The organism is Phocaeicola sp. HCN-6420 (assembly GCF_037890145.1).
GTDB lineage: Bacteria > Bacteroidota > Bacteroidia > Bacteroidales > Bacteroidaceae > Phocaeicola.
In genome coordinates, this window is record NZ_JBBKBJ010000026.1 from 1 (window position 1) to 48875 (window position 48875).

Here is a 48875-nt window from a genome sequence, read left to right on the forward strand (position 1 = left end):
TATATTCAATGAAAAAGAAAAATTATCTGTCATTAATTATATCATTAATGATACAATTAAAGAAGAGTATGTACTTATCGCAATTCACAGGATAAAAGATAATATGGCTGATGTAACAGTTTCTTCTCCATTAGACAGTACATTTACCGATATTAGAGGTTGGATAGAAACTCAATATTTAGGAATACATGTATCCTGTTACGATTCTGATATAGTTCAAGTACTAAAAACTCCAAATCCCGATTCAGATGTTTCATTTGTCATACATAGACCTCAATGGAGAGATTTTTATATCGTATACAATGCTTATCAGAATTGGCTTTTCATACAAAATATAAATAATAAACATGAATATGGGTGGCTTTCTCCAAAATACCAATGTGATAACCCCTATACCTCTTGTAATTAGAAACTGTGAATGAATTAGAACTTTAATGTAATCCTGCCAATATGCTACTTATCAAGTATAATGGCAGGATTCTTTAGTATATCCGGACAAGAACATAAGTTCTCCTATTACGACAGTTTCCAATCCATTGAAAAATGTTACTTACAATGATTTTATTTCGAAGTAAATAACGTTTTATATTAGATGAAAAATCAGATGATAAAAGCATTATACTCTTCACTGAACGAATGCGAGCCGTTTTCGTGTGTGAAATCGGTTCCGAGAAAATGATCGGATAACGTACAGAGAGCGTGTTTGCAGTCACTCTGCCGGATGGCTATCGATACGCAATGATTGTCATTCCCGTACGAAATCATCAGGATAGGTATGTCGTGCAGCAATTCGATGATACGGCTGCTTGCATCCGAATCTCCCCAATTCAGTTTTCCGAGTATGCTGATAGTGGCAATATTGTTTTCCGTGATTAATTCGGCAAATCCTGACAGCTCACGGCGGAGCAGGCTCAGGGTTTCGGTATCTGTTTCTATCGCCATCGAAATGTTGGTGCTGGATGATGTCATCAGATAAATGGATACCTTGTACTTCGCAAAGACAGAAAGTGTTTTCTCCAGAAAGCGGAAGGAAGAAACACTTCCCGATGAGTGCAGTCGGATGTAGGTGATGTGCTTTCGGGCTGTGATAGCTTTTACGGTATGCGTTTCTTCTTGTATCTCGCTGATGAGGCGAATGATGCGGCCTTGTCCGTTTATCAGACGGATGTTAATCTGATATTGATGGGCAAGCGAGAGGCTGCGGGGCGATACCAGACGAACGCCGGCATTGATGAGGCTTTCGGCTTCTTCGAAGGAGAACATGGAGCCGTTGTTTTCTTCCGGCTTTTTGTTGTCGTACGGGATGTATATTTCTTTTGCCTGTGTTCGTTGTATGAGTTCTTGAGCACGGAAAGCGATAGCCAGATATACGGCATAAGCGCAACTGTCGCCTTTGGCGATATATTCTACTTCACCGTAAGCATTCTGGCATACAAGCGACTGGGTGACATAGACTGCGGCTTGTGCTGTTTGCGAGAAAGCTTGTGCCTGCTGGCAGATTGTTTCTAAATCAGGTTTTCCGTCAGCATCCAGGTGCATCAGTATGGCAGCATCTGCTACAGTGGCATCGATGTGTCGGCTTTTTAAATAGGCGGCTATCAGTGCGGAAGAAATGTATTCTCCCGAAATGAGTAATCTGCGTTCGTCGGACTGGCTGAACGTATTGTTTGCCAGTTGCCGGATATATTGGAAGTTGGATGTGATCTGTGTTTGGGCAAACTCAAAGGCAGGACCATGATCGGGCAGGAATCCGGAAACAGTTTCCATGCAGCGTTTTTCCAGATGCAGGATGGCTTGTGAAGCCTTTTCCTCTTCGGCACGGAACAGATGGATGGAAATATCTTGCAGGCTGCGTTTAATCCAGTCGAAAGCAGGAACGATAACGAGGAGAGGAGCTTCCTTGCAGATGACATCGGCGAGTTGCAGGATGTCTTCGGGAGCTGTTACTGTTTCTAAATTGCAGACTTTCATTTCTTTTCTTTTACGTTAAGTGTTTGGTAATCTATGCCTTTTGTTTACCTTTTCTGTCTTTGTTTGTACAGTCGTTTTGTAACGAGGCGTAAAGATACATATTTTTATGAAATCATATTCCTTTCCTAAACTTTTGTGTGAAGGAGAATTAAAATAAAGGAAAACGGTTTGAAGAAGGCTTAAAAATGCCTTGCCGTAATGAGTTTATCCGATTTTTTAAGTCGTCTTTCGGTTTTTTCTCTATATTTGCAACCGTCTGAATGAAACTATATGCACGAAAACACATTACATAGCCAGAGAAAATCGATCCGTTTCCGCCGCTGGAGCCGGAAAAATTATGCTGCGTTCGGGAGTCTGCACCGGCATGTGACGATTGGAAGGGTGTGTAAGGGAATTGCTGATTCATCGTTGGATAAGGCAAGACATATTGTGCCAGTAGCCGGTAACGGGCAGCGTGTATATGCCATGGACGGCATCAGGGAGCAGGATGCTTCGCAGCAGGATATAGGGATTCCTTTGGGATGTGTCATGCTGCTTCTGATGGGACAACCTGTGGTTGTTGAACCGACGGGTAGTGAGGTCGCTTGTATTAAAAAGATTCAGAATAATTGTCATTTATCGAAACGGAATGGCGAAAGGATTCGTGTGCTATCTTGGTTATAGATGCACTCGGGTACTTTCGCCATTCCGCTTTTTTATGTATACAAAAAATAGATTATGATTGAAAAATTAGAAAAGAAAGTTGACGATGGTCTTGCACTGACGCAGGAAGAGGCGCTTTGGCTGGCGGAGAAAGCTCCTTTGGATGAATTGTGTGAAGCGGCTCATCGGATTACGATGAAATATGCTTCGCATAAGTTTGATATGTGTTCCATCATCAATGCCAAGTCGGGACGCTGTTCCGAGGACTGCAAGTGGTGTGCCCAGTCGGCACATTATGCAACGGGTGTTGAGGTGTACGGACTGGTTTCGCAGGAGGAATGTCTGCGTCATGCAAAGGCGAACGAAGAACAGGGAGTTTCTCGCTTCTCGCTGGTGACGAGTGGACGGAAACCTTCCAATAAGGAGATAGAGGCTTTGTGCCAGCATTTTGCATACTTGAAAGAGCACTCGGACATACATCTTTGCGCTTCGCTGGGGCTGGCTACTGAGGAACAGCTCGCATTGCTTCATGAAGCAGGGGTAGTCCGCTATCATTGTAATCTGGAAACAGCTCCTTCTCATTTCGCCAATCTCTGTTCTACTCATACACAGGAAGAGAAGTTGGCTACCATACAGGCTGCCCGTCGTACGGGAATGGATGTGTGTTGCGGTGGAATTATCGGAATGGGGGAAACCATGCAGCAGCGTGTGGAGTTTGCCTTTACCCTGAAATCGCTGGATATTCAGTCTATCCCGCTCAACTTGTTGCAGCCGATAAAAGGTACTCCGCTGGAAACGGAGCCTGCGCTCTCGGAAGAAGAGGTCTTGCGTACGGTAGCCATGTTCCGTTTTGTCAATCCTTCGGCTTATCTTCGCTTTGCGGGAGGACGTTCACAACTGAGTGACGAGGCGGTACGTAAGGCGATGTATATCGGAGTAAACTCGGCTATTGTGGGAGATTTGCTGACAACGCTGGGCTCGAAAGTAGCAGAAGATAAAAAACGAATAAAGGAGGTGGGCTATGAATTATGAACAATGTGTTGATAACTTCGACAGGGAGCATTTGTGGCATCCCTATACGTCGACCATTAACCCGTTGCCTACGTATAAGGTAAAACGGGCAAAAGGGTGTATCATTACGCTGGAAGACGGTACGGAGCTGGTAGACGGTATGTCGTCGTGGTGGTGTGCCGTACATGGATATAATCATCCGGTATTGAATCGGGCGATTGAAGAGCAGTTGAAAAACATGTCGCATGTGATGTTTGGAGGACTGACGCACGAGCCTGCCATCGCATTGGGAAAGTTGCTTCTGAAGATTGTTCCACCTTCCATGCAGAAGATTTTTTATGCCGACAGTGGTTCGGTGGCTGTGGAGGTCGCACTGAAGATGGCGGTGCAGTATCAGTTTGCTGCGGGAAAGCCTGAAAAGAACAATTTTGTGACGATCCGTTCCGGTTATCATGGAGATACGTGGAATGCGATGTCGGTGTGCGATCCGGTGACGGGCATGCATAGTTTGTTCGGTTCGGCACTTCCGGTACGTTATTTTGTGCCTGCGCCTCAGTGCCGTTTCGGTGCCGAATGGGATGAGAAGGATATTCTTCCACTGAAGGAAACAATCGAAAAGCATCATCAGACGCTTGCCGGACTGATACTTGAACCGATTGTTCAGGGAGCTGGTGGTATGCGTTTTTATCATCCGCAGTATCTGCGTGAGGCGGCTAAGTTGTGCCGCGAATATGGTTTGCTGCTTATCTTCGACGAGATTGCTACGGGTTTCGGACGTACCGGAAAACTGTTTGCCTGGGAACATGCTGGAGTAGAACCTGATATCATGTGTATCGGTAAGGCGCTGACCGGAGGGTATATGACTTTCTCGGCCGTGCTGACTTCCGATAAGGTGGCGGACTGTATTTCTTCGCACGAGCCGCATGCTTTTATGCACGGACCTACTTTTATGGGAAATCCGCTTGCCTGTGCGGTGGCTTGCGCTTCTGTCAATCTGCTCTTGTCCAGTGGATGGGAAGAGAAGGTGAAACGCATTGAGTCGCAACTGCGGGAGGAACTGCTTCCGGCTGCCGGACTGCCTCAGGTGGCAGACGTGCGTGTGCTGGGAGCTATCGGAGTCATCGAGATGAAGAATCCGGTGGATATGGCATGGATGCAGCGCCGGTTTGTGGAAGAAGGTATCTGGGTGCGTCCGTTCGGACGGCTGGTATATATCATGCCTCCGTTTATTATCAGCAAGGAGGAACTGACGAAGCTGACTTCCGGCTTGCTGAAGATTGTAAGAGAAATAACCTGTTAAATAAAAAAAGGAAAGGAATGGAAACGATGGTTTCATCGGATAATTTATATAGCCGGACGCTCGATGCGCTGGAGGAAGCGGGCAATCTGCGGACGCTGTCGCAGGCAGAACATCAAGGAAAATGGATCTGGAAGGAAGGCAAGCGCATGCTGAATCTTTCTTCGAATGACTATCTGGGACTGGCTGCCGACACTGCGCTGCGTGATGAGTTTATGCGGACGCTTTCGGAACGTGATTTTCTGTTCTCGTCGTCGTCGTCGCGCCTGCTGACCGGTAACTTTACCGTATACGATGAGTTGGAACAGATGCTTGCCGAGATGTTCGGAGCAAGTGGTGCGCTGGTTTTTTCGAGTGGTTATCACATGAATACGGGAATACTTCCCGCCGTGGCTGATGCGCATACACTGATTCTGGCAGACAAGCTGGTACATGCCAGTCTGATTGACGGAATCCGGCTGTCGGCTGCACGGTGCATCCGTTATCGTCATCAGGATTACGGGCAACTGGAGGCTTTGCTTGCCAAGAGTTATAAAGACTACGAACGGATTATTATCGTAACGGAGAGTGTCTTCAGTATGGATGGAGATGTGGCTCCTCTCGACCGACTGGTGGACTTGAAAAAGCGTTATCCCGGTGTGATGCTGTATGTGGATGAGGCTCACGGTATCGGTGTACGTGGCAAAAACGGACTGGGTGTGGCCGAGGAACAGGGATGTCTGAAGGATATCGACTTCCTGTGTGGTACGTTTGGCAAGGCGTTGGCTTCGGTCGGAGCATATGTAGTGTGCAGTGAGGTGATGCGCTCGTTTCTGGTTAACCGGATGCGGACATTTATCTTTACGACAGCACTTCCTCCGCTGAATGTGGCATGGACAAAGTTTATCCTGTCGCGCTTGGAAGGCTGGAATGACCGTCGGGAACGGCTGGCAAAGGCGGCTCTTCGGGTGCAGGCGGCTGTCCGGGCTTCAGGGCATGAGTGTCCTTCCTCAAGTCATATTGTTCCCTTTATTGTGGGAGAGAGCAGCAAGACTATCCTGAAAGCAGAAGACATGCAGCGGAAAGGATTTTATGTGTTGCCGGTTCGTCCGCCTACGGTTCCCGAAGGAACTTCCCGCTTGCGTATTTCGCTGACGGCAGCTATTACGGAAGAGGAAGTGGACAGCTTATGCCGTGAATTGTAAAGATTATGAACGTTTAAAAAACATCGGCGCAAATGTATGGAAACGTCGGCACGTTTTACTGAAAACGTCGGCGTGTTTTTCTAAAATGTCAGCACGTTTTAATACATGTGTGTCGAATGACTGAATATGAAGCAAGTATTTATAAAAAAAGAGGGTAATCCGCGCTTGCTGCTCTTCTTTGCAGGGTGGGGAAGTGACGAGAATTTATTTCACCGTCCGGTAGCAGAAGGGTACGACTATCTGCTTTGTTTTGATTACCGTACGCTGGACTTCGATTATTCTTTGTTGGATGGCTATCGTGAAATCAGGCTGCTTGCCTGGTCGATGGGGGTATGGGTAGCCGGGCAGATTCTTTCGGGACGTACCTGTCCTTGGAAGATGAAACTGGCTGTCAACGGTACATCTTTCCCGATAGATGACCAGCGGGGGATTGCGGAAGCGGTTTTTCACGGTACTCTGGAGAATTTTTCGGATGCTACGCTGGCACGTTTCCGCCGGAGGATATGTGGCGGTGCGGGACAGGTGAAGGAGTTTCTTTCGCATCAGCCGTACCGTACGACGGAGGAACTAAGAGCGGAACTGGCAGCTTTGGAGCATGAGGTCGGAAAGGCTCAGCCTGTGACTTTTGTATGGGACAAGGCTATCATCGGCTTGTGCGACAAGATTTTTATTCCAGCGAATCAGCGTGCCGCTTGGACAGGTACGGAAGTGATGGAGGTGGAAGCGGAACATTATGACACGGTGCTGTTCGACCGTCTGCTGGAAGGAAAGGGGGACGAATGGACAAGACATTGATTCGCCGCCGTTTTGCCAAGGCTGTGAGCAGCTATTCCATACGGGCGGATGTACAGCGGCAGATTGCTTACCACATGGTTGATGCGATAGGCAAGTATATCCCTTCGGGGGGACGGCGTAATGTGCTGGAGATTGGCTGCGGAACGGGTATGTTTACTCGTGCTTTTCTGCATCGTGCTACTCCCGAACATTTGTTGTTGAACGATTTGTGTCCAGAGGTGGAACCGTATCTCACCGACTTACTTGCTAATAAGAGAATCCGCTTTGCTGCATCCGATGCGGAGGCGTTGAATTTCCCGTCGGGGCAGAATCTGATTGTGTCGTGCTCTGCCATTCAGTGGTTCGATCAGCCGGAAAAGTTTCTGGCTGGCTGTCGCAGGCTTCTGACGGCTGATGGCTATCTGGCTTTCAGTACGTTTGGCCCTCAGAATGTAAAGGAGGTAGTATCGCTTACTTCGGATACACTTCCTTATCGTTCGCTGGCGGAACTGACAAAGGTTTTGTCGACTGAATACCAGATTGTGTATAGTCGGGAGGAAAAGCTGAAATTGTCGTTTGCTTCGCCGCTGGATGTACTGAAGCATCTGAAGGAAACGGGGGTGACGGGCATACGTCAGCAAAGTTGGACGAGGGGAGAACTAAACGATTTCTGCCGCCGTTATAAAGAGCTGTATACGGCTTCCGATGGAACTGTTCCGTTGACTTATCATCCTATTTATATGATTTGTAAAAAGTAAAATGTAATAATATGAAAGACAATGTTTTTTTTGTGAGCGGCATTGATACCAATGTCGGAAAGAGTTATGCTACTGGTTATCTGGCTAAGACATGGAACGAACAAGGCGTGCGTACGATTACGCAGAAATTTATTCAGACAGGAAATGTCGGTATGTCGGAGGATATTGAACTGCACCGCAAGATTATGGGAACTGGTTTGCTGCCAGAAGATGAGAGTGGACTGACTATGCCCGAAATATTTACTTATCCCTGCTCGCCTCATCTGGCAGCCGAAATAGATCATCGTCCGATTGATTTCGACAAGATAGAAAAGGCTACCCGCCAGTTGAGTGAAACCTATGATGCGGTCTTGCTGGAAGGAGCAGGCGGACTGATGGTTCCGCTTACTCGCGACTTGCTGACAATCGATTATGTGGCGCAGAAAAACTATCCGTTGATTTTTGTGACTTCGGGGAAACTGGGAAGCATCAACCATACTTTGCTGAGTCTGGAGGCTGTTACCCGTCGGGGTATTCGTCTGCACACCGTGGCTTATAATCTTTTTCCGGAAGAAGATGATGATATTATCCGTCGGGATACAGAAGCCTATATCCGTGACTTGCTGGCAAAGGAATATCCGGAAACTCATTTCGTGGTTATCCCGAAATTATAACTATAGGCACAAATACTTTAAATGGAGAAATCTCCTGCCTTGGTTCATGCTAATTACATGACTGAGGCAGGAGATTTTTATTTAGTAACTTACAGATACAAATAAGGCTGTTTCATCTTTTATATTGAAACAGCCCCTTTCATCTTTTTCCTGGGTGGACCTGGAGGGGATCGAACCCTCGTCCAAACAAGGAAGCCATATGCTTTCTACATGCTTATCTCTGCCTTCGGTTTTCGTGCATAAGCAAGACCAGAGCCACCCACTTATACCTTAGTCCCTAAAATTTCATTTCAACCTCGGAACCCGATTGAAACTATTCCCGAATTTGCTGTGCCGCTTGACCAAACGCTTCGGAACAAGAGCTTTTGAGCGACATCTCGTTTCCATCACTGTGACGGAAATAAAGCTAATCTACTATTCTTCGATTAAGCAGCGAGAGCATAATTTTCGTTGCCAGATAATTGTTCAGTAACTGAGATTATAGTGCAAATCACTGACGCACTGCATGCTTACATACCACATCTCTCGCTGTCAAATCCAGTCAAGCCCAAGCATGTGATAATTATTGTGCACAAAGATAGGAAATATTTGTGAATTCGCCAAAATATAATGGATTTTAGCTATTTTTGGTGACTTTAATGAATTAATTAAACGATAAAGAATATGAAATTAGTAGGTGTATGTATGGCTGCTATGATTTTGGCGGGAAGCAGTTGCACGGGAAATGCCAACCGTACGAAAACTGTAACCGGGAATACGGATTCGTTATATTTGCTGGTAGGTAGTTATGCTCGGGCTCAGGAGGAGGGCATTCGTGTATATGTATTTAACCAGGAAACAGGAAAAGGGACGTTCCGGAGTGGCTTGTCCGGCATTTCGAACCCTTCTTTTCTTACTCCGTCGGCCGACGGTAGCCGGGTATATGCGGTAGGAGAGGATGAAGGGGTTTCTTCTACTGCCAATGCGTTGTCGTTTGATCGGGCGAAAGGAACGCTTTCACTGATCAACTCTCAACCGACTAATGGAGGTGCACCTTGTAATATTACGCTGAGTCCAAAGGAAGATTATGTATTGACAGCCAATTATATGGGTGGTAGTATAACGGTATTTCCTTTAGGTAATCGTGGGGAACTGCTGGCGGGTGATACCTTGACTTTTACGGGTAGTGGACCGGATAAGGAGCGACAGGCTCAGCCCCATCTCCATAGTGTGCTTTTTACACCGGACAATCGTTTGTTGCTGGCGAATGATTTGGGAACCGACTGTATTCATGTATTTCCCGTAAATAATAAGAAGAATGGGAACTTGTTGAATCGTACAGAATTTTATGACGTGCGATTGGTTCCAGGAGCCGGACCACGACATACGTGCTTTGCACCGGACGGAAAGCATGCTTACCTCATTACGGAACTTTCGGGTGATGTTATCGTGCTCTCGTACGATGAAATGAAGCTGGATACTATTCAGACTATCAAAGCTGATACACTTGCAGCCCGTGGTAGTGCGGATATTCATATTTCACCAGACGGTGACTTTGTCTATGCTTCTAATCGTTTGAAAGGAGATGGTATTGCCATTTTCTCAGTCAGTTCGGAAGATGGTACGCTGGAAAAGGTAGGTTATCAGCCTACAGGAGTTCATCCACGTAACTTTGTCATTACGCCAAATGGTAAATATTTACTCGTCGCTTGTCGAGATACGAATGAAATTCAGGTATTTGCACGTGATGCGGAAACTGGATTGCTGAAAGATACTGGTGAGAAAATTGAAATGTCGAAGCCGGTTTGTCTGAAGTTTGTTCCGATGGAGTGATAGTAATCCTCATCCGAAATTTGTTTTTACGGCATAAAAGAGGCTTGTCGTTCCTCCGAAACGGAGTTTGACAAGCCTCTTTTTATCATATCAGATCTTACATCCCGTTACTTATTTACTTTTTGTCTGTCATCTGGTAAACCAGTGTACCACCTTTCATAATATCGGCATGTGAAATGAAGTTCTTGGTATACGGCTCACCGTTCAACGTAATACTCTTTACATACTTGTTGGCTTCAGAAAGTCCTTCTGCCTTGATGGTAAAGGTCTTTCCGTCTGTCAGGTGAAGTACGAATTCTGGCATCTGAGGAGCTCCGAACACATATTCACCGCTTACGGGATTGACCGGGTAGAATCCCATGGCAGAGAACATATACCATGCTGACATTTGTCCGCAGTCATCGTTACCACATAATCCGTTCGGTTTGGGGGAATATTGTGTGTCGAAGATTTCGCGAATCAGTTCTTGGGTACGTTCAGGGCGTCCGGCAAGGGCATACAGATAAGTTACATGATGGCTGGGTTCATTACCATGTGCATATTGTCCGATCAGTCCGGTCACATCGGCCTGAGTTGTTTCCAACTTCAATGTAAATACGGAATCCAACTTGTTGAGGAATGCTTCTTCTCCACCAAACAAAGCTATTAATCCCGGTACATCATGTTGTACATGCCAGGTATATTGCCATGCATTTCCTTCGGTATAGTCACCGCCTACGCTTTCAGAATGTCCTATCTGACTGGGGTTGAACGGAGTTTTCCAGGTTCCGTCTGATTTCTTGGGGCGCATGAACTTCGTACTTGGGTCGAACAGGTTTTTGTAGAAATCTGCCCGACGTGAGAAATATGCAGCATCTTCTGATTTTCCCATACGTTTGGCCATGTCGGCTGCTGCATAGTCGTCGTATACGCTTTCCAAAGTAGATGAAACAGATTCAGCCTCGGTCAGGTCGGTCGGGAAATACCCGTATTTCATATAGTTTTCCCAGTTTGATTTTAACGGATGCGATACGGTTTGAGTACGTTTAATTGCATTGAATGCACGTTCTGCATCAAATCCTCGGAATCCTTTGGCATAAGCTTCAGCAACGACAGAAACTCCATGGTTGGCTACCATGCAGAAGTTTTCCTTGCCCCACAGTCCCCAGATCGGGAGATATCCTTGTACTTCGGCCTGATCTACCAGCGAGTTGATGAATCCGTCTACACGTTCAGGAACCATCAGCGTATAAAACGGGTGAGCAGCACGATAAGTGTCCCATAAAGAGAAGGTAGAATAGAATTTACCCCCTGTAGCTTTTACTACAGAATCGGCTGCATTGCGATAACGTCCGTCAACGTCTGATATTTCGTTCGGCTGAATCAGCGCATGATAGAAGCTGGTGTAGAAGTTTGTTTTTTCTTCGTCTGTACCTTCCACTTCAATGCGACTCAGGTAACTGTTCCAGTCGGCTTTAGCCGCTGTTCGTACCCCTTCGAAATCCCATCCGGGAACTTCAGCAGCCATATTGGCCTTGGCTCCTTCTACTCCGGTGGTGGAGAGCGCTACTTTCATCAGCACTTCTTCTCCCGGCTGGAGATTGAAGCTTGCAACGATTCGTTTGCCTTTTTCGACTTCTGCCATAGGAAGCTCAAAATGATCGATGACCGGACGGCTGAACTGCATGACAAAATAGTAATCCTGATCAACCCATACTTTGTTGTTTACATGACCGGTAAGTGTGCTGTCATTTTCCCAAGTAACTTCACAACTGTTAACTTGAGTATGGTATTGTTTTTCGTTCCATACCGGTCCATGCTGTAAATCGATTAATATGGAAGCAGAATCTGCTTTCTCATACGTATACCGATGCAGGGCTGTATGTGTTGTGGCAGTCAGTTCTGCCTTTACGTTTGCTTGATCGAGTGTAACGGTATAATAACCGGGAGTAGCGCTTTCAGTATTTTTTTGAAAACTGCTTCGGTAAGCATCCCAGGCCCGGTGACGCTGCCCCGTAAAAGGCATCACCAAAATATCACCTAGGTCCATACATCCGGTTCCGTTCAGGTGAGTCTGAGTGAATCCCCAAATGATAGAGTCGGCGTACATGTATTCGGAGCAATATCTCCATCCTACAGCGCCTGTTACAGGACTGGTTTGTATCATTCCAAAAGGACGGCAGGCCCCCGGAAACGTATGTCCGTTGTCAGCAGCTCCAATGAAAGGATCAACATATTGTGTATAATCGGTTTGTAATGTTTCTTGCTTGGCTGTACTGCAACTGTAAAATGCGCTTCCCAGTGCCAGGGTATATAAGAATACAGAAAGTTTTTTCATGAATCAGGTTAATAAAAGAGTGTGGAAAACAGGTATATTACCATAGAGAATATACCAGAAGAATTAGTCTTCTGTAACCTCTATGGTAATATAGGGAATACTAATTATCGTTTGGAATAACGATATCTATTTTATACATAAGTTTCGAGGAACTTAACATGACCATTTGGAACTACTTCCAGTGTCTTGGTTGTAGCGGGGAACAAGACTGATTCTCCTGCCTGCATGTTGATGGTATTTCCTTCATTGTCGGTTACAGTGCAAGCACCTTCCATGCAGATATAAATAACGAATGAATCCAGTTCTGTATAATCCATGCTCATCTGTTCTGTCAAATCGTATACAGAAGTAGTAAAGTAAGGACAGGTTACCAGTTCTACCGGTTCATTCTGTTTAGGAGTATAATGAGTACGATAGTCTTCCGATACAGTATAGTCGATTGCATCTTTTGACAACTCAGTATGCAATTCACGAGTATTTCCGTTTTTATCTTTGCGGTTGAAGTCGTAGATGCGGTATGTAATGTTTGAAGTCTGCTGGATTTCTGCGATGAAACAGCCTGCTCCGATACTGTGAATACGTCCTGCCGGCAAGAAGAAAACATCACCCGGTTGTACTGCATAGTCGGAAAGTGCATCGCAGATTGTATTGTCGGCGATCATTGCAGCATACTGGTCGGGAGTGATTTGTTTGCTCAAACCAGAACGTAAGTGTGCTTTTCCTCCATCATTGCCTATTACATACCACATTTCAGTTTTTCCCATCGAATTGTGACGTTTCATAGCCAATTCATCATTCGGGTGAACCTGAATAGACAAGTCCTGCTGTGCATCAATAAATTTTATCAGCAAAGGGAATTTACCGTTGAAGCGTTTGTAGTTGGTTTCACCTACCAGAGCACCTTTGTATTCGCTTACCATTTGTGTAAGGTTCTTGCCTGCATCAACTCCGTCGGCAACTATTGATTCATCACCCGGAACATCTGATATTTCCCAGCTTTCACCAACTTGTGCTTGCTGGCAATTTAAATGTTTGAACGGAATAATTTTTTCTCCTCCCCAAATAGTGGATTTTAAGATTGGTTTAAATTTTAAAGGGTACATAAGTGTTATAATTAGGTTTACAATTGTAGGCAAATGTAACAAAAACTCGTGATAGTTCAATGAATATTTTGCTTATTCTGGAGAAGCTCTTATGAGGCGCTTGGAGTTTTATATTTTTCTATGGTACTTTTGCAGTTGATTGGTTATGCAAGGATAAACTATCTTGAGAGAACTTTCGTATATTTCTTTTACATCTGTTCTGTCCAATTGCTTCAGGGACCTCGTTTGGTCATTGTAATAAAAAAGGCTGTTCCAATATTGAAACAGCCTTTTTATTGCTATATGTTTAACAGAAAATTAAATTTTGTTGCCAAAAGTAATATTGAATCCTAAGCTGACATTGGTATTCAGTTTTCCTACCGGAACGTATTGTGGAGTTACTTTTGTCATCAGGTGATCCATTCCAATAAAGAAGTTGAAACCACATGGGTGGAAGTTCAATATCCATCCAAAGGATGAACCAAATGATGATATGCCATAGTTGACACCAGCATCAAACCATTTGACGGGAGTTACATTTGCTGATATACGTCCTTCGCTCCAGCTATATTTACCATTAATACGTGTTGAAGACAAGAACCCGAAATGTAATTTATCGTACAAGGGGAATGTATAATCTGCTCCTATATTCAATGTAGCTCCTAATGCTTTTGTTGAACTGCTTCCTGTTTCTGAACGGTGGAAACTTGCATAATTTTCAACGTCTTTTCCTAAATCTTCCAACTGATCTTCAAGTGGCTTGTCACCGTCTGCATCGTCTGATCCCATTGCTATATTTTTGAAACCATCGAATTCCCAAGGCTTATTGCTTGTTGCAGCTTTAATGGTATTGTTCCATGAAATGAATCCCAAATCGAGAATGGCAGCCGACAGAGTCAGGTCTTCACGAAGTTTATAAGTGGCACCTAAGTCTACAGCCATACCGAATCCTGTAAGTCCTGGATTATCCAAGTCTATATTTTCCCAATCTATCAAATCTTTTTCAGATGGACTGTTTACTTCTTTTCCACTTTCTCCTTTGGTGGGCATAGTTAATCCTTTTACAGAAGCATTCATCTCTCCATTTGCTTGAACCATCCATTTGTCTTCTGCCATCTGGACTTTCATATCGTTCATTTTGACATCAACGTTGCCCAATCCTAACAAGAACTTCAGTTTACCACCGACATTCAATTTGTCATTGATCTGACGAGAATGTCCTAAGGCTATTTCTGCATAGTTGTTCGATGAGATGCCTAAATCATCCATTTCGTATACGGAGTTGCTACTGTTCATGCCTAATTTCATGAATTCGAATAAACCACGAGGCAAATTCAGGCTGGTAGTTGAACGCATATTGATGTCGATTGTATTAAATCCTCCCCAAGCACGGAATCCTGCAGAAAGTAATGTCATATTCAGGTCGACGTTGATGCGGTTGTTGTCTTTCAGTTTACCGAGGAACTCGCTGCTACTAATATTGCCATTCATGAAGGTTGTTAGTTTATCGTTTCCATACGGGTAAAGGAAAGTATTTACTCCGACGTTAGATTGTGCTCCAACATTGATGTTTCCTAAGCCAGGGATGGCAACGTAATTTCTTTCAGGTGCAAAGGCCGGGTTCATCAAATGGCGATATGTGTATCCTTCAAGAAAGTAACCAGAGTGCAAGGATTGTGCAGAAGCGGCTGTACCCAAGCATATAAAAATTATAGCTGTAAAAAGGTGAAATATGCTATTCTTTTTCATATAATTCAATAATTATTATTTTATAGGTTTAATTAATTCATGTCAACGGTAACGCCGCCTTTTACTTTTATAACCATCTTGTCCAAGCGGAGATATTGATTCTTATTCAGAATTTTTCCACTTGTTTCAGCAGATGAGGTTGCTGCAACTTCATAGCTGAGTCCATCCAGTTGCTTGAATACATTGGTATCTGTTGCTTTCAATGTAATTTCAAGTGGGGTTACTACTCCCTCGTCGGTACCTGCTGCTATTTTACTTGAAACTGTTGTAGAGATTTCATCCAATACCTTTCCGTCCTTGTCTATTGCATTTACAGTCATATCCATTGTCAGAGGGATGGTATTGGTTGCTTCCATCGAAACGACCAGTTCCTTTACAGAAAGGTCTTTGATATCTTTATTCCAATCGTTTAGAATGTCACTGTAGACAATGTTTGTGCCTTCATTGAATTGCAAAGGAGCATTTATCTCATAGTTGGTCTTTACATTGTATGTACTTCCTAAGACGAAAGAGCAACTTTTATCGGCAGCTTTTGCCTCGATGTTGTCCATACGGATTTCATCAGGAATAGTTGCTATTAAGTCATTCAGGTTTTCAACTGTTACGCAGGCGTCAGCGCCTTCTACATCCTCGTTCAGTCTGTGCAGACAGATAATGTAATCGTTGGGCTGATCACCTGGTATGGTAATCAGATTGGGTGCCTGACCTACGGGAACAGATGCAATCAGTTGACCATTTTTGTACGATTTCAAGACACCATTGACATTAATTTCGACAGGTGAGGTATTACTAACCGTCAGATATATCTTAGGATCAGTCATATTGATTTTGACTTGTTCATCTTTCAAGAAGTCTGGCAAATTGTTTATAGTGATAGGATTGATTGATACATTAATCTCAGGATCGACTTTTGCTGTAATCTGAGTCAGCTGGATTTCATCGATCTTGAATTCGGTATTCATTATCATTTGGATTGCACTACCTCCTGCAATCGTACTCGTTCCGTTTATTTTTATATCATCAGCAATAACTAAATGTCCCGGAGCTACAAGACCTTTTCCTGCTCCCATTGCTTTGAAATCGATATGTGTGATATTAATAGGAATATTGAGCGATGATGTACTTGAAACATTAATGTCTTGTTTAAATGTCAATATACTTCCTTCTATATTAACTCGCTGGTCTGTTGTAGTGATAGTCATGTATTCAGGAAACTCAATTTTGAATTCTTTTTTGAGTGTCAGTGAATTATTCCCTTCTATGCTCATGTGCAATGAAGCAGGCATAATAACATCTGAACTATATAACTCGGTTACGTCAGTCGTTATGTTTCTTTTGTCAATATTGAAAGATGTGTTATCGTTTACGGTAGCTTCTAATATACCACTTGGCGATACCATATAGTTTAATTCTGTTCTTGCAGACTGAAGTGCAATTTCACTCGATTTAATAGTGATTTCTTCAATAGAAACACGAGTATCAGAACCTTTGCCTGCTTGAGAAAGGGCATAGTTGCCGTCGGCGTCTGCCTTTACAGTACTTCCTTCGTCCAAATCAAAAATCTTTTCCAGTGTGATGTCTTTGGTATTGCTTGCTGGAATAGTTAGATTTTCGCCGCCAACAGTGACTGTCATGTCGAGATCCTTACTTAGATCATAGTCATTGTCTACACACGCTGTCATACAAGCAGATAGTAATATGAATGCGCAAGATAATGTTTGGGTTGTTAATTGTTTTTTCATGAAATATATTATAAAAGTGAATAAATAAGCATTGCTGTCTGATAGAACACTCTTTTTATAAAAAATGTTTTTTATTTGAAATAAAAAAACGATTTCTTATTTGCTTAAACCGATATAAGTATCCGTATAAGATATTTATAGGGTCGTAATTAGTTCTATCGGGCAGCAATGATAAAATAAAAGCCTATGTTTTAATTGCTAATTTTATAGAGGTGCAACTTCTGTAAGCATCTGATAAACCGAACTGCATACTCCTAACAGAATAACTCCCATCAGGCAGATGAAGAGACAGGCACGGGTCATCGTGCTGCTCTTGAATGTAGCAAGTGGTGTATCGTTTGGTGTAATGTACATGGCTTTGACAATCAACAAGTAGTAATACAATGAGATGATTGTATTGACCAAGGCCAAAAATACTACCAGCCAATGTCCTGCATGGAATGCAGCAGCAAATACAAAGAACTTAGAGAAGAATCCTGCAAAGGGAGGAATACCTGCCAGTGAGAACAAGGCAATAGTCATAACAAAACTCAGTTTCGGATTTGTTTTGTAGAAACCATTATAAGCATCACGGTCTACAGCACCTCCATTATGTTGCTCTACGGTATTGATAACACCGAATACTGCCAAGTTAGCAACAATGTAAACTACTACGTAATACACCAGTGAAGCCATTCCTTGAGCTGAAGCTCCCAGTACGGCAAGCATAATATATCCAGCTTGTGAGATACTACTATATGCCATGAAGCGTTTCAAGTCTTTTTGCAGGATAGCAAATATGTTGGCTATGGTGATGGTCAATACGATTACAACAGAAAGCAACAAACTCCAGTCGGCAACCATCGGAGTAAATACTTTCAGCAGGATGCTCATCAAGGCAAAGGCAGCAGCTCCTTTCGAAATGACAGAAAGGTAGGCACTGACGGTTGTTGGAGCTCCCTGATAAGTATCAGGTGTCCACATGTGGAAGGGAACAAGACTCAGTTTGAATCCTAATCCGGCGAAGAACAGTACCATTGCCAGTATCTGAAGCGGACTTCCTACCAGTTGTGTACTCAGGTCATTGAAATACATCGTTCCACAAGTACCATATACTAATGATAAGCCATAAAGCATTAATCCTGATGAGAACATGGCATTTAAAATGAACTTAGCTCCGGCTTCAGCACTATGGTGGCGATATTTATCGAATGCAACAAGACAAGCCATTGGGATGCTGGCAAGCTCCAGTCCGACATAGAACAGCAGGAAGCTGCCTGCACTGACCATATAGTACATACCCAGTAGGGTAGAAAGTGTCAGTAAATAAAATTCACCTGCCTTATGGCGAGTGTCTTCACGGTTCAGCCAAGTGTCTGCTTGCATAAATACCAACAAGGTTCCCAATGTAAGAATAATTTTTACGACAGAGGTCATCGGAGTATTTTGAAACATGCCTCCAAATGCCTCTCCACTGGCGGTAGAACCGAATATATTATTAAGTAGCAGGATAACGAGCAATGCGCAGGAAAGTCTTTGCATGTTTTTCGGAGACGGTGTCTTCTGAAATAAATCGGCAAGTAGCACGATTATCAGAATGATTGCCAAACCGATTTCTGCCTGCATAGTATGTATAGTTGTTATGATATCCATAATGCATTATAATTGACAAAGTTGTGAAATAATAGGTTCTACACTGCCGCTGATTACATGACTTACCCAGTAAGGAGCCAGACCTAATCCAGCTACAGCTACGATAAGACAGATGACAGCAAAACGTTCATCCCATGTTGCATCAGTCAGTTTCAGATGTTCCGGGTTGGTGCAAGTGCCATACAGTATCTTTCCGACTACACGCAGGATGTAGACTGCTGTAATGACAATACTCATTGTAGCAATAATGGTACATACACGGTGGAAAGCATCTGCATGTTGGAAAGAACCAACAAATACTGTCATTTCTGCAATAAAACCACTTAAACCCGGAAGACCGAGGTTAGCAAGTCCGGCAATAACGTATCCTACAGAAAGGAAAGGCATAATTTTCATCAGGCCACTTAACTGGCGGATATCACGCGTATGTGTACGGCCGTAAATCATACCGATTAATGCGAAGAACAAGGCTGTCATTAATCCGTGGCTCAACATCTGGAGAATAGCACCTGTTGCACTTACCTTTGTCATCATCAGCAGAGCAAAAAGCACCAGTCCGCAGTGGCTTACTGAAGAGTAGGCATTGATGTATTTCAAATCGGTTTGTACTACCGCACTAAAAGCACCGTATACCACTGAAATGGTCGTCAGTACCAAGAAGAAGTCTCCCCAAATAGCAGCACCGGTAGGCATCAGGAACATGGCGATACGGAAGCATCCGTAGCCTCCCAGTTTCATCAATACACCGGCATGCAACATAGAAACGGCAGTCGGTGCTGAAGCATGACCATCGGGGCTCCATGTATGGAAAGGGAATAAAGCACCCAGTACACCAAATCCGAGGAATACCATCGGGAAGAAAATACGCTGCATTTCGGTTGGTATCTGTAACTTGACAATCTCAAGGATGTTCATGGTTTCACCTCCGGCACCGTAGAAGATACCCAGAATACCAATCAGCAAGAAGGCGGAACCTCCCATCAACATCAGTGTCAGTTTCATTGCTGCATATTCTTTTTTACCACTACCCCATACACCGATAAGCAGGTACATTGGAATCAAGGCAACTTCGTAGAACATGAACATGGTGAAAAGGTCAGTAGAAATAAAGAAACCGAATACTCCTGTGCTCAATAAGGTAAACCAGAGGAAATATTCTTTAGTCAATGGTTTCAGTTTCCATGATGCAAAGGTTCCTGTAAAGACGATGATGGAACTCAGTAATAGCATTACTACAGAAATACCATCTACACCAACCGAATAAGCAATATGCAATGGAGCATACCAGGTAATGCTGTCTGTAAATAACATTTCATCTGTAGCTCCGCCGTTTCGTAGTCCTATATAAGAAACTGTCAGGTAGGCAGCAAGAATCAACAGAAGTGTTGAGCCGGCCACCATTACTCCTCTTACCTGGTTCACGTTGCGCGCGATCCATAGTCCGAGCAACATGAGCAGAGGAATTAAAACAAAAAGACTTAATATATTCATAATACTAATAACATGACGGTTAATACTATAACTCCGCCCAGGAACCACATGGTGTAGCTCTGAACTTTACCATTTTGTAAAGGTTGTACACTTTCGCCGGCTGCATTGGTACTCCAGGCCATGAAGTTCATGAACTGATCAATAACATGACGGTCGAACCATGCAAGTGGAGTAGATATGCAACGGAAAATAATTTTCTTGGTAACGAACAACCATATTTCATCCATATAGAAACGTCTGTATGCTGCACGATGCAAGGTACTGAAACGTTTTGCCAGCATGTCTGCAACGGGCTGTTTATCGCGTGCATACATCCATGTAGCAAGTACAATAGCTATGACAGCTACGATGACACTGGTTATAGCTACTTGTGCGTTGAGGTGAATATCGTATGCTTCGCCGTTAGCCGAAACAAAGTGTCCGAAAGGAAGAATCCATCCGCAGACGATGGTTACGGCAGCAAGGAACATCAGCGGGAAGGTCATAGTCAGAGGACTTTCGTGAGGAACGTGCTCTGCATGAAGTTCTTTATTTTCTGTACCCCAGAAGATTCCGTAGTATAAGCGGAACATATAGAAAGCTGTCATACCTGCAATGATTGTCATGATCCATCCCATTACCGGGCTGAACTGGAAGCAGGCAGTCAGAATCTCATCCTTCGAGAAGAAACCAGAGAACGGAGGAATACCGGCAATAGCCAGACAGGCAATCAGGAATGTGATGTGAGTGATAGGCATATATTTGCGAAGTCCTCCCATGGTAGACATTTCGTTGCTATGTACTGCGTGGATAATACATCCGGCTCCTAAGAACAGTAAGGCTTTGAACATGGCATGAGTGAACAGGTGGAACATTCCTGCCATATAACCTAAACCACCTTCGTGCGGGCTGTTGGAAGTACATACACCAAGTGCAACCATCATAAAACCAATTTGTGAGATTGTTGAGAAGGCGAGTACACGTTTGATATCGCTTTGTGCACAGGCTACAGATGCTGCATAGAAAGCGGTAAATGCTCCTACGTAAGCAACCCAGTGCAGGGTGTGGGGAGCGAATCCGATAAATAGCGGGAACATGCGGGCTACCAGATAGACACCTGCTACAACCATTGTTGCTGCATGGATCAGGGCGCTGACTGGAGTCGGACCTTCCATGGCATCAGGCAACCAGATATGCAGCGGGAACATGGCACTTTTTCCGGCACCACCCACGAACATCAGTCCCAGTGCCCAAGGAAGTACCATTCCGGCTTTCATCAGTTGTTCTTCACCCGGAGTGAAGGTAAAGGTATGCATGTAGTAGCCGTAAATCAGAATACCGATCAGGAATCCAAGGTCGGCAAATCGAGTCACGATAAATGCTTTCTTGCTGGCCGCAATAGCTTCCGGTTTAGTATAGTAGAAACCGATGAGCAAGTAAGAAGAAACACCTACCAGCTCCCAGAACACATACATCTGGAAAATATTCGTAGCGAGGACAAGTCCCAGCATTGAAAATGTAAAGAGCGACAGGAATGCGTAATAACGCTGGAATCCTTTTTCTCCTTTCATGTAGCCGAATGAGTAGATGTGTACCATCAGGCTGACTGTAGAAATGACTACCAGCATCATGACCGAAATAGGATCGAGCAGGATTCCCATGTCAATATGAAGGGAGTCGGTGAAAGGTAGCCACTGGATGTTCCACGGAGTCAGTGTCGGGAATACTCCTTCGGCAGTACGTGGCGCTGTAAAGTAATTGATAGCGGTGAGGTAACTCAATACGGTAACTATAGCCAGTGAGAGAGTTCCGATCAGCCCCGCTATACGATGCTTCATGAACATGCCTGTCAGTCCCAGGATCAGGAAGCTTAGCACAGGCAGTGCGAGTATCAGAATTGTATATTCCATAATCAAAATACTGTTTTAGTTATCCTTTCAGATCGGTAATATCGTCGGTCAAGATTTGTTTGATATTGCGGTACACATTAATAATAATGGCAATGGCAACAGCGGTTTCTGCGGCTGCGATAGCGATACCAAACAGACTGAAGAAATGACCTTCCAGATGATCCGGAAAAAGGTAACGATTGAATACTGCAAAGTTGATGTTTGTTGCGTTCAGCATAAGCTCTACCGAGATGAGCAGGGCAAGCAGGTTTTTACGGGTAAAGAATCCATAAATTCCGCAGAACATCATAATGGTACTGATGACCAGATAATGTATTACGTGTATTTCTATTTCCATAATCGTAATTTTTTATTTTTCCTTTCTTGCTATCAGAATACCACCGATCATACATGCCAGCAACAGGACGCTGACTACTTCGAACGGTAGAACGAACTGGTATTTTCCGGTACCGATTAGTGCGAGACCGATTTCACGAGCAGGCAATTCTACGCCTTGTGGAATCATGTTGAGTGCAAATCCGTTGGTGAAAACCAAGAATAATACCAGCGCTGCTCCAATAACAGTGGTAAGTAGTACACTAATTAGTTTAGCCCGATTCATCCGGTATTTCATGTCCTTATCCGACTGAGTCAGCAGGATGGAGAATACATATAATACAACAATACCTCCGGCGTATACCATTAACTGTACAGCTCCCAGGAAGGTGTATCCCAATACGCCATAGATAGCTCCGGTGCCGAACAGCACGAAAAGCAGATAAGTGGCGGCACGTAAGATTTTTCCAGTCGTTACAGCCAGTACGGAAAATACTGCAATAGCTGCTGCAACAACATAGAATACGATTTCTTGAAGTGTTAATTCCATATTCTCTCCTTTTTATTTAGCAAGTGTTGAACCTTCGTGGTTTAGTGTCAGCAGGAGCTTATCTTTTTCGAAGACTGCATTTTCAAAATCATTGCTGAACTTGATGGCTCCATGAGGACATGCGTTGACGCATAATTCACAGAACATGCATGAGCCCAGATTGTATTGGTATTTCACTAAAACCTTTTTCTTTTTACCATCTTCATCTTCGCGCATTTCAGAAATAACCTTGATGGTGCCGTTTGGGCAGGACATCTGGCACAAGCCGCAGGCTATGCAGTGATGATGGTTCTCACTGTCGTGTATCATAACAAGCTTTGCGCGGTGACGTTCGGGAATATGCAATGTAGTATGACGGTTCTCCGGATACTGTTCGGTTACTTTAGGCTGCCAGAACACTTTCATGGATGTACGCATACCGATCAGCAGGCTTTTTACTCCTGAAGCAAATCCTTTTATATATTCACTAAAACTTTCCATAATGTTTTGTTGATAGCAATTCCTATCTTATCGGTTGATTAAAATGTTAATCCAAAAACTTTGCATAAAGCCATAACCAGCAGTACGACTAATGAGAGCGGCATCAGGTATTTCCATTCCAGTGTAAGTACCTGGTCGATACGCAGACGAGGGAATGTCCAGCGAATCCACATTAGCAGGAATACAATGAAGAAGGTCTTCCCTACAAACCAGATTACACCCGGAATATAATCCATGACCGCGTTGAACCCATCCAGTCCGGCGATATGTAATGGCATCCAGCCTCCTAAGAAGAGGGTAGTAGCGATACCGGCAGTAATGAATAGGTTCAAGTACTCTGCCAGATAGAAGAATCCGAAGTGCATACCAGAATATTCGGTGTGATAACCTGCGGTAAGTTCTTGTTCTGCTTCAGCAAGGTCGAACGGGCCACGGTTTGCTTCTGCATTACCGGCAATCAGGTAAATGATGAATGCTGCGATAGCTGGAATATGTCCCTTGAAGATATTCCATCCGTCAGCTTGTCCGCTTACGATTTGCTGGATATCCATGGTACCGCTCAGCATGACCATTGTCAGTACTGTCAGGCCGATAGAAAGTTCATAACTAATAATCATGGCACCGCTTCGTACGGCTCCGATGATGGTATATTTGCTGTTACTACTCCATCCGGCGAGCAGGATACCCAAAACGCCGATAGATGAGGCAGCAAGTACAAAGAAGATACCGATGTTCATGTGAAGAATTTCTCCTCCCTTATTCCATGGCAGGCATGAAAAGGTAAGAATGGAAGCCAGTATAACCAAGAAGGGAGCAAGGTTATAAAGAAAGTGATCGGAGTTCTTCAGTTCGATGATTTCCTTTGTCAGGATTTTGATAACGTCGGCTGGTACCTGTAGCAAGCCTCCTTTACCTCCTACGCGGTTCGGGCCGATACGGCACTGGAAAGCTGCGCAGACTTTACGCTCCATATAGATTAATATGATGGCAAGTACGGCATACAGTACCAAGATTACGACGCCTACTACCAGTCCTTCCAGAAAGATGGCCAGCCCTTCTGGCATCACGCTGCATAATGCGGAGTGGATTGCCAGAAAAAGTGGTTCAAGATTATAATAATCTAAAAACATATACTTTTTAAATTAGAAATGATAAATTAAGAAAGAGATTATCTGTCTATATCCGGAATTACATAATCCAGTGTTCCTCCGATAGCAATCAAGTCGGCAATCTTATTGCCTTTACAAATTGTATCGAGGGCATGCACCAGTGGAAGTCCGGTAGAACGGTAATGCAAACGGTAAGGCGTCTTGTCACCATGGCTTTCCAGCATTACACCGAATTCTCCACGGCTGGTTTCTACAGCTGCTGAGTAATTACCTTCCGGTAACTTGATGATTGGCTTGGTCTTTACACGATATTCTCCTTCCGGAATGTTGTCTATCAACTGTTCGATGATATGGCATGATTCCATAATCTCATCCATACGTACCATGTAACGTGCAAATGAGTCACCTTCCGTATAAGTGATTTCCTTGAAATCTACTTTATCGTACATGGCATAAGGATGATGTTTGCGGACATCATTTGCCCAGCCAGAAGCACGTCCGGAACCTCCTGTTACTCCCAGTGAAATGGCGTCTTCACGACTCAGCACACCGATTCCTTTCAGACGGGTAGTGGCAATCACGTTTCCTGTAAAGATATCGTGATAGTCTTTGATGACACTGCGCAAGTGCTTGATGAATTCTTTTACTTTGCGCTGGAAGTCAGGATGCAGATCAGCTTGTACACCACCAATCATATTATAGTTCTGTATCAATCGTCCGCCGGTTGTCTCTTCAAAGATATCGAGAATCATTTCACGTTCACGGAAACCATAGAAGAATGGAGTAAGTCCTCCCATATCCATTACCAGACAAGAATAGAACAGCAAGTGAGAGTCGATACGCTGAAGTTCATCCATGATGGTACGGATGTACTGCGCACGTTCTGAAATTTCGATGCCTGCTGCCTTTTCAATACACATGCACAATGCATGGCGGTTTTGATGTGCACTCAGATAATCCAGACGGTCGGTCAGCGCAAGTGTCTGCGGATAAGTCAAACTTTCGTTCATTTTTTCTATTCCACGATGGATATATCCACAGATTGGGTCTACTTTGCTGATGGTTTCACCTTCGAGTGAGGTACGCAAGCGAAGAACACCGTGAGTTGACGGGTGCTGTGGCCCGATATTGACCACAAAATCTTGTTGTCCGAAAACGATATTTTTCTTATCGGCAATGGTTCCGTCCGGATTGAGGTAATATTCATCAGTAATATCGGCATTTTCTTCGTTCTCCATATTCAGTGGATTAGAATTCATGTCGTAATCTTTACGCAACGGATAGCCTTTCCAGTCCTCGCGCAAGAACAGGCGTCGCATATCCGGGTTATTCAGGAAACGAATACCGAAGAAATCGAATACCTCGCGTTCCTTGATTTCCGCTGTTTTCCACAAGTCGCAAACCGACGGTAGATAAGGGTGTTCGCGGTCGGTTGTTGATGTCTTGAGTACGATGCGGTTGTAAGTCTTGCTTGATTCCAGATAATAAAGTGCTCCCAGACCGCTTTCCTGCCAGTCCATTCCTACAATATCTCGCAGGAAGTCCATCGGTTCGTCCTTGTCATTTCTCAAGGCTTCGGCTATTTGATGGAACGATTCTGCCGGAATGGTTATCACTTGGTCACCTTGCTCGACAATAGTGATATCGGGCACTAATCGGGAAATTTTTTCTGTTATATTCATAAATCGCTATTTTCCTATCGTTTACTATTTTTCACTCTCCTTTTGTGATTCGGGATTCTTTTCCTGACGGTTTACGCCTCCAAGGAATTTCTCTACTTTTATTTTACGCTGGAGTTGCATCATACCGTAGTAAAAAGCTTCCGGACGTGGAGGACATCCCGGAATATATACGTCGACCGGAATGATTTTATCGATACCATTAACTACGTGGTAGGACTTGATAAATGGCCCTCCTGAAATAGTACATCCACCTACGGCAATAACATATTTCGGTTCTGCCATCTGGTCGTACAGACGTTTTAGTACCGGAGCCATTTTATAAGTGATTGTTCCCAGTACCATAATCATGTCAGCCTGTCGAGGAGAGTTACGGGTTACTTCGAATCCGAAACGTGCCATATCGTAACGTGCTGCTCCCAATGCCATGAATTCGATGGCGCAGCAGCTGGTACCGAAGGTAAGCGACCAGAGTGAATTACTTCTTCCCCATTCGATAAGTTCATCGATTGTTCCGATGATGACTCCTGCACCGTCGCGGTTCAGTTCGTCTACCATGCGTTGCAAGTAGTCGTTGTTCTTGAACTCATCGTATTTCATTGAGCGGATTTGAGGTTTCTTTATTTCCATTCCAGCGCTCCTTTCCGCCAAGCATATGCCAGGCCCAATATTAATACTAATAAGAAAAATGCCACACACACCAGTGCATAGGTTCCGACTTCGTTGACTACTACTGCCCACGGAAACAAGAATACTGTTTCAATATCGAACATCAAGAACAGGATGGCAAACAGGTAATATCCTACCTTAAATTGTACCCATGACTGTCCTCGGGTCGGTATACCACATTCGTAAGGTTCTCCTTTCTGTGGATTGAACGACCGCGGTGCAATAAGCTTTGCGATTGTCATAGCGGCTACCACCAGAGCTATGGCCGTCAGAATGACGACAATTAAAAATGTGAAAAACATAAATAAAACTTTATATTGATAAATCGAACATATAACTTTTATATGGTAAAACGCTCTTTACCATATAAAGAGGAAAATGAATATTGAGTATCTCTATCGTTATAGAGAAACTAAATCAATATTTTTTCCAGTGTATAGATATAATAGGAGATTCTTTTGTTTAAAGGAGGGTGATTGAAGCATGCGAAACGTACTTGTCTGCTCACACCATATTCTATTTGGCAGAGAGGATTGGTCGCATTTCGTAATGCAGACTTAAAGTCATAAGTATTGACCTTATGAGCAATTATGGTTCTGTTTGGTATATCTGTATTGTTTTGTGTTGACAAATACTGAAGCGTTCTTTCGGATGGTTGCTGAGGTTCCTGAAGTTCGCTGTAGGTAGAATCAAATTGAAAAGAGAATTTTTTATTGTCTGTTAATGAGGGTGCATAAACAAGATTCCCTATAATCGTTATTATAAGGAAAGAAAAGAGAATTGCAATTATCCTTATTTGTTTACCCATCATTAATACCCATCTGAAAACGGCTGCAAAGATACACATTTATTTTTAGTCTTTTTAGGAGGATTGTATAAAAAAACAAAATCTCTGTTGCTTGATGTGAGGAAAATTAGGTCATTTTATAAGGACTGAAAGTTGCTGGGCCAAGTAAGAAAATATGAAGTTATTGTTGATATTTTTGTTCTATTTTTATTTTGTGCTGATAGCGAACTGTCGTACCGTAGGGTTTCCTTTGGTTGGATCTGATAAGAGTTTACTAAAAAGTCTGTTTTGACAGCGTTGGAAATGTGAGTTGTGTGTATATTTTAGGGAAATTCTTTTATAGATTCTTTCAGGCATATACAAATAAACAAGAACTATATTCCAATTCAGTATTAAAATCGGAATATAGTTCTTGTTTTGTCAGTTAAAGAATTTCTCCAGTTTCTTTATCATCATACCCAGGCAGAATACTACAACATGGTCGTTTTCCATGATCGTTGTATTACCTGTAACCAGGATACCTTCTCCGTTTCTGATAAGTCCTCCGATTGTTGCTCCTTTGGGAAGGCCTACGTCTTTCACCTGAGAACGTGTAATACGTGAACCGGCTTTAACTGTAAATTCGGCAACATCGGCATTGGCGAAGGTCAAACACTTTACATTCGAAACGTCGGCATCCAGCATCATCTGGTATATGTGACTAGCTGCGATAAATTTCTTATTGATTACCGTACCGATATCCAGACTTTCTGCCATACTGATATAGTCAATATTTTCTACTTCGGCTACTGTCTTGGTTATCCCCAAACGTTTGGCAGCCAGACAGGCAAGGATATTGGTTTCTGAGTTTCCCGTCAGTGCTACAAAGGCTTCCGTATTTTTGATGCCTTCTTCCAGAAGAAGCTCCATATCTCTTCCGTCACCATTAATAATCATAACTTTGTCATCCACTAATTCCGTCAATCGGTTACAGCGGTTGAAGTCACTTTCGATGATTTTGGTACGCATATATTCCGGCATGTATTGTACGGTTCGTACGGCAATCCGGCTACCTCCCATAATCATGACATTACGAATATCAGCTTCATTTTCTTTACCGGCTATCTTCCGGATGTAAGGAATATATTTCTTTGTAGTGGTGAAATACACGATATCGTTCAGCAGGATGGCATCATCACCTCGTGGAATAATGGTTTCGCTTCCTCGTTTGATAGCTACGATGTGAAAAGGAATATTTCTTCCTCCCAGCTCGTGAAGGGGGACATTCAGTATTTCTGCTGTTTCTCGCATTTTCGTTCCCAGTAGTACAAGTGCTCCTCCGGCAAATTCCCACCATTGGCGAATCCAGCTCATCTTGACAGCATCTACAATTTCTTTTGCTGCCAGCATTTCAGGATAAATAAGAGAGTCCACCCCCAGCTTGGCGAAAAACTCCTTATGTTTGGGAAGCAGGTATTCATAATTATTAATACGAGCTACCGTTTTTTTTGCTCCTAAGCTGGTCGCAAGCATACAAGCTGTCATGTTCCGGCTTTCGTCAGGAGTAACTGCAATGAATAGGTCGGCTCCTGCCACTCCTGCTTCTTTTAGTCCCGAAATGGAGGTCGGAGAAATGTTTACGGCCAGCAGGTCGAAGTTGCTTCCCAGCCTGCCAAGTCTTTCCTCATCGTCGTCCATTAGGATAATATCTTGTTTCTCACCCGATAAGAGTTTGGCCAAGTGTGTCCCTACAGCACCTGCGCCGGCAATGATAATCTTCATGAGTTCAGAATATGGATTAATGTATTATATATACCTGTTTGGTCTATGCCACAAATAGCATGTAAGGCGCCAACTGGACCATGTTGGATGAAATGATCCGGAATGCCCAGACGTTTGACCATCGGAGTATAGTTGTTATCTGACATAAATTCCAGAATAGCGCTGCCCATTCCTCCTTTTAGTACTCCGTCTTCTACAGTCACTATACGCGAAAATTTTTTTCCTATTTCGTGTAATAATGCTTCGTCCAAAGGTTTCAGGAAACGGAGATCGTAGTGGGCAATGCTGCATTTTTGTGTACTTTCGGCCTCGGCAATGGCTTTGGCAGCTGTATTGCCAATCGGTCCAATTGTGATGACAGCTAAATCGGAGCCGTCTTTCAACTTTCTGCCCTTTCCGACTTCTACAGCTTCCAGTGGACATTCCCAGTCTGTAAGTACCCCTCGTCCACGCGGATATCGGATGACGAACGGTCCTTGATCGGGAAGCTGAGCTGTATACATTAGCCGGCGCAGTTCTTGTTCGTTGTAAGGCGAAGCAATTGTCAGATTGGGGATAGGACGTAAATAGGCCATATCGAATACTCCGTGATGCGTTGGCCCGTCTTCTCCTACCAATCCGGCACGATCCAGACATAAAACGACATTAAGTTTCTGTATGGCGATATCGTGGATAATATTATCGTATGCTCGTTGCATGAACGACGAGTAAATATTACAGAAGGGAAGCAGTCCTTCTTTAGCCATTCCACCTGAAAACGTAACAGCATGACCTTCGGCGATGCCAACATCAAATGCTCGGTCTGGCATGGCTTTCATCAGAATATTCATAGAACATCCTGTCGGCATAGCAGGAGTTACACCGATTATTTTGTCGTTTTTCTTAGCCAGTTCCAGTAACGTCTTGCCAAATACATCCTGAAACAAAGGAGGCATTCCGCTTGTATCGCTTACAATTCGTTCCCCTGTTTCTTTATCAAATATACCGGGAGCATGCCAAATAGTAGCTGCTTCTTCGGCTGGTTTGAAACCTTTTCCTTTTACGGTATGGATATGAAGCAGTTTAGGTCCTTTCATGTCCTTTATTTCTTTCAGAACTTTAGTCAGGCCCAATACATCGTGTCCGTCTATCGGACCGAAGTAACGGATGTTCATTCCTTCAAAAATATTCTGTTGCTGGGTAAGCATCGACTTCAGGCTGTTGTTGAAACGGATCAGGCTTTTCCGACGTTCTTCATTCAGTACTCCCCATTGATGCAGCTTTCTGGAAATTTTGTACCGTAACCGGTTGTAACCTTCCGATGTTTGCAGGTTCAGTAAATATTGTTTCATTCCTCCTACACTGCGGTCGATTGCCATGTTGTTGTCATTCAGGATAATCAGTAAGTTGTTAGGAGTAGAAGAAGCATTGTTCAATCCTTCGAAGGCCAGTCCTCCACTCATAGAACCGTCTCCAATTACTGCCACGACATGGCGGTCTTCTTCACCTTTTCGGGCTGCTGCTACAGCCATACCCAAAGCTACGGAGATAGAATTTGAGGCATGTCCACAAGTAAACGTATCGTATTCGCTTTCCGCCGGTGAGGGAAAAGGACATAATCCGTTTAGCTTTCGGTTTGTACAAAAGCGATCCCGGCGTCCGGTCAGTATCTTGTGTCCGTACGCCTGATGTCCAACGTCCCATACAATACGGTCGTAGGGCGTATTAAATATATAATGAAGAGCTACCGTAAGCTCGATAACTCCCAGACTTGAGCCAAAGTGGCCAGGGTTACGTGAAAGTTCATCTATGATTTTATCTCTGAGTTCTCGGCAGACCTCAGGTAAAGACTCGACAGGAAGTTGACGCAAATCCTTCGGGCTATCTATTTTATTCAACAATTCGTAAGAAATGGGTTGTTCCATCCGATCTTTATTCAATATTAATTTCACAAAAATACGATAAATCTCTGGAATAACCTCGAAAAACGGGAGAAATGACGCTAAACGACTTAATATCAGAGTTGCTACGGTGTCAAATGATGACAAGCCGAAAAATCGGAAAACGCAAAGAAAAGCGGATTTAAGAAGAAGAATGGTTTGCAAATCATTACCCGTGAAAGAGTAAGATTTAACATATGAGAGATGCTATTGCACCGTTTGTCACCGATTTGCGTATCAAGGTCTAACTCGTTGATATTTAACTTTGCAAACAAAAAAACGAGTATGGCAAGAAGTACATTCAAAGTGCTGTTCTACGTGAACGGCAGCAAGGAGAAAGACGGTATTGTCCCCATCATGGGACGAGTGACAATCAACGGTACTGTGGCGCAGTTCAGTTGCAAGCAGACCATCCCGAAAACCCTTTGGGATGCGAAAGGCAACCGAGCCAAAGGCAAGAGTGCCGAAGCACGGAACATCAATCTGGCATTGGACAACATCAAGGCGCAAATCATCAAGCACTATCAGCGCATATCCGACCGAGAGGCATACGTAACGGCTGAAATGGTGCGCAATGCCTACCAAGGGGTAGGAAGCGAGTATGAGACACTGATAAAGGCTTTTGACAAGGATTGCGCCAACTTCCTGAAACGTGTCGGCAAAGACCGCAGCATCGGCACATACAAGGTCATGGTAAGGGCAAGGAACTATGTCGCAGCCTTTATCAAGTCATTCTACAGACGGACGGATATGTCCATGCTGGAACTTACACCCGACTTCATCAAGGAGTTTGCGGCTTATCTTACGGCTGAACGGGGACTGAAAAACGCCACCATCTGGCTGAACTGCATGTGGCTGAAAGGCGTGGTCATGCGTGCGCACTATAACGGACTGATACCGAGAAATCCGTTTGCGCAGTTCCATATCAGCCCGAATGTTAAGGAACGGGAATATCTGACAGAGGACGAAATCAAAAGAATCATGGCGCACGAGTTTGACAACCCCACCCTCGCATTGGTGCGAGACCTGTTCATTTTCGCCTGCTTCACCGCCTTGTCTTTCGTGGATATGAAAGAACTCACAACGGATGAAATAGTGGAGGTGAACGGTGAGAAATGGATATTGTCGAAACGGCACAAGACAAATGTCCCGTTCCAAGTGAAGCTGCTGGATATTCCCTTGCAGATAATCGAACGGTACAAGTATCTGTCGGAAGACAAGCTGGTTTTCGGAAAAATCAACTATTGGACGATGTGCAAACAGCTGAAAAAGGTAATGGCGGAATGCGGAATAGAGAAGCAAATCTCCTACCATTGCGCACGTCATACGTTTGGAACACTGGCTCTTAGCAAGGGGATGCCCATTGAAAGCGTGAGCCGTGTTCTGGGACACACGAACATTGTCACGACTCAAATCTATGCGAAGATAACCACACAGAAACTTGACAATGACCTGACGACGTTCGGCAACAAGCTGAACGCATCGTTCGGAAGTGTAACCCCATAACCAAGCATAGCCATGAAACGAAGCATCATCACAACGGACGGCAACGGCAACATCACCTTGCCGACCGACATTAGCGCAACCGCCATGAGCGAATGGGAACTTTGCGACCTGTTCGGAGTAACCGCCCCGACATTCCGTGCAGGGCTGAAGGCTCTTTGCAAGAGCGGAGTTTTAAGGGAATACGGGATAAGGCGAAGCATACGGGTATCCGATAATTGCAGTATGGAGGTTTACAACCTTGAAGCGATAGTTACCCTCGCTTTCCATATCGGCACATTCGGAGCGGAACGGGTACGCAATGCCGTTCTTGAAAGACTGTACCTGCGAAAAGAGAAAACAAGCATCTTCTTCTCGCTGAATACCAACGGTATATCCAAATCCGAATACTTCTCGTAGCTGAATGCCTGACATTATTCACTCGGTAAGTCAGTAATTCATTAAGTCAGTACGACAGAACGACAGACGCTCTGATTTTTTCTCCCGAAAAGCGTAATCCGACATTTGCTTTTCGGGAGTTTTTCCGTTTGCACAACCCGTTTCCTGCCCCAAACCATTGAAAGTTTTTGTTTCGGGGGCTATTTGTCACCATTCTGCCGTGTTTTGCATAACAACCTATCCGATAATTGATTATATTTTTGTAGCTGGTAATTTTCAAACTTAAAACCATTTGATTATGTCAGCTATCGAACAACAGGACAGCCACAGACCGCCATCGGATGGCGGCATGGCAAAGGAAGAATTTATCCGTGTCGGGACAACGCTCTACAAGATTGTGGAGCAACCGAGACTGAACGGAGGGTATGTGAAGAAACGCATCGCATGGAACAACGAGACCCTGCGACAGGATTACGGCAAGGATTACATCGGCAGCGTTCCCAAGTATGACGGCTTCTGCACCGTACCCGAACACATCGGCTACCGTTCCGTGGTCGGTAAGTTCCTTAACCTTTACGAACCGATAGACCACCGACCGCAGGAGGGCGATTTATCGCATATCCAATCTTTGGTACGGCACATCTTCGGGGAACAATACGAGTTGGGGATGGACTATCTGCAACTGCTCTACCTGCAACCGATTCAGAAGTTGCCTATCCTGCTGTTGGTATCGGAAGAACGCAACACAGGCAAAAGCACATTCCTGAACTTTCTGAAACTCCTCTTTCAGAACAATGTAACTTTTAACACCAACGAGGACTTCCGAAGCCAGTTCAATTCCGATTGGGCTGGCAAACTGCTCATCGTGGTGGATGAGGTGTTGCTCAACCGCAGGGAGGACAGCGAACGGTTGAAGAACCTCAGCACCACACTTTCCTACAAGGTAGAAGCCAAAGGCAAAGACCGTGACGAGATTGCGTTCTTCGCCAAATTCGTGCTGTGCTCCAACAACGAGCATCTGCCCGTAATCATAGACGCAGGGGAAACACGCTATTGGGTGCGCAAGATAGACCGCTTGCAGTCCGATGATACCGACTTCCTGCAAAAGCTGAAAGCGGAGATACCCGCCTTTCTCCATTTCCTGCAACACAGAAAACTGTTCACCGAAAAGGAAAGCCGGATGTGGTTCAACCCCACATTGCTGCATACAGAAGCCTTGCAGAAGATTATCCGCAGCAACCGTAACCGGTTGGAGATAGAGATGCACGAACTTGTCCTTGACATCATGGACAGTGTCGGCACGGATACATTCTCTTTCTGTTACAGCGACATTCTTCTTTTGCTGGTACACTCACAGGTAAAGGTGGAGAAACACCAAGTCCGAAAAGTGTTGCAGGAATGTTGGAAACTGACCCCTGCGCCAAACGGACTGACTTATACCACCTACCAGTTCAACTGCAATCGGGAGTGTCGGTATGAGCCGATAAGGAGAGTGGGACGCTTCTACACCGTCACAAGGGAGCAACTTGAATCCCTGTAATATTATCATTTTTCTGTTGAATTGTTGAATATGGGTATAAATACACTGACAATAAACGATATACATTCTCAACAAAATCTCAACAAGCCAAAAGAGAAGTTGAGAGACCACCGACACCCGTTTGTTGATTTCTCTTTTGGCGAGTGGTTTGTTGAGAAGATGTTGAGAGGTTACGAGGCTGTATATAAATATATTACATTGACAATTCATCAAATCAACAAATTTTCATCAACTTCAAAACCGTATGTAATATGACAATCCAAGATGTAAAGCAAATCAAACTGGCAGACTATCTGCAAAGTCTGGGCTATACGCCTGTAAAGCAACAAGGCAAGAACCTGTGGTATAAATCACCGCTACGGGAAGAAACGGACGCATCGTTCAAGGTAAACACCGAGCTTGAAAAATGGTACGACTTCGGCATCGGCAAAGGCGGAAACATCCTCGCATTGGCAGCGGAACTCTACCGTTCGGAAGATGTAGCCTATCTGCTGAAACGCATAGGGGAGCGGACAGCATACATCCGCCCTGCATCGTTCTCTTTTGGCAGACAGCATTCCGACAATCAGCCTTATCAGGGATTAAGGGTTGGTGAGTTGTCCTCTCCTGCTCTTATAGCCTATCTGCAAGAAAGGGGAATAAACATCGGACTTGCCAAAAGGGAATGCAGGGAGCTTCGGTTTATGAATGCCGACAAACCCTATTTTGCCATCGGCTTTCCGAACATGGCAGGAGGATATGAAGTGCGCAACAGATACTTCAAGGGATGTGTCGCCCCGAAAGACATCACCCATATCCGACAGCAGGACGGACAACGATGTATGTGTTACCTGTTCGAGGGGTTCATGGATTACCTCTCATTCCTTACCATCCGAGTAAGAAACAATCCGCAATACCCACGATTGGACACGCAGGACTATGTCATACTGAACTCCGTTTCCAATCTTGCGAAAGCGGAAAGCATATTGGAGACCTACACCCGAATCGGCTGTTTCCTTGATAACGACACGGCTGGACGGAGCACCTGCAAGAAGCTGAAAGAGAAGTTCGGGGAACGGCTGCTTGATAAGTCGCTGTACTATCGTGATTATAAGGACTTGAACGACTACCTGTGCGGTAAGCCCTTGTCCCAATCGGCAGAGCCGATAAAGGAGAAAAAGCAAGTCCAATCCGAAAGACGGATGATGCAGCCACCGAAAAAGAAAGGGGGATTTCATCTGTAATATGCACGTCCGCTCTCCCAAGGTATTTAGACAGAAATACCATAGCTCAATAGGGCGTTTTCTTCACGCATTACTCCGTAACGCTAAAAACACCCTATCGAGCCAAAGGGAAATCCCTTTGGAAACCCTGTGCAAACGAGAGCAGAAGCCAAACTCGTTTGGATTATGCCGAGTGCAGCAATGGTTCATTTGCATAATAAACCCTGTGAGCCGATGTCACAGGCAGAGAGAAGAGACATAACGATAACCGCAAAAATAGAAATAATATGGGATATTTTTCATTGGACATAAAGAAAGCAAAGGGTACATCGGACACCACGCAGTCCGACCATATAGAGAGAAAGATAATACCTAAAAACGCCGACCCGACAAGAACGCATCTGAACAGGGTGCTTGTCGAATACCCCAATGGCGTTCACGGCAGGGATGAAGCGATTGCCCACAGGCTGAACACGGCAGGCATCAGACGGAAAATCACACACGACCAAGTCCGTGTCGTTCGGGTGGTCTTGTCGGGTACGCACGAGGACATGATGAACATACAGGAAAAAGGAGAACTCGATGAATGGTGCAGCGACAGCATCCAATGGCTGCAAGCCACATTCGGCAAAGACAATGTGGTTGCCGCACATCTACACATGGACGAGAAGACTCCGCACATCCACGCAGCCGTTGTTCCCATCGTGACGGGTGAAAGGCGCAAAGCCAAGAAAGAACAGGCTGATGGCAAGCGCAAGTACCGCAAGAAAACAAATTCCGTCCGTTTGTGTGCCGATGACCTGTTCAACCGCCAGACCCTGGTCGCCTACCACGACAATTACGCAAGGGTGATGGCGAAATACGGATTGCAGCGTGGGGTACGGGGTTCGGAAGCACGGCACACCACCACCATGCAGTATTATAGGGACTTGAAAAAGAAGAATGAAGTCCTCGAAACTGAAACCAGACTGTTGCAGGAGAAGAAAGCCAAGGCGCAGGAGGAACTGAAGCAGGTGAAAGCGGAAATCCGTACCGACAAGCTCAAAAGCGCAGCCACCGATACGGCAACCGCCCTTGCAAGCAGTGTGGGCTCTCTTTTCGGAAGTGGAAAGATGAAATCGTTGGAACGCAGGAACGAGGACTTGCAAGACCGCATCCTTGAACTTGAAGACGAAGCCCGACAACGGGAACGGCAACAAGCCAAGCAGATACAGGAGATAAGAAACGCTTACGAGCAACAGCACCGCAAGCTGTCGGAGTTTGCGGATTTTGTCAGACGCTACTTTCCGTATGTGGAGAAGCTGATGCCCGTGATAAGTTTCCTGCGTGAACGTTTGGGCTTTAATGACGGGATAATCAGAAGACTGTGCGAGTTCAAGGAGGTCGGGATAAAAGGCGAACTCTATTCTTCCGAATTTAACCGAAGTTTTGATACCCGACACTCCGTCTGCTCCATCAAACAGGATGAAAACGGTAAATTCGATTTCAAGATAGACGGGGTTTCACACGTGAGCTGGTTCAGAAAGAAGATGAATGAGTTCAGAGAAGCTATCGGAATACCGAAGCCAAGACAGAATAGAAGTATGAAACTGTAAATCAAAAAAATCCGTGATAGTAGAATGGTATATCACGGATTTTTCATACTTTTGTATTGGATTGAGGCAACTCTTTCCAAGACATACGAAAAAAAGAAGAAGCGTTATGCTTATCTTGTACTTGAAAACGTAGGAAATTTTCAATTAGATGCAAGGATAGCATAGTGGTTCTCACGCATATAGCGTGGGCTGCTATTGTTACATCTGCATCTATGGTTTCCTACGACCTTCAAGTAAAGAATGTGGCATACAGTTCCACGCTTCTTTAATAGGTTAAATTCCTTTGGGAACTGGAGATTAAAAAAATGTAGTGTATGAGCGTAATAAAAAAATGGTTATTAGCTATTTGTGCCATTATATTAATGAATGGATGTGCACCACTTCGAATGCCTGTAATAGTGAGGAATGCTCCTATTGAAATGTATAAATACGCATACATTTCCCCAACAAAGGAATTGACATCAAGCACAGGAGGTACATATGGTGGGCAATACGGTATCTATGGTTCTTCAACCACCAAAAGTGTTAATCCAAGTGATGTAATAGCAGGAATACTAATAAAAGAAGGATATATCATATTACCCGAACTTAAACCCGAATTATCTAATGAAACTCTAATCGTCAATTATGGTGAGAGTGGCAGGCGTAATAGAGGTTTAGGTTACACAATAGAAGTAACTATACAGTTTAGCTCTGCAAAAACTAATGAAATGATATGTTCTTGTACAGCAGAAGGACAAGGCGAAACAGAAGCTGATGATATCCGTCAAGCCATTAGAAGAGCCTTAACAAGTTTATTCCCTGAGAAATAACCCAATAATACGACAGATTATGAAAAAGTTTTTAGTATTATCCGCTTTAGTTATAACTTCTTGTACACTCTCTAACGAGGAAAAAGCTGAGAAATTGGTTAAAGAGACGCTTAAAGACTATCTCTATCACCCTGATTCTTATGAGCCAATATCAACAAGAGTTGATAGTATGTTTATTGATGTAACTACTATCGAGCCTATTATGAAAATTAGCGATGAAATCAAGAATTTGATATCTAAAATAAATCGCTGTGAGAGAAAAATTGAATCAGCAGAATCTTCTATGGATATTTTTGCCCCCAATGGTTATTCTTCTCAATACTCTCGTGGAGAGTATTCACGAGCAAAAAAAGAAAAGGAAGAAGCCAAATCTGATTTGAACAAATACACCAAGAAACTTTCAGAACAACTTGCTTTTCTAAAAGAAAATGTCGCTAAATATCACAAAGGAGAATTTACAGGTTGGGCAGTAAGCCATAGATTTAGGAGTCTTAATGGAGCAGGCTCAATGACCATTCCGGGAGAAATGATTTTCTTTTGCGATGAAGAATTTACAACTTGTGGGGGTTATGAAACAGATAAGTTTGAGGACTTCGTAAAAATTTTAAACGCAGTAGATGAAGCAACTTCGGATGAAGATGTAATAGATTATTTTAAAGAAAATAATTTTTTGCTATAAATTCCGTATTTCCGTAGTACGCTAATTTTTATGCAAAGCAAATATTATCAACTGCTTTTTTTTAATATGCAATGGGCGTTTATTTTGGTTATTTGTATAATTGCTATTTCGGTTATTGTAATAGCGATGGTACGAACACGCCTAAAAAACAAATCCAAAGAGCTTGCAGAAAAGCTAAACCATATATCTGCATATAGCGAGAAATCAAATTATGAGCAAGCAAGAGAGAGATTATCGGCTCTTAATGAGAGGGCGTTTATAGATATTCCCTCAGACTTGAATAATGGCTTTTCTGGCAGGGTAATCTCCGCAACGCAAGAAAAAAATTTCATCAATCATTATAAGGTACATTTCCAAGAGGCATATTCACTTCTGAAGAAACTTGAAGCCTTTAACATCACTCCATCAGAAACCATATCCAAATTCATTAACGACTTTGGAAGAATCAACAAACTTGTAAAACAACATAATGATGGTGTTATAACCTTTCTACTTGACACGCACAGGGACTTTTTCGACCATTGCCTAAAATACCCATTAGACAAGCAACAAAGACGCTCAATAGTTTCAGAAGAGGATAATTGTTTAGTAGTCAGCAGTGCAGGTAGTGGTAAAACCTCTTCAATTGTCGGTAAGGTTAAATATCTCACCGAAATCAAGGGTATCGCACCTGAAAGAATTTTACTTATCAGTTATACCAACAAAGCAGCAGCCGAACTAACCGAAAGAATGGCGACCAATGGATTGAAAGGTTACACATTCCATAAGTTAGCCATTGATATTATAGGCAAAACAACAGGCACAAAACCATCGATTTGCGACAATACAGATTCATTGTTTGTTAATATATATCACAAATTGTTAGATAAATCGTCTTTCAAAAAAAGTATAGTGGAATACTTTGTTGATTACCAAACGAATGAAGCCGATTGGGAACAACGCAAGAATGAAAGACGAGAGCAATTATCAGAGCAAAAGAATGTGCAGCTAAAGGCGATGTTCCCCGATATGGACGGCAGAGCCATATATGTGAGAAGTGAACAAGAACAAAAAATATGCTTTGCTTTGTCCTCGCTGGGAGTGAAATTCAGATATGAAGAACCATACGAACATCAATTAGCAGATGAGATGCACTCACAATATCGTCCCGACTTCTCAATATATTTTAAGCAAGGAGGAGTAACCAAACGCATCTATCTTGAACATTTCGGAGTTGATGAACACGGGCTTGTTCCTGCTTGGTTCGCAAAAGACAAGGGTATAACCTACGAAGAAGCCAATCAGAAATACAATGATGGTATAACTTGGAAAAAAGCGGCTCACGAGAAATTTGGTACACAACTTTTAGTGACATCAAGTGCAGATTTCCATTATTCTGATATTAGGGATAAACTCCGTAAACTATTAGCTGAAGCAGGTGTACCAATTCAAGAAAAGACCGATGAGGAGTTATACGATTTAGTACTACCCAAAGGTAGCAAGCAGGAAAAGGCGTTTATACGACTTGTTGTTACTTTCGTTACATTGGTAAAATCAAGTTGTAAATCAGTTAAAGAGGTTTTGAAACAAGCCAAAAATGCAGATGATGAACGAAGTGTGTTTATCATCAAGAATATATTTCAACCTGTATATGAACACTACATAAATGCGTTAAGCGATAGTGACCAAATTGATTTTACCGATGCTATTCTTCAAGCCACTGAGATATGTCGTACTTCACACCCTGTTGAATATGATTATATCATAGTGGATGAGTTTCAAGATATTTCTGTTGACCGTTACAACTTCTTGAAAGTATTGCGAGAGGGTAATCCTCCTGCAAAGTTGTATTGTGTGGGTGATGATTGGCAGTCTATTTATCGTTTTTCGGGAAGTGATATGGCTCTATTCAATCAATTCCCCGAATATTTTGGAGCAACGGAGATAAACAAGATTGAAACTACATACAGGTTTGGAGAGCCTTTGGTTTCTTTATCGTCGAACTTTATACAACGCAATAAAGCCCAAATACAAAAGAATATCCATTCGTTCAGCTCAGAAATGAGAACCGAGTTGGAATTCTATGCTTATGATAGACGAGATTACTGCAATACGATAGGGCAACTTGTGGCTTCTATTCCATCGGATAAATCAATATTCCTATTGGGGCGTTACTCTTTTGATGATTACTACCTCTCTTTTATGTACCAATCAATTAAAGAGGGTAATAGATTCTACTATGTGATAGGAGGACGAAAAATAGAGTTTTTAACCGTACATAAGTCAAAAGGTCTTGAAGCGAATTATGTAATACTCTTACAATGCAATAAAGATACATACGGTTTCCCATCACAGGTGAGTGACGACCCTGTGCTTAACTATGTGCTCACTAAGAGCGACCAATTCCCATACGGAGAAGAAAGAAGATTATTCTATGTTGCAATAACAAGGGCTAAGATAAAAACGCTTGTATTATACGATAAGCGTTTCCCGTCTGTATTTGTGGATGAATTCTTGCACCCCGAAAAGGTGTCAGAAGAAAGCTATGTAAAGCACCCTAACGCCAATAAAAGATGGACAAGAAGAGCAGACCAATTTTTATTGAAACTGCACAATGAAGGTAAGAGTGTCAAATATATTGCAAACAAAATGGGTAGAAGTCAAACTTCGATTGTAATGCGATTAAACAAACTAAACAAATAGTCGAACTTTTTCTTTGATGTACCTTGTGTGCATCGGACTATTCTATTATTTTTGTACACAGAAACGAGTTACTTGAAAGCAATTCAAGGTAGAACGCAGCAGATTGTACCGTTGCCAAGTCGTTACCTCAAAAACGGGTAATTATCCCAAAGTCCTTTGTATAAGGTACTAACAGAAGTTTTCCAGAATTACGTAAAATATGTGTATTGTGTTTACATTTGCACAAAAAATAATGAACAGTGTGTGCATATGGAGTTTAGAACGAAAGTAGAATTGCCTGTTGGACAAGGAGAAATTCGTCATTCGGATTCAATTTCGTTATGGGGATCTTGTTTCGCTGAAAATATAGGGAAACTGTTGTCTGATAATAAGTTCGATTGTGATGTCAATCCTTTTGGTGTCTTATATAATCCCCTGTCAATAGCAAAATCTATGTCTATATTGCTTGATGGCAAAACGTATCATGAGGAAGATTTACGTTTTGACAAAGGGATATGGTACAGTTTGATGCATCATAGTTCGTTCTCTTCGACAGACCAGTCGGAATGTCTGGAAAAAATAAACCTCCGCATCGTGAAAGGTAGAGAAATGCTTGGAAAAGCCCGATGGATTATTTTTACGTGGGGAACGGCACGTGTGTACGAATGGAAGGAAACAGGCGAGATTGTTGGCAATTGCCATAAGTTACCCGACCGACTGTTCACGCGTAGGTTACTGGGAGTGGAAGAGGTTGTATCGGTTTTTGGTTCCTTGCTTAAGAAAATACATCTGATAAATCCGGATGCGCAATTTCTGTTTACAGTTAGTCCGATACGGCATGCCAAAGATGGTATGCACGGCAATCAACTGAATAAGGCTGTATTACTGTTGGCCATCGAAAAGTTATGTCGGGAAATTCCATCGTGCCATTATTTCCCTTCGTACGAGATTATGTTAGATGAATTGCGTGATTACCGTTTTTATGCCGACGATATGCTTCATCCTACTCCACTTGCCGTAAATTATATATGGGAGTGTTTTTGTAGCAGCTTCTTTACGGCAGATACATTACGTATAATGAAAGACTGGCAAGAAATAAGAAAAGCTCTCGAACATCGTCCATTTGATGCTAAATCGGAAGCTTATTATACTTTTCTAAGTCAAATTATGTTAAAGATAGAAAGGTTAAAAGAAAAATTCCCGTACTTAGACGTACAAAATGAAATAGCATTATGTCAAACTCGATTGAAGAAATAACCTCCGTCATCGGAGCTAACAGAATAGGAAGTCATGCGGCGAGCATTGACTGGATTCTTACAGACAGCCGCTCCTTATGCTTTCCTGAGGAAACTTTGTTTTTCGCTCTGAAGACAAAACGTAACGACGGACACAAATATATACCGGAACTTTATGCCAGAGGTGTAAGGAATTTTGTGGTAACTGATGTCCCGGAAGATCTTTCTCATTACTCTGATGCTAACTTCCTGCAAGTAGCCAATACGCTGAAGGCTTTGCAGCGTCTGGCAGCCAAACACCGGGAACAATATCAGGTACCTGTTGTAGGAATTACAGGTAGTAACGGAAAGACGGTTGTAAAAGAATGGATTTATCAGTTGCTAAGTCCGGAAAAAGTAATAACTCGTTCTCCACGAAGCTATAATTCGCAGATAGGTGTTCCATTGTCCGTATGGATGATGAACGAACATACCGAGCTTGGCATTTTCGAGGCTGGTATTTCTGAAATGGGAGAAATGGAGGCCTTGCAACCTATTATACAACCTACGATTGGTGTACTGACCAATATAGGAGGGGCACATCAGGAGAATTTTACTTCATTGCAGGATAAATGTATGGAGAAACTCCAACTGTTTAAGGACTGTGATGTGATTATATACAATGGCGACAATGAACTGATAAGCAATTGTGTTTCGAAATCGCTGTTGACTTCTCGTGAAATAGCATGGTCGACGAAGGATAATGAGCGTCCGTTATTTATCGAAAAGATAGAGAAAGACAATGAAGGAACTACCATTAAATATCGTTATTTGGGTTTTCTGAAAGAATATCGTATACCGTTCATCGATGATGCTTCTATTGAAAACTCCTTGAATGCTCTTGCTGTGGCATTGTATCTGATGGTGTCTCCCGAAGATATAGCCGAACGTATGGCGCATCTGGAGCCGGTTGCCATGCGTCTGGAGGTAAAAGAGGGGAAAAATGGCTGTGTCTTGATAAACGACAGTTATAATTCTGATTTTGCTTCTCTCGACATCGCTCTCGACTTTATGGCACGCCGCACGGAGGACAAAGCACGTCGGCGTACACTTATCTTGTCGGATATACTGGAAAGCGGGCAGCCCAGTAAGCTTCTTTACCGTCAGGTTGCCGATTTGGTACACAGCCGTAAGGTGGACCGTATTATTGGGGTGGGAGAAGAAATCTCTGCCGCTGCTCCTCGTTTTGAAATAGAAAAGCAGTTTTTCCGTACTACTGCCGAACTGATAGAATCGGGTATACTTAACTCATTGCGTAACGAAGTTGTATTGATAAAAGGTGCACGTGCCTTTCATTTTGATGATATAACCGATTTGCTGGAACTGAAGGTGCATGAAACGATTCTTGAAATTAATCTGGAAGCACTTGTCGCTAACCTGAATCATTACCGTAACAAGCTGAAACCGGATACCAAAATGGTATGTATGGTGAAAGCTTCTGCCTATGGTGCCGGTTCGTTTGAAGTAGCAAAGACCCTGGAGGACCATCGGGTAGATTATCTTGCCGTAGCAGTTGCCGATGAAGGTGCTGATTTACGTAAGGCAGGAATCAATAGTTCCATCATTATCATGAATCCAGAACTGACTGCATTCAAGACAATGTTCGACTACAAGCTGGAACCGGAAGTATATAGTTTTCATTTGCTCGAAGAGCTGATAAAGGCAGCCGGACGTGAGGGTGTTTCCAATTTCCCGATACACATCAAGATTGATACCGGTATGCACCGGTTGGGCTTTGCTCCTGAAGAAGTACCTTATCTGGTAGACCGTTTGCATCGTCAGTCGGCAGTAATACCTCGTTCTGTATTCTCTCATTTGGTAGGAAGTGATGCAGAGCGATTTGACTCTTTTACGCGTCGTCAGATTGAAACATTCGAGGCTGCGGCTGCCGAACTTCAGGCTGGATTCAATCATAAGATTTTACGTCATATTTGCAATACAGCAGGTATTGAACGTTATCCGGGAGCACAATTCGATATGGTACGTTTAGGCATCGGATTGTATGGCATTGATCCTTTTACAAATAAAATTCTGCATAATGTCGGGACGCTGAAGACCACCATTTTACAAATACATAATGTGCCTGCTGATGAAACGGTGGGTTACAGTCGAAAGGGAGTACTGAACCGTGATTCAAGGATAGCTGCCATTCCTATCGGATATGCCGACGGATTGAACCGTCATTTAGGCAACGGTAATGCTTACTGTCTGGTAAACGGTCAGAAAGCACCTTATGTAGGTAATATTTGTATGGATGTTTGTATGATTGATGTAACTGACATCGATTGTAAGGAAGGCGACAAAGCCATTATCTTTGGCGATGATCTTCCGGTTACTGTGCTTGCCGATAAACTTAATACAATTCCTTATGAGATATTGACCAGCGTTTCTAATCGTGTAAAGCGTGTCTATTATCAGAATTGATTCATACAGAATAGTTTAAAGATATATTCATTCATTAAAAAATCCTTGTATACACTTTTGAATATGAGGATTTTTCTTTTTGAAAATAGGTCAGTTATTGCACTTCAAAGCTTAAAAAGTAAACAGTTTTGTCAGTCCTTTAAGCTATTTTTGTTATCAGTAAAAGTTTGTTTAATTGAACAATTGCATGATAATAATATGAAAAACGTAAAATCTTTATTCCTGAAAGGGGCATTTGTCTGTTCGCTGATGTTTGCGGCATTGCCTTTACATTCCGAGAACTATCCTTATCGTAGTGATGTACTATGGGTAACTGTACCCGATCATGCCAACTGGTTGTATAAGACAGGAGAAAAGGCTGAGGTGGAAATTCAATTCTATAAGTACGGTATTCCTCAGGATGGTCTGGAAGTGAAATATGAACTGGGAGGTGATATGATGCCTGCCGATAAGACCGGTTCGGTGAAATTGAAGAATGGTCGGGCAGTAATTGATATGGGAACAATGAAAGTCCCCGGATTCCGTGACTGCCGTCTGGTGGCTGTCGTAGATGGAAAGGTTTATAAGCATCATGTGAAGGTTGGTTTTTCACCCGAGAAATTACAGCCTTATACACAGCTTCCGGCTGATTTTAACCAGTTCTGGGAGAAGAATCTGGCAGATGCAGCCCGTTGCCCGATGAAATATACTATCGAGCCGGCTCCTGAATATGCCACGGAGAAAGCCGATTGTTACCTGGTCAAGCTACAATGTTTCCGTCCGGGTTCGTATATCTACGGTTATCTCACTCGCCCGAAGGCACCGGGAAAGTATCCGGTTGTGCTTTGTCCGCCGGGGGCAGGTATAAAGACAATCAAGGAACCCAAGCGGCATATCTATTATGCAGAGGAAGGATGTATCCGGTTTGAAATGGAGATTCACGGTCTAAATCCAGAAATGTCTGCTGAGGAGTTTAAGGAAATATCTTCGGCTTTTGGAAACTACCTGACTAACGGACTCGATAATCGTGATAATTATTATATGAAGAAAGTTTATATGAGCTGTATACGTGCTATCGATTTTCTTACTTCACAGTCGGACTGGGACGGAAAGAATGTGATCGTTCAGGGAGGAAGTCAAGGTGGAGCACTTGCCCTTGTTACCGCAGGATTGGATAAACGGGTAACGGCTTGTGTTGCGAATCACCCGGCATTGAGTGACATGGCTGGATATAAAGCCGGACGTGCCGGAGGATATCCGCATTTCTTCAAAAATTATCAGGGAATGGATACCCCCGAAAAGATTAATACTATGGCATATTATGATGTAGTTAACTTTGCCCGCCAGATAAATATTCCGGTATATATTACGTGGGGATACAATGATAACACGTGTCCACCCACTACCAGTTATATTGTTTATAATGTATTGAGCTGTCCGAAGGAAACGCTTATTACACCGATAAACGAACATTGGACTTCCGATGATACGGAATACGGACAATTGAAATGGATTCAGAAGCATCTTAAATGATACCGTATTGGTGGAAATGCTTTCAGACTTTATCAGGGAGTAATATCATCGATAAATGTTAGCTGAGGTTGGGATTCCCTTGTTTCTTGTCTTGGGGTGGAGAAACTGACAGGCAGAGGCAAGGGAATCTGTTGTGTTGTCTTGAAAAAAACGTGTGCGGGTTTTCCTGATGTTTTGTACAAAAAAAATTGGATTTTGTACAAAAGGGAAAAATGTTTGTACAAATTTTGCCTGAAATCTCGTCTTGTCTGAAACGAAAGAGCAATAAAAATCCCCTTTACATTCTTGACGATTTTGAATGTAAAGGGGGAGAAGAGTTATTTAAACTCGTGTAGGGTGTATTATACCTTAACCAGTTTGTATTTAGGTACTAATATTTTCATGATGATCCATCCGATGAGATAAGCTACTGCACAGATACTGAAAATAATGAAATAGCCGGCAGCTTTACCTTCGAATCCCATGAACGTCATGTTTGTTTCGGCAGCATAGTCGAACAGACGTCCTGATCCCATGTTGATAAAGAAAGAACCGATACCTCCTGCCATACCACCAATTCCGATGATAGTTGCAATAGTACTCTTAGGGAACATATCACCAACTACCGAATAGATGTTGGCCGACCACGACTGATGTGCGGCTCCTGCAATACCGATAATGATAATCGGATACCAATATGAGTAATTGCCTAATGGTTGGGCGAATAGTGCCAGAAGTGGGAACAGGGCAAAAATAAACATGGCCTGCATGCGTGCTACATAAGGATTCTTGCCGGTCTTGTTGATGATAATAGTCGGTAGTTTTCCTCCATAGATTGAGAGCATCGTAATAGCATATAAGACGAATATCAGCATTTGGGCAGTTGGTGTATCGGAAGAGAAACCATATACATCCGAAATATATGCCGGTGTCCAGAATAAGTAGAACCACCATACTCCGTCGGTCATGAACTTACCAAAGAATACAGCCCATGTCTGGGGAAATTTAAAGCATTGCAGAAATGATATCTTTTGGTTATCAAAATCACTGTTTGCTGTTTGTGAGTTTGTATTGTCGGTATCAGTAGTGTGGTTGTCCTGCTCAATATATGCCAGTTCGGCAGCATTAACATGCGGATTAGCGTGCGGTTTTTTATAAAGGAACATCCACAATCCCATCCAGATAAAGCCCAGTCCACCGATGACAACGAATGCCATTTCCCATCCGTTTCCAACGCCTATGCTTTGGAAGTAACGTGCCAAAGGAGGTATGCTGACAGGCGCAATCAAAGCTCCTATGGTAGAGCCGGCATTGAAGATGGAAGTTGAAAATGCGCGGTCCTTTTTAGGGAAATATTCGGCCGTGACTTTGATGGCAGCGGGGAAGTTTCCTGCTTCGCCTGCTCCTAAAACGATACGGGCTGCGATGAAGTAATAAACGCTGGTGATGGCAATGGTTGAGGCTACGGCTCCTGTAGCAGAAAGCATGTCACTTGCGTTGTGAGCACCGATAGTCATTTCGGTAGCCCATCCGCATAATGCATGAAGGCAGGCTCCTGCCGACCAGATAAAGATAGACCAAAGGTATCCTTTTTTAGTGCCCATCCAGTCGATAAAGCGTCCGGCAAAAAGGTTGGCAATAGCATATACAATTGAAAATATAGCTGTGATATCTCCGTAGTTGGAGTCAGTCCAGTGGAACTCTGGAGCGATAAAGTCCTTCCACGTCAGCGAAAGAACTTGTCGGTCAAGGTAGTTTACGGTAGTTGCAAAAAATAACATTCCACAGATTACCCATCTGAAGTTTGTCATTTTCTCTTCTACTTTTTGAAATGTATTCATGGTATGATATTTAAAATGTAGTTTTTCGTTGAGGAATCTTACAGCTTGTACTCTTTTTCTTTTTATGATTCCTTCTGTTTTTACTTCTTTATATTTATACTAATAAATAAATTGTCACCCCGAATGTTACAACTTTTCTTGAAAAAGGAAGATTGCAATATTCGGTGCGGCAATTAGGTGCTTTTAGTGAGATATCCTGATT

The 48875-nt window shown here is 43.3% G+C and carries 36 protein-coding genes, 1 other RNA gene and 1 pseudogene; 19 read left to right on the forward strand and 19 right to left on the reverse strand.

Going from position 1 to position 48875, the window contains the following annotated elements; translation table 11 throughout:
• Positions 1-409 (forward strand): hypothetical protein (locus WKT12_RS12915; RefSeq protein WP_340319941.1); only part of this gene is annotated, 409 nt, incomplete at its 5' end.
• 191 nt (positions 410-600) lie between these two features.
• Here WKT12_RS12915 and WKT12_RS12920 read toward each other — a convergent pair.
• The gene (locus tag WKT12_RS12920) at positions 601-1971 is read right to left on the reverse strand and encodes an ACT domain-containing protein (RefSeq protein WP_340319942.1); all 1371 of its coding nucleotides are present in this window, start codon (positions 1969-1971) and stop codon (positions 601-603) included.
• A gap of 270 nt (positions 1972-2241) precedes the next feature.
• On the opposite strand from WKT12_RS12920, the gene WKT12_RS12925 reads away from it, so the two are divergent.
• From WKT12_RS12925 to bioD, 6 genes and pseudogenes are all read left to right on the forward strand, one after another.
• Complete coding sequence (locus tag WKT12_RS12925; RefSeq protein ID WP_340319943.1) at positions 2242-2634, forward strand: hypothetical protein; 393 nt, start codon at positions 2242-2244, stop codon at positions 2632-2634.
• A gap of 54 nt (positions 2635-2688) precedes the next feature.
• Positions 2689-4924: pseudogene (gene bioA, locus WKT12_RS12930) on the forward strand (adenosylmethionine--8-amino-7-oxononanoate transaminase).
• 17 nt (positions 4925-4941) lie between these two features.
• Positions 4942-6105, forward strand: coding sequence for an 8-amino-7-oxononanoate synthase (locus WKT12_RS12935; RefSeq protein ID WP_445323146.1), 1164 nt, complete (start codon positions 4942-4944; stop codon positions 6103-6105).
• Positions 6106-6231: 126 nt separating this feature from the next.
• Complete coding sequence (locus tag WKT12_RS12940) at positions 6232-6900, forward strand: pimeloyl-ACP methyl esterase BioG family protein (RefSeq protein ID WP_340319944.1); 669 nt, start codon at positions 6232-6234, stop codon at positions 6898-6900.
• Positions 6885-7637, forward strand: coding sequence for a malonyl-ACP O-methyltransferase BioC (gene bioC / locus WKT12_RS12945; RefSeq protein WP_340319945.1), 753 nt, complete (start codon positions 6885-6887; stop codon positions 7635-7637). The genes WKT12_RS12940 and bioC overlap by 16 nt, the downstream gene beginning before the upstream one ends.
• An 11-nt stretch (positions 7638-7648) precedes the next feature.
• Complete coding sequence (bioD, locus tag WKT12_RS12950) at positions 7649-8290, forward strand: dethiobiotin synthase (RefSeq protein ID WP_302571210.1); 642 nt, start codon at positions 7649-7651, stop codon at positions 8288-8290.
• Between the two features lie 152 nt (positions 8291-8442).
• On the opposite strand, the gene ssrA is transcribed toward bioD, so the two are convergent.
• Positions 8443-8839, reverse strand: a transfer-messenger RNA (tmRNA) gene (gene ssrA, locus WKT12_RS12955).
• 114 nt (positions 8840-8953) lie between these two features.
• Here ssrA and WKT12_RS12960 point away from each other — a divergent pair.
• Positions 8954-10102: a lactonase family protein gene (locus WKT12_RS12960; protein ID WP_340319946.1), complete on the forward strand. Its 1149-nt coding sequence runs from the start codon at positions 8954-8956 to the stop codon at positions 10100-10102.
• Positions 10103-10217: 115 nt separating this feature from the next.
• Here WKT12_RS12960 and WKT12_RS12965 read toward each other — a convergent pair whose 3' ends face one another.
• The 16 genes from WKT12_RS12965 to dxs form a co-directional block, all read right to left on the reverse strand.
• Positions 10218-12419 (reverse strand): GH92 family glycosyl hydrolase, encoded by a 2202-nt coding sequence (locus tag WKT12_RS12965; RefSeq protein ID WP_340319947.1) that lies wholly within the window; start codon positions 12417-12419, stop codon positions 10218-10220.
• Between the two features lie 131 nt (positions 12420-12550).
• Positions 12551-13522, reverse strand: a complete 972-nt coding sequence (locus tag WKT12_RS12970) for a type I phosphomannose isomerase catalytic subunit (protein WP_340319948.1) — start codon at positions 13520-13522, stop codon at positions 12551-12553.
• A 297-nt stretch (positions 13523-13819) separates the two neighbouring features.
• Complete coding sequence (locus tag WKT12_RS12975; RefSeq protein WP_340319949.1) at positions 13820-15250, reverse strand: DUF5723 family protein; 1431 nt, start codon at positions 15248-15250, stop codon at positions 13820-13822.
• Positions 15251-15282: 32 nt separating this feature from the next.
• Positions 15283-16992: a hypothetical protein gene (locus tag WKT12_RS12980; RefSeq protein WP_340319950.1), complete on the reverse strand. Its 1710-nt coding sequence runs from the start codon at positions 16990-16992 to the stop codon at positions 15283-15285.
• 204 nt (positions 16993-17196) lie between these two features.
• Positions 17197-18624 (reverse strand): NADH-quinone oxidoreductase subunit N, encoded by a 1428-nt coding sequence (locus WKT12_RS12985; RefSeq protein WP_340319951.1) that lies wholly within the window; start codon positions 18622-18624, stop codon positions 17197-17199.
• 6 nt (positions 18625-18630) lie between these two features.
• Entirely contained in the window at positions 18631-20115 is a 1485-nt protein-coding gene (locus WKT12_RS12990) for a complex I subunit 4 family protein (RefSeq protein WP_340319952.1), read from the reverse strand.
• Positions 20112-22004: an NADH-quinone oxidoreductase subunit L gene (gene nuoL, locus WKT12_RS12995; protein WP_340319953.1), complete on the reverse strand. Its 1893-nt coding sequence runs from the start codon at positions 22002-22004 to the stop codon at positions 20112-20114. The genes WKT12_RS12990 and nuoL overlap by 4 nt, the downstream gene beginning before the upstream one ends.
• A 19-nt stretch (positions 22005-22023) precedes the next feature.
• Positions 22024-22341 carry an NADH-quinone oxidoreductase subunit NuoK gene (gene nuoK / locus WKT12_RS13000; RefSeq protein WP_021970686.1) on the reverse strand — a complete coding sequence of 106 codons (318 nt, stop codon included), beginning with the start codon at positions 22339-22341 and terminating at the stop codon, positions 22024-22026.
• A gap of 12 nt (positions 22342-22353) precedes the next feature.
• Positions 22354-22869: an NADH-quinone oxidoreductase subunit J family protein gene (locus WKT12_RS13005; protein ID WP_021970687.1), complete on the reverse strand. Its 516-nt coding sequence runs from the start codon at positions 22867-22869 to the stop codon at positions 22354-22356.
• Between the two features lie 12 nt (positions 22870-22881).
• On the reverse strand, positions 22882-23349 hold the full coding sequence (locus WKT12_RS13010) for a 4Fe-4S binding protein (protein WP_340319954.1): 468 nt from the start codon (positions 23347-23349) through the stop codon (positions 22882-22884).
• Positions 23350-23387: 38 nt separating this feature from the next.
• On the reverse strand, positions 23388-24479 hold the full coding sequence (gene nuoH, locus WKT12_RS13015) for an NADH-quinone oxidoreductase subunit NuoH (protein ID WP_021970689.1): 1092 nt from the start codon (positions 24477-24479) through the stop codon (positions 23388-23390).
• Between the two features lie 38 nt (positions 24480-24517).
• On the reverse strand, positions 24518-26140 hold the full coding sequence (locus WKT12_RS13020) for an NADH-quinone oxidoreductase subunit C (RefSeq protein ID WP_340319955.1): 1623 nt from the start codon (positions 26138-26140) through the stop codon (positions 24518-24520).
• Between the two features lie 24 nt (positions 26141-26164).
• Complete coding sequence (locus WKT12_RS13025) at positions 26165-26767, reverse strand: NADH-quinone oxidoreductase subunit B (RefSeq protein WP_340319956.1); 603 nt, start codon at positions 26765-26767, stop codon at positions 26165-26167.
• Positions 26758-27108, reverse strand: a complete 351-nt coding sequence (locus WKT12_RS13030) for an NADH-quinone oxidoreductase subunit A (RefSeq protein WP_022232880.1) — start codon at positions 27106-27108, stop codon at positions 26758-26760. The genes WKT12_RS13025 and WKT12_RS13030 overlap by 10 nt, the downstream gene beginning before the upstream one ends.
• A 905-nt stretch (positions 27109-28013) precedes the next feature.
• The gene (gene trkA, locus WKT12_RS13035; RefSeq protein WP_340319958.1) at positions 28014-29354 is read right to left on the reverse strand and encodes a Trk system potassium transporter TrkA; all 1341 of its coding nucleotides are present in this window, start codon (positions 29352-29354) and stop codon (positions 28014-28016) included.
• On the reverse strand, positions 29351-31258 hold the full coding sequence (gene dxs / locus WKT12_RS13040) for a 1-deoxy-D-xylulose-5-phosphate synthase (RefSeq protein ID WP_340319959.1): 1908 nt from the start codon (positions 31256-31258) through the stop codon (positions 29351-29353). The genes trkA and dxs overlap by 4 nt, the downstream gene beginning before the upstream one ends.
• Positions 31259-31558: 300 nt before the next feature.
• On the opposite strand from dxs, the gene WKT12_RS13045 reads away from it, so the two are divergent.
• The 11 genes from WKT12_RS13045 to WKT12_RS13095 all read left to right on the forward strand — a co-directional run bounded on the left by WKT12_RS13045 (position 31559) and on the right by WKT12_RS13095 (position 46853).
• Positions 31559-32779, forward strand: a complete 1221-nt coding sequence (locus WKT12_RS13045) for a tyrosine-type recombinase/integrase (RefSeq protein WP_152276116.1) — start codon at positions 31559-31561, stop codon at positions 32777-32779.
• Between the two features lie 12 nt (positions 32780-32791).
• Positions 32792-33175, forward strand: a complete 384-nt coding sequence (locus tag WKT12_RS13050) for a hypothetical protein (protein WP_195592547.1) — start codon at positions 32792-32794, stop codon at positions 33173-33175.
• 277 nt (positions 33176-33452) lie between these two features.
• On the forward strand, positions 33453-34694 hold the full coding sequence (locus WKT12_RS13055; protein ID WP_340319960.1) for a primase-helicase family protein: 1242 nt from the start codon (positions 33453-33455) through the stop codon (positions 34692-34694).
• A gap of 251 nt (positions 34695-34945) precedes the next feature.
• Positions 34946-35917 carry a toprim domain-containing protein gene (locus tag WKT12_RS13060; protein WP_014775340.1) on the forward strand — a complete coding sequence of 324 codons (972 nt, stop codon included), beginning with the start codon at positions 34946-34948 and terminating at the stop codon, positions 35915-35917.
• A 266-nt stretch (positions 35918-36183) separates the two neighbouring features.
• Positions 36184-37491 carry a MobV family relaxase gene (gene mobV / locus WKT12_RS13065; RefSeq protein WP_014775341.1) on the forward strand — a complete coding sequence of 436 codons (1308 nt, stop codon included), beginning with the start codon at positions 36184-36186 and terminating at the stop codon, positions 37489-37491.
• Between the two features lie 314 nt (positions 37492-37805).
• Positions 37806-38303 (forward strand): hypothetical protein, encoded by a 498-nt coding sequence (locus WKT12_RS13070; protein ID WP_005941195.1) that lies wholly within the window; start codon positions 37806-37808, stop codon positions 38301-38303.
• 19 nt (positions 38304-38322) lie between these two features.
• Entirely contained in the window at positions 38323-38982 is a 660-nt protein-coding gene (locus tag WKT12_RS13075) for a hypothetical protein (RefSeq protein WP_005941197.1), read from the forward strand.
• Positions 38983-39048: 66 nt separating this feature from the next.
• Complete coding sequence (locus tag WKT12_RS13080) at positions 39049-41664, forward strand: UvrD-helicase domain-containing protein (protein ID WP_014775343.1); 2616 nt, start codon at positions 39049-39051, stop codon at positions 41662-41664.
• Positions 41665-41913: 249 nt separating this feature from the next.
• On the forward strand, positions 41914-42900 hold the full coding sequence (locus WKT12_RS13085) for a GSCFA domain-containing protein (protein ID WP_340319961.1): 987 nt from the start codon (positions 41914-41916) through the stop codon (positions 42898-42900).
• The gene (locus tag WKT12_RS13090; RefSeq protein ID WP_340319962.1) at positions 42876-45341 is read left to right on the forward strand and encodes a bifunctional UDP-N-acetylmuramoyl-tripeptide:D-alanyl-D-alanine ligase/alanine racemase; all 2466 of its coding nucleotides are present in this window, start codon (positions 42876-42878) and stop codon (positions 45339-45341) included. Before WKT12_RS13085 ends, WKT12_RS13090 begins: the two co-directional genes overlap by 25 nt.
• 249 nt (positions 45342-45590) lie before the next feature.
• Complete coding sequence (locus tag WKT12_RS13095) at positions 45591-46853, forward strand: acetylxylan esterase (protein ID WP_340319965.1); 1263 nt, start codon at positions 45591-45593, stop codon at positions 46851-46853.
• A gap of 341 nt (positions 46854-47194) precedes the next feature.
• Here WKT12_RS13095 and WKT12_RS13100 read toward each other — a convergent pair whose 3' ends face one another.
• A complete protein-coding gene (locus WKT12_RS13100; RefSeq protein ID WP_340319963.1) occupies positions 47195-48673 on the reverse strand; it encodes an MFS transporter in 1479 nt (492 codons plus the stop codon).
• Between the last annotated feature and the right edge of the window lie 202 nt (positions 48674-48875).

Excerpts from the sequence above, each read along its gene's own strand:
- WKT12_RS13075 (WP_005941197.1), top strand. The coding sequence starts at position 38,323 with ATGAAAAAGTTTTTAGTATTATCCGCTTTAGTTATAACTTCTTGTACA.
- WKT12_RS13050 (WP_195592547.1), top strand. The coding sequence starts at position 32,792 with ATGAAACGAAGCATCATCACAACGGACGGCAACGGCAACATCACCTTG.
- WKT12_RS13045 (WP_152276116.1), top strand. The coding sequence starts at position 31,559 with ATGGCAAGAAGTACATTCAAAGTGCTGTTCTACGTGAACGGCAGCAAG.
- mobV (WP_014775341.1), top strand. The coding sequence starts at position 36,184 with ATGGGATATTTTTCATTGGACATAAAGAAAGCAAAGGGTACATCGGAC.
- WKT12_RS13030 (WP_022232880.1), bottom strand. The coding sequence starts at position 27,108 with ATGTTTTTCACATTTTTAATTGTCGTCATTCTGACGGCCATAGCTCTG.
- nuoH (WP_021970689.1), bottom strand. The coding sequence starts at position 24,479 with ATGTTTTTAGATTATTATAATCTTGAACCACTTTTTCTGGCAATCCAC.
- WKT12_RS13085 (WP_340319961.1), top strand. The coding sequence starts at position 41,914 with ATGGAGTTTAGAACGAAAGTAGAATTGCCTGTTGGACAAGGAGAAATT.
- WKT12_RS12980 (WP_340319950.1), bottom strand. The coding sequence starts at position 16,992 with ATGAAAAAACAATTAACAACCCAAACATTATCTTGCGCATTCATATTA.
- nuoK (WP_021970686.1), bottom strand. The coding sequence starts at position 22,341 with ATGGAAATAGAAATACACGTAATACATTATCTGGTCATCAGTACCATT.
- WKT12_RS12965 (WP_340319947.1), bottom strand. The coding sequence starts at position 12,419 with ATGAAAAAACTTTCTGTATTCTTATATACCCTGGCACTGGGAAGCGCA.
- WKT12_RS13090 (WP_340319962.1), top strand. The coding sequence starts at position 42,876 with ATGTCAAACTCGATTGAAGAAATAACCTCCGTCATCGGAGCTAACAGA.
- WKT12_RS13010 (WP_340319954.1), bottom strand. The coding sequence starts at position 23,349 with ATGGAAAGTTTTAGTGAATATATAAAAGGATTTGCTTCAGGAGTAAAA.
- WKT12_RS12940 (WP_340319944.1), top strand. The coding sequence starts at position 6,232 with ATGAAGCAAGTATTTATAAAAAAAGAGGGTAATCCGCGCTTGCTGCTC.
- nuoL (WP_340319953.1), bottom strand. The coding sequence starts at position 22,004 with ATGGAATATACAATTCTGATACTCGCACTGCCTGTGCTAAGCTTCCTG.
- WKT12_RS13020 (WP_340319955.1), bottom strand. The coding sequence starts at position 26,140 with ATGAATATAACAGAAAAAATTTCCCGATTAGTGCCCGATATCACTATT.
- WKT12_RS13055 (WP_340319960.1), top strand. The coding sequence starts at position 33,453 with ATGTCAGCTATCGAACAACAGGACAGCCACAGACCGCCATCGGATGGC.
- WKT12_RS12970 (WP_340319948.1), bottom strand. The coding sequence starts at position 13,522 with ATGTACCCTTTAAAATTTAAACCAATCTTAAAATCCACTATTTGGGGA.
- WKT12_RS12985 (WP_340319951.1), bottom strand. The coding sequence starts at position 18,624 with ATGGATATCATAACAACTATACATACTATGCAGGCAGAAATCGGTTTG.
- dxs (WP_340319959.1), bottom strand. The coding sequence starts at position 31,258 with ATGGAACAACCCATTTCTTACGAATTGTTGAATAAAATAGATAGCCCG.
- WKT12_RS13070 (WP_005941195.1), top strand. The coding sequence starts at position 37,806 with ATGAGCGTAATAAAAAAATGGTTATTAGCTATTTGTGCCATTATATTA.
- WKT12_RS12920 (WP_340319942.1), bottom strand. The coding sequence starts at position 1,971 with ATGAAAGTCTGCAATTTAGAAACAGTAACAGCTCCCGAAGACATCCTG.
- WKT12_RS13060 (WP_014775340.1), top strand. The coding sequence starts at position 34,946 with ATGACAATCCAAGATGTAAAGCAAATCAAACTGGCAGACTATCTGCAA.
- WKT12_RS13025 (WP_340319956.1), bottom strand. The coding sequence starts at position 26,767 with ATGGAAATAAAGAAACCTCAAATCCGCTCAATGAAATACGATGAGTTC.
- WKT12_RS12990 (WP_340319952.1), bottom strand. The coding sequence starts at position 20,115 with ATGAATATATTAAGTCTTTTTGTTTTAATTCCTCTGCTCATGTTGCTC.
- WKT12_RS12975 (WP_340319949.1), bottom strand. The coding sequence starts at position 15,250 with ATGAAAAAGAATAGCATATTTCACCTTTTTACAGCTATAATTTTTATA.
- trkA (WP_340319958.1), bottom strand. The coding sequence starts at position 29,354 with ATGAAGATTATCATTGCCGGCGCAGGTGCTGTAGGGACACACTTGGCC.
- WKT12_RS13100 (WP_340319963.1), bottom strand. The coding sequence starts at position 48,673 with ATGAATACATTTCAAAAAGTAGAAGAGAAAATGACAAACTTCAGATGG.
- WKT12_RS12925 (WP_340319943.1), top strand. The coding sequence starts at position 2,242 with ATGCACGAAAACACATTACATAGCCAGAGAAAATCGATCCGTTTCCGC.
- WKT12_RS12935 (WP_445323146.1), top strand. The coding sequence starts at position 4,942 with ATGGAAACGATGGTTTCATCGGATAATTTATATAGCCGGACGCTCGAT.
- WKT12_RS13005 (WP_021970687.1), bottom strand. The coding sequence starts at position 22,869 with ATGGAATTAACACTTCAAGAAATCGTATTCTATGTTGTTGCAGCAGCT.
- WKT12_RS13095 (WP_340319965.1), top strand. The coding sequence starts at position 45,591 with ATGTTTGCGGCATTGCCTTTACATTCCGAGAACTATCCTTATCGTAGT.
- WKT12_RS13080 (WP_014775343.1), top strand. The coding sequence starts at position 39,049 with ATGCAATGGGCGTTTATTTTGGTTATTTGTATAATTGCTATTTCGGTT.
- WKT12_RS12960 (WP_340319946.1), top strand. The coding sequence starts at position 8,954 with ATGAAATTAGTAGGTGTATGTATGGCTGCTATGATTTTGGCGGGAAGC.
- bioC (WP_340319945.1), top strand. The coding sequence starts at position 6,885 with ATGGACAAGACATTGATTCGCCGCCGTTTTGCCAAGGCTGTGAGCAGC.
- bioD (WP_302571210.1), top strand. The coding sequence starts at position 7,649 with ATGAAAGACAATGTTTTTTTTGTGAGCGGCATTGATACCAATGTCGGA.